The 55,252-nt window shown below is 38.5% G+C and carries 74 protein-coding genes, 1 tRNA gene and 1 pseudogene (3 of these 76 running past the window's edge); 50 read left to right on the plus strand and 26 right to left on the minus strand.

Annotation, left to right across the window (positions count from 1 at the left end; translation table 11 throughout):
• The 5 genes from ACWYN3_RS08540 to ACWYN3_RS08560 form a co-directional block, all read right to left on the minus strand.
• A protein-coding gene (locus ACWYN3_RS08540) for a DNA/RNA non-specific endonuclease (RefSeq protein ID WP_456220766.1) crosses the window boundary here: on the minus strand, positions 1-874 show its 5' portion. It extends 506 nt beyond the left edge of the window; the window shows 874 of its 1,380 coding nt (coding positions 1-874); its start codon is at positions 872-874; the stop codon falls past the left edge of the window.
• A gap of 80 nt (positions 875-954) precedes the next feature.
• Positions 955-1,404 carry an MFS transporter gene (locus tag ACWYN3_RS08545; protein ID WP_456220767.1) on the minus strand — a complete coding sequence of 150 codons (450 nt, stop codon included), beginning with the start codon at positions 1,402-1,404 and terminating at the stop codon, positions 955-957.
• Positions 1,365-2,222, minus strand: coding sequence for an MFS transporter (locus ACWYN3_RS08550; protein ID WP_456220768.1), 858 nt, complete (start codon positions 2,220-2,222; stop codon positions 1,365-1,367). The genes ACWYN3_RS08545 and ACWYN3_RS08550 overlap by 40 nt, the downstream gene beginning before the upstream one ends.
• A 6-nt stretch (positions 2,223-2,228) precedes the next feature.
• Positions 2,229-2,459 carry a winged helix-turn-helix transcriptional regulator gene (locus ACWYN3_RS08555; protein ID WP_456220769.1) on the minus strand — a complete coding sequence of 77 codons (231 nt, stop codon included), beginning with the start codon at positions 2,457-2,459 and terminating at the stop codon, positions 2,229-2,231.
• Positions 2,399-2,605: a winged helix-turn-helix transcriptional regulator gene (locus ACWYN3_RS08560; protein WP_456220770.1), complete on the minus strand. Its 207-nt coding sequence runs from the start codon at positions 2,603-2,605 to the stop codon at positions 2,399-2,401. The genes ACWYN3_RS08555 and ACWYN3_RS08560 overlap by 61 nt, the downstream gene beginning before the upstream one ends.
• Positions 2,606-2,771: 166 nt before the next feature.
• Here ACWYN3_RS08560 and ACWYN3_RS08565 point away from each other — a divergent pair, with 166 nt between their 5' ends.
• The 17 genes and pseudogenes from ACWYN3_RS08565 to ACWYN3_RS08645 all read left to right on the plus strand — a co-directional run bounded on the left by ACWYN3_RS08565 (position 2,772) and on the right by ACWYN3_RS08645 (position 17,547).
• Positions 2,772-2,954, plus strand: a complete 183-nt coding sequence (locus ACWYN3_RS08565; RefSeq protein ID WP_456220771.1) for a hypothetical protein — start codon at positions 2,772-2,774, stop codon at positions 2,952-2,954.
• Positions 2,951-4,186: an MFS transporter gene (locus ACWYN3_RS08570; protein WP_456220772.1), complete on the plus strand. Its 1,236-nt coding sequence runs from the start codon at positions 2,951-2,953 to the stop codon at positions 4,184-4,186. Before ACWYN3_RS08565 ends, ACWYN3_RS08570 begins: the two co-directional genes overlap by 4 nt.
• Before the next feature lie 153 nt (positions 4,187-4,339).
• Positions 4,340-4,861, plus strand: coding sequence for a hypothetical protein (locus tag ACWYN3_RS08575; protein ID WP_456220773.1), 522 nt, complete (start codon positions 4,340-4,342; stop codon positions 4,859-4,861).
• Between the two features lie 70 nt (positions 4,862-4,931).
• Positions 4,932-5,429, plus strand: a complete 498-nt coding sequence (locus tag ACWYN3_RS08580) for an RNA polymerase sigma factor (protein WP_456220774.1) — start codon at positions 4,932-4,934, stop codon at positions 5,427-5,429.
• Between the two features lie 160 nt (positions 5,430-5,589).
• Positions 5,590-6,111 carry a FecR domain-containing protein gene (locus tag ACWYN3_RS08585; protein WP_456220775.1) on the plus strand — a complete coding sequence of 174 codons (522 nt, stop codon included), beginning with the start codon at positions 5,590-5,592 and terminating at the stop codon, positions 6,109-6,111.
• An 89-nt stretch (positions 6,112-6,200) separates the two neighbouring features.
• Positions 6,201-6,644, plus strand: a complete 444-nt coding sequence (locus ACWYN3_RS08590; RefSeq protein WP_456220776.1) for a FecR family protein — start codon at positions 6,201-6,203, stop codon at positions 6,642-6,644.
• A gap of 317 nt (positions 6,645-6,961) precedes the next feature.
• Positions 6,962-10,255, plus strand: coding sequence for a TonB-dependent receptor (locus ACWYN3_RS08595; protein ID WP_456220777.1), 3,294 nt, complete (start codon positions 6,962-6,964; stop codon positions 10,253-10,255).
• A 258-nt stretch (positions 10,256-10,513) separates the two neighbouring features.
• Complete coding sequence (locus ACWYN3_RS08600) at positions 10,514-11,452, plus strand: RagB/SusD family nutrient uptake outer membrane protein (protein WP_456220778.1); 939 nt, start codon at positions 10,514-10,516, stop codon at positions 11,450-11,452.
• A gap of 23 nt (positions 11,453-11,475) precedes the next feature.
• Positions 11,476-12,276 (plus strand): RagB/SusD family nutrient uptake outer membrane protein, encoded by an 801-nt coding sequence (locus tag ACWYN3_RS08605; RefSeq protein ID WP_456220779.1) that lies wholly within the window; start codon positions 11,476-11,478, stop codon positions 12,274-12,276.
• A gap of 3 nt (positions 12,277-12,279) precedes the next feature.
• Positions 12,280-12,468 carry a hypothetical protein gene (locus ACWYN3_RS08610; RefSeq protein WP_456220780.1) on the plus strand — a complete coding sequence of 63 codons (189 nt, stop codon included), beginning with the start codon at positions 12,280-12,282 and terminating at the stop codon, positions 12,466-12,468.
• Positions 12,465-12,977 carry a formylglycine-generating enzyme family protein gene (locus tag ACWYN3_RS08615; protein ID WP_456220781.1) on the plus strand — a complete coding sequence of 171 codons (513 nt, stop codon included), beginning with the start codon at positions 12,465-12,467 and terminating at the stop codon, positions 12,975-12,977. Before ACWYN3_RS08610 ends, ACWYN3_RS08615 begins: the two co-directional genes overlap by 4 nt.
• Positions 12,917-13,240 carry a hypothetical protein gene (locus tag ACWYN3_RS08620; RefSeq protein WP_456220782.1) on the plus strand — a complete coding sequence of 108 codons (324 nt, stop codon included), beginning with the start codon at positions 12,917-12,919 and terminating at the stop codon, positions 13,238-13,240. Before ACWYN3_RS08615 ends, ACWYN3_RS08620 begins: the two co-directional genes overlap by 61 nt.
• 79 nt (positions 13,241-13,319) lie before the next feature.
• Positions 13,320-14,638, plus strand: a pseudogene (locus tag ACWYN3_RS08625) (Gfo/Idh/MocA family protein).
• 9 nt (positions 14,639-14,647) lie between these two features.
• Positions 14,648-14,929 carry a hypothetical protein gene (locus tag ACWYN3_RS08630; RefSeq protein WP_456220783.1) on the plus strand — a complete coding sequence of 94 codons (282 nt, stop codon included), beginning with the start codon at positions 14,648-14,650 and terminating at the stop codon, positions 14,927-14,929.
• Positions 14,926-15,657, plus strand: a complete 732-nt coding sequence (locus ACWYN3_RS08635) for an FAD:protein FMN transferase (protein WP_456220784.1) — start codon at positions 14,926-14,928, stop codon at positions 15,655-15,657. Before ACWYN3_RS08630 ends, ACWYN3_RS08635 begins: the two co-directional genes overlap by 4 nt.
• 50 nt (positions 15,658-15,707) lie before the next feature.
• On the plus strand, positions 15,708-16,637 hold the full coding sequence (locus tag ACWYN3_RS08640) for a hydroxypyruvate isomerase family protein (protein WP_456220785.1): 930 nt from the start codon (positions 15,708-15,710) through the stop codon (positions 16,635-16,637).
• An 88-nt stretch (positions 16,638-16,725) separates the two neighbouring features.
• Positions 16,726-17,547 (plus strand): TerC family protein, encoded by an 822-nt coding sequence (locus ACWYN3_RS08645; protein WP_456220786.1) that lies wholly within the window; start codon positions 16,726-16,728, stop codon positions 17,545-17,547.
• A 74-nt stretch (positions 17,548-17,621) separates the two neighbouring features.
• Here the strand turns inward: ACWYN3_RS08645 and ACWYN3_RS08650 are convergent, their stop codons facing one another.
• Positions 17,622-17,924 carry a hypothetical protein gene (locus tag ACWYN3_RS08650; RefSeq protein WP_456220787.1) on the minus strand — a complete coding sequence of 101 codons (303 nt, stop codon included), beginning with the start codon at positions 17,922-17,924 and terminating at the stop codon, positions 17,622-17,624.
• Positions 17,925-18,036: 112 nt separating this feature from the next.
• On the minus strand, positions 18,037-18,276 hold the full coding sequence (locus tag ACWYN3_RS08655) for a hypothetical protein (RefSeq protein ID WP_456220788.1): 240 nt from the start codon (positions 18,274-18,276) through the stop codon (positions 18,037-18,039).
• 193 nt (positions 18,277-18,469) lie between these two features.
• Here ACWYN3_RS08655 and ACWYN3_RS08660 point away from each other — a divergent pair, with 193 nt between their 5' ends.
• Positions 18,470-18,733 carry a hypothetical protein gene (locus ACWYN3_RS08660; RefSeq protein WP_456220789.1) on the plus strand — a complete coding sequence of 88 codons (264 nt, stop codon included), beginning with the start codon at positions 18,470-18,472 and terminating at the stop codon, positions 18,731-18,733.
• A gap of 47 nt (positions 18,734-18,780) precedes the next feature.
• On the opposite strand, the gene ACWYN3_RS08665 is transcribed toward ACWYN3_RS08660, so the two are convergent.
• From ACWYN3_RS08665 to ACWYN3_RS08690, 6 genes are all read right to left on the minus strand, one after another.
• On the minus strand, positions 18,781-19,026 hold the full coding sequence (locus tag ACWYN3_RS08665) for a S8 family serine peptidase (protein ID WP_456220790.1): 246 nt from the start codon (positions 19,024-19,026) through the stop codon (positions 18,781-18,783).
• Between the two features lie 11 nt (positions 19,027-19,037).
• Positions 19,038-19,949, minus strand: coding sequence for a S8 family serine peptidase (locus ACWYN3_RS08670; RefSeq protein WP_456220791.1), 912 nt, complete (start codon positions 19,947-19,949; stop codon positions 19,038-19,040).
• A complete protein-coding gene (locus tag ACWYN3_RS08675) occupies positions 19,939-20,289 on the minus strand; it encodes a hypothetical protein (protein WP_456220792.1) in 351 nt (116 codons plus the stop codon). Before ACWYN3_RS08675 ends, ACWYN3_RS08670 begins: the two co-directional genes overlap by 11 nt.
• 181 nt (positions 20,290-20,470) lie before the next feature.
• A complete protein-coding gene (locus ACWYN3_RS08680; protein ID WP_456220793.1) occupies positions 20,471-20,710 on the minus strand; it encodes a hypothetical protein in 240 nt (79 codons plus the stop codon).
• A 33-nt stretch (positions 20,711-20,743) separates the two neighbouring features.
• Positions 20,744-21,820, minus strand: coding sequence for a hypothetical protein (locus tag ACWYN3_RS08685; protein WP_456220794.1), 1,077 nt, complete (start codon positions 21,818-21,820; stop codon positions 20,744-20,746).
• A gap of 27 nt (positions 21,821-21,847) precedes the next feature.
• Positions 21,848-22,213 carry a hypothetical protein gene (locus ACWYN3_RS08690; RefSeq protein WP_456220795.1) on the minus strand — a complete coding sequence of 122 codons (366 nt, stop codon included), beginning with the start codon at positions 22,211-22,213 and terminating at the stop codon, positions 21,848-21,850.
• A 530-nt stretch (positions 22,214-22,743) separates the two neighbouring features.
• Between ACWYN3_RS08690 and ACWYN3_RS08695 the strand changes: the two genes are divergently transcribed.
• Positions 22,744-23,328, plus strand: coding sequence for a hypothetical protein (locus ACWYN3_RS08695; RefSeq protein WP_456220796.1), 585 nt, complete (start codon positions 22,744-22,746; stop codon positions 23,326-23,328).
• Positions 23,329-23,381: 53 nt separating this feature from the next.
• Here the strand turns inward: ACWYN3_RS08695 and ACWYN3_RS08700 are convergent, their stop codons facing one another.
• The 6 genes from ACWYN3_RS08700 to ACWYN3_RS08725 all read right to left on the minus strand — a co-directional run bounded on the left by ACWYN3_RS08700 (position 23,382) and on the right by ACWYN3_RS08725 (position 27,711).
• A complete protein-coding gene (locus ACWYN3_RS08700; RefSeq protein ID WP_456220797.1) occupies positions 23,382-23,993 on the minus strand; it encodes a class I SAM-dependent methyltransferase in 612 nt (203 codons plus the stop codon).
• A 51-nt stretch (positions 23,994-24,044) separates the two neighbouring features.
• On the minus strand, positions 24,045-24,401 hold the full coding sequence (locus tag ACWYN3_RS08705; RefSeq protein WP_456220798.1) for a hypothetical protein: 357 nt from the start codon (positions 24,399-24,401) through the stop codon (positions 24,045-24,047).
• Entirely contained in the window at positions 24,388-24,870 is a 483-nt protein-coding gene (locus ACWYN3_RS08710) for a hypothetical protein (protein WP_456220799.1), read from the minus strand. Before ACWYN3_RS08710 ends, ACWYN3_RS08705 begins: the two co-directional genes overlap by 14 nt.
• Positions 24,871-25,016: 146 nt before the next feature.
• Positions 25,017-25,832 (minus strand): glycoside hydrolase family 16 protein, encoded by an 816-nt coding sequence (locus ACWYN3_RS08715; RefSeq protein ID WP_456220800.1) that lies wholly within the window; start codon positions 25,830-25,832, stop codon positions 25,017-25,019.
• A gap of 29 nt (positions 25,833-25,861) precedes the next feature.
• Positions 25,862-26,449 (minus strand): glycoside hydrolase family 30 beta sandwich domain-containing protein, encoded by a 588-nt coding sequence (locus ACWYN3_RS08720; protein ID WP_456220801.1) that lies wholly within the window; start codon positions 26,447-26,449, stop codon positions 25,862-25,864.
• Positions 26,446-27,711: a glycoside hydrolase family 30 protein gene (locus tag ACWYN3_RS08725; protein ID WP_456220802.1), complete on the minus strand. Its 1,266-nt coding sequence runs from the start codon at positions 27,709-27,711 to the stop codon at positions 26,446-26,448. Before ACWYN3_RS08725 ends, ACWYN3_RS08720 begins: the two co-directional genes overlap by 4 nt.
• Positions 27,712-28,178: 467 nt before the next feature.
• Here ACWYN3_RS08725 and ACWYN3_RS08730 point away from each other — a divergent pair, with 467 nt between their 5' ends.
• From ACWYN3_RS08730 to ACWYN3_RS08795, 14 genes are all read left to right on the plus strand, one after another.
• Positions 28,179-28,988: a carboxypeptidase regulatory-like domain-containing protein gene (locus ACWYN3_RS08730; RefSeq protein ID WP_456220803.1), complete on the plus strand. Its 810-nt coding sequence runs from the start codon at positions 28,179-28,181 to the stop codon at positions 28,986-28,988.
• A gap of 50 nt (positions 28,989-29,038) precedes the next feature.
• The gene (locus ACWYN3_RS08735) at positions 29,039-29,968 is read left to right on the plus strand and encodes an outer membrane beta-barrel family protein (protein ID WP_456220804.1); all 930 of its coding nucleotides are present in this window, start codon (positions 29,039-29,041) and stop codon (positions 29,966-29,968) included.
• A gap of 26 nt (positions 29,969-29,994) precedes the next feature.
• Positions 29,995-30,516: an outer membrane beta-barrel protein gene (locus ACWYN3_RS08740; protein ID WP_456222933.1), complete on the plus strand. Its 522-nt coding sequence runs from the start codon at positions 29,995-29,997 to the stop codon at positions 30,514-30,516.
• A 166-nt stretch (positions 30,517-30,682) separates the two neighbouring features.
• A complete protein-coding gene (locus ACWYN3_RS08745; RefSeq protein WP_456220805.1) occupies positions 30,683-31,027 on the plus strand; it encodes a hypothetical protein in 345 nt (114 codons plus the stop codon).
• Positions 31,020-32,519 (plus strand): hypothetical protein, encoded by a 1,500-nt coding sequence (locus tag ACWYN3_RS08750; protein ID WP_456220806.1) that lies wholly within the window; start codon positions 31,020-31,022, stop codon positions 32,517-32,519. Before ACWYN3_RS08745 ends, ACWYN3_RS08750 begins: the two co-directional genes overlap by 8 nt.
• Entirely contained in the window at positions 32,504-33,196 is a 693-nt protein-coding gene (locus tag ACWYN3_RS08755; RefSeq protein ID WP_456220807.1) for an ethanolamine utilization protein, read from the plus strand. Before ACWYN3_RS08750 ends, ACWYN3_RS08755 begins: the two co-directional genes overlap by 16 nt.
• A 25-nt stretch (positions 33,197-33,221) precedes the next feature.
• A complete protein-coding gene (locus ACWYN3_RS08760; RefSeq protein ID WP_456220808.1) occupies positions 33,222-33,734 on the plus strand; it encodes a hypothetical protein in 513 nt (170 codons plus the stop codon).
• A 36-nt stretch (positions 33,735-33,770) separates the two neighbouring features.
• Complete coding sequence (locus ACWYN3_RS08765) at positions 33,771-33,983, plus strand: YdeI/OmpD-associated family protein (protein WP_456220809.1); 213 nt, start codon at positions 33,771-33,773, stop codon at positions 33,981-33,983.
• Complete coding sequence (locus ACWYN3_RS08770; protein ID WP_456220810.1) at positions 33,958-34,353, plus strand: YdeI/OmpD-associated family protein; 396 nt, start codon at positions 33,958-33,960, stop codon at positions 34,351-34,353. Before ACWYN3_RS08765 ends, ACWYN3_RS08770 begins: the two co-directional genes overlap by 26 nt.
• Before the next feature lie 267 nt (positions 34,354-34,620).
• A complete protein-coding gene (locus ACWYN3_RS08775) occupies positions 34,621-34,986 on the plus strand; it encodes a hypothetical protein (protein WP_456220811.1) in 366 nt (121 codons plus the stop codon).
• A complete protein-coding gene (locus tag ACWYN3_RS08780) occupies positions 34,967-35,476 on the plus strand; it encodes a hypothetical protein (RefSeq protein WP_456220812.1) in 510 nt (169 codons plus the stop codon). Before ACWYN3_RS08775 ends, ACWYN3_RS08780 begins: the two co-directional genes overlap by 20 nt.
• Before the next feature lie 55 nt (positions 35,477-35,531).
• Entirely contained in the window at positions 35,532-36,326 is a 795-nt protein-coding gene (locus ACWYN3_RS08785; protein WP_456220813.1) for a sensor histidine kinase, read from the plus strand.
• A gap of 81 nt (positions 36,327-36,407) precedes the next feature.
• Positions 36,408-36,764, plus strand: coding sequence for a YciI family protein (locus ACWYN3_RS08790; protein ID WP_456220814.1), 357 nt, complete (start codon positions 36,408-36,410; stop codon positions 36,762-36,764).
• Between the two features lie 21 nt (positions 36,765-36,785).
• Complete coding sequence (locus tag ACWYN3_RS08795) at positions 36,786-38,057, plus strand: RNA polymerase sigma factor (RefSeq protein WP_456220815.1); 1,272 nt, start codon at positions 36,786-36,788, stop codon at positions 38,055-38,057.
• Here ACWYN3_RS08795 and ACWYN3_RS08800 read toward each other — a convergent pair.
• Positions 38,019-38,489, minus strand: coding sequence for a YciI family protein (locus tag ACWYN3_RS08800; protein WP_456220816.1), 471 nt, complete (start codon positions 38,487-38,489; stop codon positions 38,019-38,021). The two genes, ACWYN3_RS08795 and ACWYN3_RS08800, sit on opposite strands and share 39 nt — an antisense overlap.
• A gap of 127 nt (positions 38,490-38,616) precedes the next feature.
• Here ACWYN3_RS08800 and ACWYN3_RS08805 point away from each other — a divergent pair, with 127 nt between their 5' ends.
• From ACWYN3_RS08805 to ACWYN3_RS08820, 4 genes are all read left to right on the plus strand, one after another.
• Positions 38,617-39,030 (plus strand): DUF389 domain-containing protein, encoded by a 414-nt coding sequence (locus ACWYN3_RS08805; RefSeq protein WP_456220817.1) that lies wholly within the window; start codon positions 38,617-38,619, stop codon positions 39,028-39,030.
• Entirely contained in the window at positions 38,994-39,530 is a 537-nt protein-coding gene (locus ACWYN3_RS08810; protein WP_456222934.1) for a DUF389 domain-containing protein, read from the plus strand. Before ACWYN3_RS08805 ends, ACWYN3_RS08810 begins: the two co-directional genes overlap by 37 nt.
• Positions 39,531-39,592: 62 nt before the next feature.
• The gene (locus tag ACWYN3_RS08815) at positions 39,593-39,961 is read left to right on the plus strand and encodes a hypothetical protein (protein WP_456220818.1); all 369 of its coding nucleotides are present in this window, start codon (positions 39,593-39,595) and stop codon (positions 39,959-39,961) included.
• An 18-nt stretch (positions 39,962-39,979) separates the two neighbouring features.
• Positions 39,980-40,543 carry a MepB family protein gene (locus tag ACWYN3_RS08820; protein ID WP_456220819.1) on the plus strand — a complete coding sequence of 188 codons (564 nt, stop codon included), beginning with the start codon at positions 39,980-39,982 and terminating at the stop codon, positions 40,541-40,543.
• 59 nt (positions 40,544-40,602) lie between these two features.
• On the opposite strand, the gene ACWYN3_RS08825 is transcribed toward ACWYN3_RS08820, so the two are convergent.
• Complete coding sequence (locus ACWYN3_RS08825; protein WP_456220820.1) at positions 40,603-41,193, minus strand: LURP-one-related/scramblase family protein; 591 nt, start codon at positions 41,191-41,193, stop codon at positions 40,603-40,605.
• A gap of 11 nt (positions 41,194-41,204) precedes the next feature.
• Complete coding sequence (locus ACWYN3_RS08830) at positions 41,205-42,479, minus strand: OmpA family protein (RefSeq protein WP_456220821.1); 1,275 nt, start codon at positions 42,477-42,479, stop codon at positions 41,205-41,207.
• A 161-nt stretch (positions 42,480-42,640) separates the two neighbouring features.
• Between ACWYN3_RS08830 and ACWYN3_RS08835 the strand changes: the two genes are divergently transcribed.
• The 3 genes from ACWYN3_RS08835 to ACWYN3_RS08845 all read left to right on the plus strand — a co-directional run bounded on the left by ACWYN3_RS08835 (position 42,641) and on the right by ACWYN3_RS08845 (position 43,527).
• Entirely contained in the window at positions 42,641-43,003 is a 363-nt protein-coding gene (locus ACWYN3_RS08835) for a YccF domain-containing protein (protein ID WP_456220822.1), read from the plus strand.
• A 147-nt stretch (positions 43,004-43,150) separates the two neighbouring features.
• A tRNA-Arg gene (locus tag ACWYN3_RS08840) sits at positions 43,151-43,224 on the plus strand.
• Positions 43,225-43,329: 105 nt separating this feature from the next.
• Positions 43,330-43,527: an EF-hand domain-containing protein gene (locus tag ACWYN3_RS08845; RefSeq protein WP_456222935.1), complete on the plus strand. Its 198-nt coding sequence runs from the start codon at positions 43,330-43,332 to the stop codon at positions 43,525-43,527.
• A gap of 107 nt (positions 43,528-43,634) precedes the next feature.
• Here the strand turns inward: ACWYN3_RS08845 and ACWYN3_RS08850 are convergent, their stop codons facing one another.
• Both ACWYN3_RS08850 and ACWYN3_RS08855 read right to left on the minus strand, forming a co-directional pair.
• The gene (locus ACWYN3_RS08850) at positions 43,635-44,099 is read right to left on the minus strand and encodes a ferritin-like domain-containing protein (protein ID WP_456220823.1); all 465 of its coding nucleotides are present in this window, start codon (positions 44,097-44,099) and stop codon (positions 43,635-43,637) included.
• A gap of 123 nt (positions 44,100-44,222) precedes the next feature.
• Positions 44,223-44,915, minus strand: coding sequence for an alpha/beta fold hydrolase (locus ACWYN3_RS08855; protein WP_456220824.1), 693 nt, complete (start codon positions 44,913-44,915; stop codon positions 44,223-44,225).
• A gap of 76 nt (positions 44,916-44,991) precedes the next feature.
• Between ACWYN3_RS08855 and ACWYN3_RS08860 the strand changes: the two genes are divergently transcribed.
• From ACWYN3_RS08860 to ACWYN3_RS08870, 3 genes are all read left to right on the plus strand, one after another.
• Positions 44,992-45,138, plus strand: coding sequence for a DUF6892 domain-containing protein (locus tag ACWYN3_RS08860; RefSeq protein ID WP_456222936.1), 147 nt, complete (start codon positions 44,992-44,994; stop codon positions 45,136-45,138).
• Between the two features lie 365 nt (positions 45,139-45,503).
• Positions 45,504-47,651, plus strand: coding sequence for a hypothetical protein (locus tag ACWYN3_RS08865; protein ID WP_456220825.1), 2,148 nt, complete (start codon positions 45,504-45,506; stop codon positions 47,649-47,651).
• 47 nt (positions 47,652-47,698) lie between these two features.
• Complete coding sequence (locus ACWYN3_RS08870) at positions 47,699-47,935, plus strand: hypothetical protein (RefSeq protein WP_456220826.1); 237 nt, start codon at positions 47,699-47,701, stop codon at positions 47,933-47,935.
• A gap of 258 nt (positions 47,936-48,193) precedes the next feature.
• Here ACWYN3_RS08870 and ACWYN3_RS08875 read toward each other — a convergent pair whose 3' ends face one another.
• Together ACWYN3_RS08875 and ACWYN3_RS08880 are read right to left on the minus strand one after the other, a co-directional pair.
• Positions 48,194-48,469 (minus strand): hypothetical protein, encoded by a 276-nt coding sequence (locus ACWYN3_RS08875; RefSeq protein WP_456220827.1) that lies wholly within the window; start codon positions 48,467-48,469, stop codon positions 48,194-48,196.
• A 17-nt stretch (positions 48,470-48,486) separates the two neighbouring features.
• The gene (locus ACWYN3_RS08880; protein ID WP_456220828.1) at positions 48,487-48,819 is read right to left on the minus strand and encodes a flavin reductase; all 333 of its coding nucleotides are present in this window, start codon (positions 48,817-48,819) and stop codon (positions 48,487-48,489) included.
• Between the two features lie 210 nt (positions 48,820-49,029).
• Here ACWYN3_RS08880 and ACWYN3_RS08885 point away from each other — a divergent pair, with 210 nt between their 5' ends.
• The gene (locus ACWYN3_RS08885; protein ID WP_456220829.1) at positions 49,030-49,581 is read left to right on the plus strand and encodes an NAD(P)/FAD-dependent oxidoreductase; all 552 of its coding nucleotides are present in this window, start codon (positions 49,030-49,032) and stop codon (positions 49,579-49,581) included.
• The gene (locus ACWYN3_RS08890; protein ID WP_456220830.1) at positions 49,481-50,035 is read left to right on the plus strand and encodes an NAD(P)/FAD-dependent oxidoreductase; all 555 of its coding nucleotides are present in this window, start codon (positions 49,481-49,483) and stop codon (positions 50,033-50,035) included. The genes ACWYN3_RS08885 and ACWYN3_RS08890 overlap by 101 nt, the downstream gene beginning before the upstream one ends.
• Before the next feature lie 296 nt (positions 50,036-50,331).
• Entirely contained in the window at positions 50,332-51,054 is a 723-nt protein-coding gene (locus ACWYN3_RS08895) for a polyprenyl synthetase family protein (RefSeq protein WP_456220831.1), read from the plus strand.
• A 50-nt stretch (positions 51,055-51,104) separates the two neighbouring features.
• Positions 51,105-51,302, plus strand: a complete 198-nt coding sequence (locus tag ACWYN3_RS08900; protein WP_456220832.1) for a hypothetical protein — start codon at positions 51,105-51,107, stop codon at positions 51,300-51,302.
• Positions 51,303-51,320: 18 nt separating this feature from the next.
• A complete protein-coding gene (gene ispG, locus ACWYN3_RS08905; RefSeq protein WP_456220833.1) occupies positions 51,321-53,267 on the plus strand; it encodes a (E)-4-hydroxy-3-methylbut-2-enyl-diphosphate synthase in 1,947 nt (648 codons plus the stop codon).
• A gap of 48 nt (positions 53,268-53,315) precedes the next feature.
• A protein-coding gene (gene dxs, locus ACWYN3_RS08910) for a 1-deoxy-D-xylulose-5-phosphate synthase (RefSeq protein WP_456220834.1) crosses the window boundary here: on the plus strand, positions 53,316-55,252 show its 5' portion. The gene runs 10 nt beyond the window's last position; only the first 1,937 of its 1,947 coding nucleotides appear in the window; the start codon lies at positions 53,316-53,318; the stop codon falls past the right edge of the window.
• Positions 55,249-55,252, plus strand: partial view of a hypothetical protein gene (locus ACWYN3_RS08915; protein ID WP_456220835.1) — the beginning only. Its footprint extends 296 nt past the window's final position; the window shows 4 of its 300 coding nt (coding positions 1-4); it begins with the start codon at positions 55,249-55,251; the stop codon falls past the right edge of the window. The genes dxs and ACWYN3_RS08915 overlap by 14 nt, the downstream gene beginning before the upstream one ends.

The raw sequence follows: 55,252 nt of genomic DNA on the forward strand, positions 1-55,252 counted from the left end.
AACCTGAGTAGCTTGAATTTCCTACAGCGTACCAGCCAGAAGGTAAATTAACATCTGCTCTGAAATTATCAGAACGTGAAGCGCTGCCCAGATCAGTACTGCTGATATGCCATGACACCCAGTTAGGCGTACCTTTATCTCTGTTATAAGATTCAGTAAAATAAGTTTGATCCATCAGGTAATTAGCTGTTGAATTGATACTAGGCTGTGCATTAGTTGGGTTTCCCAATAATAAATTGTTGTTATCAGCCGTATTGCCGGGGGTACCGGTTCCAGGGTCTGTGCCCGGATCAGTAGGTGTAGTGCCACCTGTGATAAAACTGATATCGTCAATATTAATACGGGCAGTACCGCCTGATATCTTACGTATTTCAAAAGTTAAGTTACCTGTTTTGCTTACTGGAAATGTTGCAGTAGCTAGCTGGCCTGACGAAGTAGTCACTGTAGAACCTACTTGTGTAAAGGTGCTCCCGTTATCATTTGATACCCATAATTGCCAGGTTGATGAATTATCAGTTCCATATACCGCATGTTTAACTGATACTGATGATGGACTGCTCACATTGAAATTCATACTCAGGATACCCGTATTACGGATACGTACTGATTTTGTTCCCGATTTCACATCTGATGTTGTTGACCCGATAAGGGCATCGTCCAGATTCCATGAACCCGTAGTTAAAGTTACATCTCCGGCTGCATAAGCACTTTTAGATCCTGTTTCGAAGTCTTCAGTGATTGTGGTGGTAGCCTGGCTAACTTTTTGATTTACTGCCTGAGGATTTACAGGGCTGATTTCTTGCATCGTGTCTTTTGAGCAGGATGCGAATGCCAGTGACAAGCAGCCGGCGAATAGTAGATTTCTAAATTTCATAGGTTGATTTAATAATTAGGTAAATAGACCTCATTTATATTAAAGCTATATTATTTGAGTGTTATTTAATTAAAAAAATATCAATTGATATGAAGTTTATTTCTCCCCGTTTCTTTCAGCAGCAGGCTAATCACAATCGCGATCACTATCCCGCCAATCCAGAATAAACCTGCAGATTGAAAATGACTGGTCTTATCTATCGCTCCGGTTAATGTCTTGCCAAAGAAGCGGCTAAACAGCGGGCTTAGCAACGTGGTTACACTAAAGGTGATGAAGTTTATCGCTCCGGTTGCACTTCCCTTTACATGGTCAGGATTAGATTCTTTGATAATCGAGTAGGGGATCATGGCTGCCCCTGATGCCACACCTAAAATAAACATACTTGAATAGGCAGGGATCAGGTCTGGTAAAAACAGTAATTGCGTAAGGCCCAGGATCATCAGTACTGCACCACCAATCAGTACAGGCTTACGCTGACCTATTTTATCGGTCAGATAACCAAGGAGCGGACAGCCAAATACCCAGCCCATAGGAACCATCGCACAGGCAACGCAGCGGCAGCATCATGAAAATTAAAAGCTCTGTCCTGCTGAAAAAAAGCGACACCCCATGTCATCGCAAAAATAGTAGTAGGCGCGAATAAAAGTCCCGAAATAATACCGCAAAGCCAGGATTGTGAATTGGAGAATACGATTTTATATGGACTAAGGAAGCCCTCTGAAGGGGCTTTTTTTGTTGATTGCTCTTCTTTTATTGGTTGATCTTCAGAATTGGGTGTAATCAGCAGTAAACCTACAGCAACAATGATTGTTAAAATTCCTGTTCCTATCCAGAACAGTTTTTGATCAACTCCGCTTTCTATCCATGGACCGACCACAAATTGCCCGGCAGACCCACCAAGCATTCCTATACATTGCGTAAAACCAATAGCTGTAGCTAATGATTTCGACGAAAACCCTTTTGTAGCCAGATAAACGCAGCCCGGAAAGGCAAATGCACAACCCGCTCCCTGGAGTAAGCGGCCTGTATTGCCTGCAAACTCACTCGAAATGATAAAAAGCAAACATCCAAGCCCCAGAAGCAACGCACCCGCAAATAAGGAGTATTTTGCTCCAAACTTATCAAACGCTATTCCGGCAATCAAACTACAGGTAGAATAAGTATAATAATAAGTACCTATAATAGAGACCACACCAATGGTGGAGACATTAAAAACAGCCGATAATTCGGGAATCATCACTGCCGGGGCAGCTCTGGCTACATAATCAAGAAAATAAAAAAGAAGTCCGAAAACCCAGGCAATAACGTAATATTTTGTAGCAGATGATTGATCAGATGAACTATCCATGTGGGGCTAAATTTTTGTTACTTTGCAATAGTTATCACCCCAGTCTGATAAGACCTTCATAACCGGAACCAATGTTTTTCCAAGTTCAGTGAGTTGATATTCTACTTTAGGTGGTGATTCTGCATATGCTTTTCTGGATAAAATACCATCGCGTTCCAATTCGCGCAATTGTGTGGTCAGTGTAGTTTGCGTAATATCCTGCTTTTTTTTCTCAGCTCCCCGAATCTGGCAGGGCATTCCTGGCTAACTGCATTCAAAATCAGCAACTTCCATTTCCCGCCAATAATCTTCAATGCATTTGTCATTGAACAGTTATCTTCCGGCTGCTCGTAATTTTCTTGTTTTATAACCGGCTGAGGGTCATCATTAGTATTGTTTTCCATACTTAGTATTGTCAGGCAGACTACTTGTTTAGATGAGGTGAAGCTTTCATATTTGACATGTAAAAATACATATAATCGCTTTAACAGGCCAGTCAGAGAACAGACATCTTTGGGTTGTGAAATTCAAACTGTTCTGTAACAGGACTGTGTAAACAAATAAAAAATTATGAGCAGGCAAACTTCTAAATGGATATTATTAATTATCCTTTCTTCATCGATATTTTTATCTGTCATTGATATTTTCATAGTCAATGTGGCAATCCCATCTATCAAAAAGGGAATTCATGGTACAGATGGAGATATACAACTTGTGATTGCTTATACCTTCTTGGTTATGCTGCGTTTTTGATTACCGGTGGCAGGGCAGGAGATTACTATGGTAAAAAGAAAGTATTTATCATTGCGATGTTGTTATTTACACTAGCCTCACTATTGTGTGGTATTTCTCAAACAGCATTTCAACTCAATACCGCCCGTTTTCTCCAGGGAATCAGCGCAGCATTTATGGTCCCACAGGGTATTTCTTACATCCAGGTACTTTTCCCTTCTCATCAGGAACGGATTAAAGCATTGGGAATTTACGGTAGTATTGCGGGTGCAGCATCTGTAATTGGTCAGTTTTTGGGAGGTATATTACCTGATACACATTTTTTTATTGAAGGATGGCGTCTGCTTTTTTTGATTAATCTTCCATTGGGCATCGTATTTGCTTTTCTGGCAGCAAGGTTTTTAAAAGATACAGTCATTGAAAAAACTGGCAGATTTGATTATTCTGGTGTTATCCTGTTAACCCTTGGATTGGTTGGCTTGATCTACCCTTTAATCCGCGGAGCCGAATCAGGCTGGCCTTTATGGAGTTTGATCTTAATGGGGTTATCAATTATCCTCTTATTTATCTTTTTATATGATCAAAAGATAAAGCTTTTTAAAGGAAAGGAACCGCTAATCAATATGAATCTGTTTAACTATAAAGACTTCAACATAGGACTATGTGCCGTATTGTTCTATTTCATGGCACAGGACTCTTATTTCCTGATCAACGCAATCTTGTTTCAGACTGGATTTGGAATCAGCTCATCAGAAACTGGTATCTTCTTTGTTTTTCAGGGGTTGGGCTATGTGTTAGCCTCGGTTATATCTATCAAACTAATCCCGATTTATGGAAAAAAGGTTTTACAGGCCGGTGTACTGATTATGATTGTCTCTCTCGTTTTACATGTTGTTTTCTTTAAATCAGGTGGGGTAAGCCGTGGTATTCTGCTGCCTGTATTATTTATCTATGGTACAGGCTGTGGTTCTGTCTTGCCTTCTTTACTAACGATGGCATTAAAAAGTATACCGCCAAAATTTGCCGGAGTAGCCTCAGGAACTTTCTCAACCTTTCAGCAAACTGCAATTGCATTTGGAATAGGCATTGTAGGAGGAATCTTTTTTTATATACTGGGAAAGGCCGAAAACCTTCAGGCTTATTTATCTGCTTATCAAGCTGCCACTATAGTTAACGTGATCATGTTATTATTTGTGAGTTTGTTTCTCGTTCTTTTACCAGATAAAAATACGAGAACTAAAGAAACGGGCTGATCATTTAAAATCACAAGAACAAACAAGCCACACATTTGTTAATCACACATGTGTGGCTTTTTTTGCTAAAATGATAAATTTAGAGTAGTTTGCCATTAATAAATATAGTTAACGGTGGGAGGAGGAACTAAAAATCCCTTTGGGAATTATAAGATGGAGATAATTAAGAACATTTATAAGTTAGTAGGAATTGTCAGGCATATAGACCTGCTGAGGCTGGAAGAGGGAGCCAAACAATATTTATCCCAGCTTAATATTAGTTTTGAAATCATTACTGCCAGATCAGCAGCATTAAAAGTTAAAACCCGTCAGTGGAAATGCACTCCAGGTAATTGCGCCGACATCCCAAAACTTATTGCACTCACCAAAGATCTTTTCGAAAGATTTACCATAGACATCCCAGTAACTGTTCATCCTATTGTCTACACACCTGCTGTGGTAGATGACGTTAAACCAGAATGGATAAGCGATAAAATGCTAAATATGGGCATTACACTGAAAGATATTCACAAAGCCACGGGCATTGATAAGCTGAATTTATCATCATGGATTAATGGTACGCAGCCACTGGAACAGGATACCAAGGCCATGTTCTTCTACTATTTTGAATGCATTAATCAACGAAAAACTCAGGACTCAACACCCAAGGAGTTCACTCAGCCTTGTTATAATTGATTTAGCTTTTAGGATTGAGATTTGGATGGTATGGTTAAATTGTTAAATTTGAATTAACCCATATATCCCGATGCCTAAACCCTCTGCAGACTTGACCAGCCTGATCTGTGATATAGCTTTATACGATAGTGAAAATGCATATGAAAAGCTTTTCAAGAGCTTATTTCCTGCTTTATATCGTTTTTGCCATTATCTGCTAAAGTCAAGGGAACTAGCAGAAGAGGTTGCAAATGATGTAATGATCACACTCTGGAAAAACAGGAAAAAGTTACCAGAAGTACAGAATATTAAAGTTTATGCATTAGTAATTGCACGTAATCTTTGTTTAAATTCTTTAAATAAACACTCCAGAAGAGAACTGATTTTCCTGGAAGACATTGAAGTTCAGATTGTACTGGACACCCTCAATCCAGAACAGATATTAATCAATGACGAGCTGAAAAAGAAACTGGAACAGGCCACAGATGCATTGCCAAATCGCTGTAAACTAGTGTTTAAACTCATCAAAGAAGACGGACTGAGTTATAAAGAAACGGCCGATATCCTAAATATTTCCACAGACGGTTGATGCCCACCTGGTCACTGCTGTGAAAAAGCTGACAGCTGTTCTTAAGGTTGAATTTAACCTGATGTAAAAATTCTTTTTTTATTTCATAACCGACTAGGGAGTTTCCAGATATATATTGTCCTATATACACTAACCAATATAAAATCTTGCCGCGGTCTTTATGAAAAGAAGCAGAATTATAGAACTATTAGCTCGTAAAATGGCTGGTGAGGCTACCCAACATGAATTGGAAGAGCTGAGTGAGCTAATTAATAGCTTCCCTGATTCTGTTTACTATGACGAGGTACTCAAACAAATCTGGCTGAATAGTGATGAAGAAATAGACAGCTGCCCGGATATAGACCGGATTTATCAATGTCACAAGCTTAAGTTTTATGACGAATTGGTAACTCCAGAACTAGAAAATCCGGTTCCATCTGTCAGAAAGTATAAAAATCTATCAAGTGCTATACTGGCTTTATGTGCCGTGTTTTTAGCCGGACTGTTTTATTTCGGCAATAAGAGTGCTGATGTATTTAATACGCAAATCATTGCAGGTAAAGGGGTCCGTAAAAATGTAAAACTGCCGGATGGTACTGTAGTATGGCTTAACGCAGATAGTAAATTATCATATAATGATGATATCAATCAAAAAGACGTACGTATTGTACACTTAACTGGTGCTTTTTTTTTTTTGATGTAGCACACCATCAGTCACATCCTTTTATTGTACGCACAGACAAAATTTCTATCAAAGTCCTGGGGACTGCATTTAATGTTAAGGCTTATCCCGTGGACAAAAAATCTGTGGCCACTTTATTACGCGGCTCTATTGAGCTTTCTGTAAATAAGCGGTCTGCGCAAAAAATCATCTTAAATCCGCTGGAGAAATTTGTTTTAGATGATGATAAAGAAGGGGTAATGAAAATGGATAACCAGGATATCACCTTAATGATTGAGCATATTGTCCCTGTCCGGATTGGTAATGATGAATATATCGAAGAAGTGTCCTGGAAAAATAACACACTGGTGTTCCACAATGAATCGTTCGAGGATCTAAAACCAAGACTTGAACGCTGGTTTAATATCAGAGTTCATCTTAATTCACAAAAATCAAAATCTTATCGTTTTACCGGAGTCTTTAAAAATGAGAATATTAAAGAAGCCTTAACGGCAATGCAGTTAATCAAACCCTTCACCTTTAATCTTAAAGCGCATGACGTGACCATCTACTAAAAAAAGGGAGTAAATGCGCCAACATTCCCTCCCTTTTCAACCTTCCAATCCGTAGTGTAATACTACAGTTTATCAGATTTTTAACTTTGAAATTCACAAATCTATGAAAAAAAAAGGACTGTGCAATAAAGTTCTATGCGTCCAATTTCCCAAAAAAATAATTGTAATGTTAAACTGGATCTTCGTTTTGTCTTTTCTCTTTTGTTTTCAGGTGTCTGCCAGCAGCTACTCTCAAAACAAAAAGATTGATTTAAATATCCGGAAGATAAAACTGAAATGCTTTAGTTATTCTGGAGAGCAAGGGTAATTTTCGTCTGTTGTACAGCGAAGAAGATCTTCCGCTTGATAAAGAAATTACCATACAGCAAAAAGACATACTGGTCTTTGATGCATTAAGTGTCCTTTTAAAAGGTACTGGTCTGAAATTCCAGGCAATGAACGATGACTTAGTGGTAATCAGACCTAAAAATGCACCTGTAGCAGATATATTGGTTAGAGGTACAGTTACAGACGAAAAAGGCGGTGGTATACCGGGTGTGAGTATTAAACTCAAAGAAACCGCTACGGCAACTACTACAGATGTTTCCGGAAAATATGCGATCAGAGTTCCTGAAAATGGAGTACTAATATTTTCTTATCTGGGCTATAATAGTCAGGAAGTTACAGTCAGTAACCGGCCTGTAATTAATGTGAAATTGCAGGAAAACAGCCAGGCGCTAACTGAAATTGTTGTAGTAGGTTATGGTACACAAAAGAAAGCTGTCGTTTCAGGGGCGGTAACATCAGTTAAAGGTTCTGAGCTGGCAAAAACGCCAACAGCTAATCTTTCCAACGCTCTGGCAGGACGTTTGCCCGGGGTAACAGCATTACAATCAAGTGGTGAACCAGGTGCAGATGGCTCTACAATTCGTATTCGCGGGGTAAATTCACTGGGTAATAATGATGCATTGATTGTGGTTGACGGGGTTCCTAACAGGGCCGGTGGCCTGGAACGGATCAATCCAAATGATGTAGAAAGCATTTCTGTGCTAAAAGATGCTTCTGCGGCAATATATGGGTCACGCGCAGCGAATGGTGTCATTTTAATTACAACCAAACAAGGAAAATCTGGTAAGCCTCAGCTTTCCTACGATTTCAGTTACGGTCTGCAGCAACCTACGCGGACACCTAAAATGTCCAGCTCCACACAATATGCTGAGATTTTAAATGAGCTGAATATATTTAGTTCTGATCTGCCTGTAGATCAGTGGGGTGCAGCCTCACAAGCATTTAAGGAGACGGGTGTTTATAAGAGACCCGATAATGGAAATACAGTAACTGCATTTTATCGCCCTGACGAAATGCAGAAATTCAGAGATGGTTCTGATCAGTTACGCTATCCAAATACCGATTGGTTTAAAACAACTTTAAAAAACTGGTCGCCCCAGCAAAGACATAATTTACAACTCACAGGAGGGGCAGAGAACATCAAATATCTCATCTCTCTGGGTTATCTGGATCAGGACGGTTATTATAAAAAATCGGCCACTGGGTATAAACAATATGATTTAAGGATTAACCTGGAAGCAGCAGTGAGTAAATATGTGACGCTAACCTTAGGGATTACAGGCCGCGAAGAAGCACGTAATTATCCAACAGTTGGAGCTGGTGATATTTTCAGAATGCTGATGCGTGGTAAACCTACTGAACAGGAGGTTTGGCCAAACGGATTGCCGGGACCCGATATTGAATTCGGTTATAATCCTTATGTGATTACTACAGATCAGACGGGTTATAACAGAGATCAACGCGATTATTTTCAGTCAACGGGTAAAATTGACATCAAGGTTCCGGGAGTTGAGGGATTAAAAATTACTGGTACAGCTTCAATTGATAAGTTCTCTGGAAGACAAAAAAGGTGGCAGACACCATGGACACTGTATTATTGGGATAAAAAAACCTTTGAGGCTGACGGGACCACCCCCTTATTAACAGGTTCTGTACGCTCCGAACGCACTGATGCCAGTTTATCTGAAACTGCCGGAGGCCAGCTAGCGATCAATTTAATGGGGATGGCTAATTATGATAAAAAAATAGGAGATCACAGTTTTAACCTAATGGCTGGGGTTACCAGAGAAAAAGTTAACAATGATGGCTTCAATGCTACCCGCCGATATTTTCTTTCAACAGCTTTACAGCAATTAGTTGCAGGAAGTGACAGAGAACAAACGGTTGGAAATCCTACAGATGGTCCTAATAATTTATTTAACAGAGCACGCTTAAGTTATTTTTGGAAGGCTGGTTACAATTACAAAGAAAAATATCTTGCAGAGTTTTTGTGGAGAGTAGATGGTTCTTACATCTTCCCTCAGGATAGACGTTTTGGCTTTTTTCCTGGTGTTTCAGCAGGCTGGCGTGTATCGGAAGAACCATTTTTCAAAGACCATGTTAAGTTTATCAATAACTTAAAAATCAGAGGTTCATGGGGCCAAATGGGGGCTGAAGCTTATTTCGGTGATGCATTGGCAGAATACCAGTACTTAAGTACAATGGGATTTGGAAACTATATCATTAACAATCAGTATAGCCAGACTTTAGTAGAGAATCGTGTTCCTAATTTAGATTTTGGATGGGAAGTAGCCAATAATGCCAACATTGGTTTAGATGCATCCTTTTTAAATAACAAACTGAGTTTTGAATTCGATTATTTCTATAATAAAAGAACTAAGATCCTGATTAGCAGAGGAAGTTCTATTCCCGGAAGTTCTGGTATTACCGATAAACTGCCACCAGTTAACCTGGGAAAGGTGAATAACAAAGGATTTGAGTTTAAACTGAGTTATAATGACCGTGCAGGTGAAATAGGTTATGGGATCAGTGTAAATGGTGGATATTCTAAAAATAAAATCATTTTCTGGGATGAAACACCGGGTGCACCTTCATGGCAGCAATCTACAGGTATGCCAACAGGTACAGACCTAATTTACGAGTATACAGGGGTATTTAAGGATCAGGCGGAAATAAATGCTAATACGATTAATTACAGCGCATTAACTAACAACCTGCTGCCTGGTGATATGAAATTCAGAGATGTTAACGGCGATGGTAAAATTAATGGCGATGACAGGATCAGATCTGATAAAACCAGCACACCTACTTTTACCGGGGGTATTAACCTGAGTTTACAATACAAGAATTTCGACTTTTCTGCTTTGATACAGGGAGCTTCAGGAGGCGTCCAAATTGTAGGATTAACAGAATCGGGTGATATAGGGAATTTTTTGGAATGGTCTTATAATAACCGCTGGACTATTGATAACCCGAGCAGTGAATTCCCACGTCTTTCAAATCGTGGTAAAACCTATTATACAGATTTTAACAATGCAGGTAGAAATACTTACTGGTTACGTAGTAATAATTACGTAAGGCTGAAAAATGTAGAAATAGGCTATACACTACCTGGTGAATTGTGCAAAAAAATTGGGATTGGTGCTTTAAGAGTTTATACCAATGGTTTAAACCTGATTACATTGGATAAAATTGGTATCTGGGATCCGGAATCAACTAATTCAAGTGCTCAATATTACCCACAGGCAAGGGTTATTAATATGGGTGTTAAAGTCACTTTTTAAGCGCATTATCTATAGACATTATAAATATTTTATATGAACCCGACATGATTAAAATAATTATTAAACCCGCAGGGCAATAATTATTTTAATCATCAAAGGCTCCATCTAACAAAAATTTAAAATAAATAAACGGATGAAACCTATATTCAAAAAAATACATATATATTACTTATCGTTGCAGTTACCGCCTCTTTCTCTGGCGGGTGCAAAAAAGATTTCCTGAGCGTTACACCACCAAATCAGATCCCTTCAGAACTAGTGTGGAAAGACCCTGCTTTAGCGCAGGCTTTTGTAACTGAAATCTACAATGGCTTAGGAACTGGAGGGTTTTCAGAGCAAATGTTATCCTCAGTTTCAGATGAATCCTTATTTACGCATCCAAACAGGGGTATCGACCTAATTAACTCTGGTATTATTAACCCAACTACCCTGGGCTGGGTAGATGATACCTGGGCGTATAGCAAAATGTATAACCGTATACGGTCTTGTAATATTACTATAGAGCGGTTAACAGGAACTGATAATTCAATTACAGATCAGAATGTTAAAGATCAGTTATTAGGTGAAGCACATTTTCTAAGAGCTTATTTTTATCATCAGCTGGTTCGTTTTTATGGTAGTGTACCCCTGATTACTAAAGTTTATGCACTAGATGAAGATTATGCTGCAAAACGTGCAACATATGAAGAATGTGTAAATTTCATTATCAAAGATTGCGATAATTCAATTAAGGAACTAACTGGAAAAGCACAGCAAAAAGGAAGGACATCGGCATTAGCTGCTCTCGCATTAAAATCCAGGGTATTATTATATGCTGCAAGTGATTTACATGATGTGCCTACGGCAAAATCTAAATCTAAAGGGGTTATTTCTGGATATTCAAATCCAGAGTATCTTGGTTATGTATCTGGTGACCGTAATCAACGCTGGAAATTAGCACAGGATGCAGCTAAAGCTGTAATGGATGCAGGAACAGGTTACAAACTGAGCTTCAGCGCTCCTGTATCTGTTAATGATGGCCGGAACAACTATAAAAGTATAGCCATGGGTGGAGAAAGTAAAGCTCCTGGAATAGATGCTTCAGCAGGTTCAGAATTGATTTTCGCGCGATATTTTATTGATCGCAGTGATAATCGTTACGGAAGAGCTAACGGGCCTAATGGCTATCACACAACTGGGCAGGTAATACACCTATAGGTTTATTAGTTGATGATTATGAAATGGTTGATGGCACTAAATTCAGCTGGACAAATTCTTCGCAGAAAACTGCCCCATATCAGAATCGTGATCCGCGTTTTTATGCTACCGTATTATATGACGGCGCCGGCTGGAAACCCCGTGATAAAGTTTCAGGAGGTGTAGACCCTGCTAACCAGATACAAACTGGTGAATATGATCTGAGCGAAAACAATAAAGTAATCAGCTTTAAAGGCTTAGATACCCGTGGAAGTTCTATCGAAAACTGGAACGGAAGCTGGACTGGTTATTATACGCAGAAATTCATTGATCCGGACCCTACGATTGTTGATGCTTCAATGCCACAGTTCGTACCATGGCCTTTTTTCAGATATACCGAAGCAGTGATGAATTATATTGAGGCGAGTATTGAATTGGGGCAGGTCGATCAGGCTGTATTATGGTTGAACAGAATCCGTTTCAGATCAGGTATGCCTGCTGTTGTAGCGGCTTCACAAGCTGAAATGCGGAATATTTACCGTCACGAACGCAGAATTGAGATGGTTTATGAAGAACAGCGTTACCATGATGCACGTCGCTGGATGATTGCGGAAGAAACCCTAGGCAGACAAACTACTTACATTAAAGTAACGGGCAAATTTAAACCGGGTCAATCTATGTCGCAGCCTTATCATTACGACCCTTCGGTTTATGATTATACCTATACACCGACAACCGAAACGGCACAAGAAAACCGTCAATGGGCAGAAAAAGTTTATTTCAGACCTTTTGAGCGAGATGAAGTTTTCAAGAACAAAGATCTGATACAAAATCCAGGATATTAAACCATGAACATTAAAACATTACTGACCATTCCACTTTTGACTGTTACGTTCTTTTCGTTTGCTCAGGAGAAATCCTATACCCAGCAAATTGAAGGTACTCAGCTGGCATTTACGATGCAGGCTATTCCGGCAGGAGAATTCCTGATGGGAGCAAGAAAGGAAAACCTGATGAACTTCCTTTACATCAGGTGAAACTGGATGCTTTCTGGATGGGGACTTTTGAGCTTACCTGGGATCTGTATGAACCATTTTTGTATAAAGATTATGAAACTTCACACAGCACAGGTCCTGTACCCGCAAATGTGGATGCAGTGACCAGACCCACTAAGCCTTATCTGGATATGACATTTGGAATGGGAAAGGAAAATCATCCCGCTCTGGCTATGACACATTACAATGCAATCCAGTATTGCAAATGGTTATATGCCAGAACAGGAGTGTTTTATCGTTTACCAACTGAAGCAGAATGGGAGTATGCCTGCCGGGCTGGAAGTACCAGTGAATATGCTTTTGGCGATGATCATGCTGCTCTTGCTGATTATGGCTGGTTCAAAAAGAATAGCGGAGGCAAGACGCATCTTGTAGGCCAGAAAAAGCCAAATAAATGGGGTTTGTTTGATTTATATGGAAATGTTGGAGAGTGGACATACGATCATCATATATACCAGATTTCTACGCCAGCAAACAGAGCCAGACCGTAATCAATCCTGTTTCGGCTCCTGCTAAATTATATGCACATGTAATCCGCGGTGGCTCTTATGAGGATGAACCGCAGGATTTACGTTCAGCAGCAAGACTGGCTTCAGATCCGGTATGGAAACAGCTCGATCCACAAATCCCGAAAAGCAACTGGTGGTTCCCTGAAGCCCCATTTATTGGAATGCGCTTAGTCAGACCCGTAAAAGCGCCATCTCAGGCTGAGATAATCGCTTATTATGATCAACCAGTTATCGCTGATTATTAAACCAATCAAATCCACGATTACAGATCGTTAAACAAGAAACACAATTAACAACCAAATAGAAACCTAAACCTGAATTATTATGAACAATGAAGAATTGCGTGACAAGCGCCGTGAATTTTTGAAATCCTCTGCACTGATTGCTGGAGGGGTATTGTTAAATCAATTCGCTTTTGCAGGCAGACACTCTTCTACCGATGACACGATTAAAATCGCCTTAATCGGTTGCGGAGATCGTGGAACCGGCGCCGCTTTTCAGGCACTGAGCACTACGGCTAATGTCAAACTAGTGGCAATGGCCGATGCCTTTCAGGATAGAATGGACAATAGTTATAAAGTCCTCTCCGATAAATTTAAAGACAAAGTTGATGTACCTGAAGAACGTCGTTTTATAGGCTTTGATGCTTATCAAAAAGCAATTGCACTAGCCGATGTTGTCTTATTGGTGACTCCTCCAGGATTCAGGCCAACCCACTTCGAAGAGGCGGTTAAACAAGGAAAGCATGTGTTTATGGAGAAACCTGTAGCTGTTGACGCTCCGGGGATCCGTAGAGTACTGGCGGCTGCAGAAATTGCAAAACAGAAAAAACTCAATGTAGTTGTTGGTTTACAGCGCAGGTATCAAACCAATTACAGGGAAACCATGAAACGTATACAGGATGGCGCAATAGGAGAAATCTTCAGCGGCAGGTCTATTGGAATAGCGGAGGTGTATGGGTTAAAAAACGTCAGCCTGCGCAAACTGAAATGGAGTACCAAATGCGTAACTGGTACTATTTCAACTGGTTATGCGGAGATCATATTGTAGAACAACATGTTCACAATATTGATATTGCCAATTGGGTTAAAGGTGCTTATCCGGTTTCTGTACAAGGAACAGGCAGCCGTGCATGGAGAACAGGAAAAGATTATGGAGAAATCTATGATAATCATGCTGTAGAATTGACCTATGCAGATGGAGCGGTGATTTATAGTCAGTGCCGTCACTTTGAAGGAACAGAAAACCGGGTAGACGAATCCTTCCAGGGAACTAGAGGACGTACTTATTTATCTGCTGGTAACCACGGTGTCCTTTGGGATCATAAAGGCAAAGAGCTATTTAGTCATCCAACTAAGGGAAATAAAAACCCATACCAAACAGAGCATGACGAGTTATTTGCAGCAATTTCTAAAGGAGAATTTAAATTCAGTGATGCAGAACGCGGTGCGAAAAGCTGTTTTACAGCAATTATAGGCAGATACGCTACTTATTCAGGTCAAACTATTAAATGGGATGATGCTTTAAAAGCAGATAACAGTCTGTTTCCTGATCAATTGAGCTGGACAGCCAATCCCAAACTAATGCCCGATGCGAACGGATTATATCCAATTCCTACACCCGGAAAAACTAAAGTAATTTAATTCCTCGCCGTGGTTTTCATTCATAAAGCTATCGTTTTATCTATATTACTGCTGATCTCTTTTCTTTTTAAAGGAAAGGATCAGCAGCAGTATACGCTGCATGGTTACGCACAGGGGACTGATTATTCCATCAAATATTTTGCGGAATCACCTTTGGTTAGCGGACACGAAGTAGATAGCATTTTAATAAAAATAGATTCATCTATGTCTTTGTATAAGTCTTATTCATTGATCAATAAGTTTAATACCTCTAGTAAAGGTTTAATTATAGATACTGATTTCAACATGTGATAAATAAGTCATTTGAGATCTACAAAGACACTCAGGGTAAATTTGATATCACTGTAGCTCCGCTGGTTCAGGCTTGGGGTTTCGGCCCAAAACCAATCACTTTGTTTCCGGACAGTGCAAAGATTAAAGAGCTGCTGGAAAATGTAGGAATGAATTTCCTGGAAATCAAAGGGACTGAACTGATCAAAAAAAGACCGGGTATACATATTGACTTAAATGGAATTGCCCAGGGCTACAGCGTAGATGTCGTTGCTGATTACCTTTTACGTAAAGGGATTACTTCTTTTGTCGTGGAAATAGGCGGGGAGATCAGAATGAAAGGGCCAAAACCTGATGGTTCCGCGATGCGGATTGGCATTGAAGGTCCTGCATCAGATGAAACCTCAGAACCCCGGATCAGGCATGTCATTAGTTTTAATGAAGGTGCAGTAACAACTTCTGGAAACTATCGGAAATACTTGCAGGCAGGTGGCAAAAAGATATCTCACTTGATTAACGCTAAAACCGGTTATCCACTCGACAATCAATTGATCAGTGTAACTATTTATGCAAACAATGCTATAACTGCCGATGGCTACGACAACGCAGTCATGGCTATGGACATAGAAGAGGCTTTGGCTTTTGTCTCCGCAAGAAAGAACATGGAAGCCTATATTATCTATCATCGCAAAGACGGGTCTGTTACAGACACGCTTACTGCTGGATTTAGAAAAATGATCGTAAATTAACAAAGAAACCATTAATCATCATAAAACATTCCTAACCATCGATTTTTTATATGAATAGAATAGAGTTTTTAAGAAATAGTGCAATTGCAACCAGTGCAGTGTTAACCGGTTCTGTAATGAATGCAACTGCTAATCCTTCCCAGAATCATCCTGAAATAGTAGCGGGACAAACATTTAACATGGATTATGCACCCCATGAGGGTATGTTTGCTGGTCAGGCTGGCAAAAACTTCCTGGATCAGATCCAGTTTATGTATGATCAGGGATTCAGATCCATAGAAGATAACGGATTTTTGGGCCGTCCTGTAGCCGAACAGACTAAGATCGGAGATTTACTGGCCAAACTTGGTATGAGAATGGGTGTATTTGTAGTGGACGGTGGCGAAAATTGGAAAACCTCCCTGACAACAGGTAAAAAAGAATTCAAGGCCAAGTTTGTAGAAACTTGTCATCGCTCTGTAGAAGCAGCAAAACGCTGCAATGCAAAATGGCTGACAGTGGTCCCCGGGTTTTATGAACGTAAATTACCTTATGGAATTCAAATGGCCAATGTAGTAGATGCAATGCGTGCAGGAGCAGAGATTTTTGAACCACATGGTCTGATCATGGTATTGGAAACTTTAAGTGACACACCCGAACTATTTCTACAACAGACACATGAAACTTATAGTGTTTGTAAAGCAGTAAACAGTCCATCCTGTAAAATCCTTTTTGACATCTATCATATGCAACGGACAGAAGGTAACTTAATGGTCAATATGGATCGTTGCTGGGAAGAGATTGCTTATTTCCAGATTGGTGATAATCCAGGAAGAAATGAACCGGGTACTGGTGAAATTAATTACAAAAACCTATTTAAACATCTCCATCAAAAGGGCTACAAAGGAGTAATGGGGATGGAACATGGTAATTCTATCAAAGGGAAAGAGGGAGAGTTAAGGATGATTCAGGCTTATAGAGAAGCAGATAGTTTTCTTTAAACCATTAAATGAATATTGATTAACCAATAATGGATTTAGATAACTATTTTTGAGATTCAATCATACATCTAAAAGAAAAACAACATAAATGGATTTTTTACACACGATTCTTGGCGACGATATCAAGGCTGGATTACTGATTATTTTAAACTTAATTGTAATAGAAAGTCTGCTCTCTGTAGATAATGCTGCCGTGTTAGCTACGATGGTAATGGATTTACCAAAAGATCAGCGCAAAAGAGCATTAAAATATGGTATTATCGGAGCTTACGTATTTCGTGGTATTTCGTGGAATCTGTTATTTCTTGCAGCCTGGTTAGTGACAATATGGTGGCTTAAACCTCTTGGTGGATTGTATTTATTATACCTTGCCTTTGATTATTTCAGAAAGAAACGTGCAAAAAACAATCCGCATAAGGAAGAAGAAGTTGATAAGACCAAAAGCCGGTTCTATAGATCTACCGTTGGTTTAATTGGTCCATTCTGGGCGACTGTAGCATTGGTAGAAATTATGGACTTGGCCTTTTCAATAGACAATGTCTTCGCTGCAGTAGCTTTTACTGATCATATCTATCTGATTTATATTGGCGTTTTTATTGGTATACTCGCTATGCGTTTTGTAGCTCAGGCATTTGTCAGGCTTATGGAAAAATTCACCTTCCTGGAAACCGCTGCATTTACAGTAATTGGGGTTTTAGGACTTAAACTTACCTCATCTTTAGTTACTCATTTCTATCCTGAATCACCAATATCTCATGCGATAGAAGGAGAGAAGACTGATCTTTTCGTCTTTCGTCTCTATCTTACGGTAGCGATTTTTATCGTTCCAATTGCCTCTTCGTTGCTGTTTAATTTTCCAAAGCAACATAAGATACACGAACATATTGAAGAAAAAGAGCAGGAACAATAACCTCTCTTAATTAAAAGCTGAATTTATTTAACAATAAGACTAAAAATGCTGTGATCGATCCGTTCATTGCATTTTTAGCTTTTCATCAAAACTAACAATGCAACAAACAGGCTTAAATCAAAGCTAAAAGTGCATATCCATAAGAAGTTTTTTGACAACCCTAAATTCTGAAAGTGGTAAAATTCTTTCTTTTTATAATTACTGATATAATAACCGACTATGCCTAAGGTGATAACTTTAAACCAGATAATTACCGGCAGGAATTCTACGCCCATTAACTGATAGGCTACCATTCCGATTAAAAATAGTAAAACTGTGGTGATCAGAACGCTGAGATGGAAAGTAAGTAAGAGCTTTAGAATTTTAATAGTTTTCATTTTCAAAAGATAGATGCTTAAATATATGCAATTAACTAACTATCTTAAAAAATATTTTTGTAACAATTGCACCTTAATTTCCAATTATACCTAATCTTTAAACAGAATTTTATTAGCGGGATTTTTTTATTGTTTTTCGGGGGGAGGGCACCTTATATTCTTGTTCCGGATAAATGTGCCATTCGTCCAGGGCATCTTGCAAATTACCTAACACTGATACTTCCAGATTTACCAGTGCAGTTTCAGGCCACAGACTATTATCCAGTATCTGAACATGATAAGTGTCCAGAATTGCGCATACCTTTTCAAGGTCTGGCTCGTCAGTCCCTTGATACTTTAGAATGAAGTTCATCTTTGAGGTATAACATGTCTTTTTTTCTACTACAGAGTTTCTGAGCTCCTATAAAGCTTTTGTTAAATTTAATCAAAATATTGGTTAAATTTAAAACCAATATTTTATGGTGTAATTGCCTGGCACGTATTTTCACCGTAATGATGAATAAATACGCAAAGAAAACCGTTATTTATTTATACCTATTGATGTAGTGAATACTAACAAATACTTTAGTATCATGCAAAAATATACCTATATAGCTAATGTTAATGAAACGAAAGTGACGTTGACGATTAACTGCGCAACGGCAGTTGTTCCACTTTACCAGGTTTTTACGAACGGAAAATTAGTTGGGTGCCTTCTTAAGGAAACTAAACAAAAAAAATTACTTTGGAGCGGTACGACAATGCTTACCCAGGGACTGGCCCTTGAACTTGGTAATTTTATCAGAAGAACTGACGAATTTTGTCAATAGAGTAAATAAAAGAGGATCATATCAGCAATTATATGATCCTCTTTTATTTATTTTGAAACTGGTGGCTGTAACATGCCCTTGCCCTCATATAGATTTCCGAAACCCATAGACTTTATATTTACAGAAAGATATTTAACCATCTCATCAGCTCTTGTCTGATTTCTTGGTAAATTAAGAATGTCAGGATTCCCGGCCAATATTCTTGCAGCCATACCTGCCGCTGCCGGACAAGCCATACTGGTTCCATCCATCACTGCATAAAGATCGTTGGGATAGGTTGATATAATGCCCACGCCGGGAGCAGTTAAATCTGTTTCGGGGCCAATATTAAAAAATCAGCTATAAAATCTTCCTTGTCAGTACCATAAGGTTCCTGAACAGAACCACTCTCCACGCTGTCTGGCGGGAAAGTATTTAGTCTGCCCATTGCCGAAACAGCTATAGCCAGACTATCATTCGCAGGAAAGCTAACAGGACTCCTGTTATCATTGCCATTCGCTGCAAAACAAACAATCCCCGCATTATAAGCCTCTTTAATATAACTGGTAATCCCTTCGTCGACCTGCGATTCTCCAAGACTCATATTGATCAGATCACATTTATCCACTATGGCTTCATTGATAGCTTTCATAATATCAAAATTTGAAGCCCCACTATCTTTTGGAAAAACACGGTAACTCATAATCTCTACACCAGCCGCCACGCCATTCAACTCACCGTAAGCACCTATAATGCCACCAACATGAGTTCCATGACCTTCACCATTGTCCTGGTAATCGGTTTCATTTTCACCTCTAACCAGGTTTTTACCACCGGCAACCTTGAGATCATGGTGTGGCCCAACACCTGTGTCAATAATCCCAACACGTACTTTCTGTGTTATTTTAGGAAATTTGGCAGTATCATAAAAATATCTCAGGCTATCTTTAAAATTAAGCGCTATTGGCTCCAGTTGTATATCCAAAGTAGCGGTCAACTGAACATCCTTCTTAAAATAACCCCAGTAACTATGGCTGGCATAAATGTAAATGCGCTCGGCAGTAGTAAGATCCAGATTTAAAGCAATTACCCCTTTACTGTCCGTAACTCCGGATGCACCTTTACTAGCGGCAAAATTGGTAAAAATAACCACTGTAATATCCGCCAGTGCTTTTCCCTTAGGGTCTGTTATGTTTACGGTAACCGCAGTCTTTATTTCAGCCTGCTCAACCTGCAATTTTTATCCTTTGTGGCGAACATACAGCAGGTCTGTAAAATTTCTCCTTGATGATCCTTAAACCTGGATAGGAGAAGCGGAAATTAGCCAGTTCATCAGCATCAATCCGGATGAGTTTCGCACCTTGTGTTTCAATAGAATCCAGTACGACAACTGGAATATCATCACTTGCCTTTTGATGCATATCCCTGCTGGCAAGACTTACAGTAGAAGCATGCTCAACTGAATTACTCAGCATAGTGAGGAACCTGGCTACATTAGGACTGTCCTGTTTACTCATATTTGTGCGGAATACGGGGAGCAAAATGTAGTTTTTCGAAGTAGTTTTGTTCTTTTTCATCTGTATATTATTGTTTTTTTTCGTAGTGTTTAAGTTTTCAATGGTTCTCAAGAGCACTACGTGGTTTAATGGTGATGAAGCTATCATGTGCTATTAGGTTCTTGTTCATTTCAGTTTATGTTCTGTTGCACATGATGGTTTCATGAGGAGGAGATTTAAAAGATGGGTTAGGAGAATAATATTACCACCAGGTGGTATTGAAACGTCTATTCTGTTTAATAGCTTGCCGGAAACTTGCCGTATGTGTATTATTATCAGGTTTTGGACCAAATACCTGGTTTGTACCGGTTGCAGTCGCATAAATAAGAAAACCATTTAACAGAGCGATAAAATATCTCGAAATATCATTTTCATTAGTTTGCGTCAATAAGGCCGCTGTGAAAAAATCTCCTGGAATACCTGATGAATGAAGGTCTTGCATAATATCTGTTGATTAAATCAATACTGAACAATTTTATTTAGCGAAATCTCTGGACATAATAGAGCTGAACGTATACTTGGCCGCAATGCCAAAAGCAAGCCGCTCATGGAAACGATCAGTACTATGAAGGCTATTAAAAACATCATTAGACTGTAAGTAAAGTCCTCCTGCAAATTTGCCCTCACTTTTGTAAAAGTTGATTGCTGTTCCTGCCTGAAAGACCTTGTTAATCTGTTTTTCTTGTAAGGGTAGAATTATCCGGGTGTATAATGTATTCCAGACCAGACGGTAATCTTCACTGACCCGGCCAAAGTATAAAGCATCAGTTTTGATATTTAACCTGTTGTAAGCCATATATGAACCCTGATAAGCACCGATTTTAGATTCCGTTGCCAGTTGCGAATTATTGACCGTAGTCGTATTGGTCAAAGTGTAATTGGTAAAGCCTAAAGAATCCAGGTTATTATAACGTTCATAACCTAATGAAACACCAAATATCCAACGTGGTGCATATTCATAATTCAACCCCAGATCTACAAAACCACCACGAAAATTAACTTTTTCAAACCGTTTGGATAGGGAAGAGGCATTATCATCTTTATAGAGCTTAAAATTATCCGCATTCAGACCAGCATTGATATAAGTGGTTAAAGATTGTGTGTGTCTTGTATTCCGGTTATTTTCAATCTGCCTGTTTAATTCTTTTATTGCATTAATGGCAGTTTCATTTTTATCCGGGTTTGCCTGCTCGATTTCTTTAATTCGCTTTAGTAATTCAAGAACAGTTGTCTGATAGCTTTTTCTAAATCCAATAAAAAGCCCGACTTTGGACTGTGGCGTCAGTTTGCCGCCATTAAATAGATCAGACAGGCCCGCTCTGTTGTTTCCGCTTGCAGACACGCCCCAAACCACCTGCAATGGTTTTTCAATAGCCAGCTTTTTGAAATTATTCCATGAAGCTGATAATGCAGCTTCACTTAGATTAAATGAAAGATTTGAATTTTTAGTTATAATGGAAGATTCTCCTTTTGCATCTTCAGCAACGATTTGTGCATGAGTCCCGGTTAACAGGAAAGCACTGAACAGGAATATGAGGCAGGTCTTTTTCATATAATTCTGGAGTGTTTTATGATAATCCTATTTAGTTAGTTTATTATAATCAAGGTTACCTTTAGTATCTGTATATACCTTGATCGTATTAGCAGCTAACGGAACGCCATCTACCTGAATATCTAAAGTCCAGAAATCGCCGGACATTCCACCCGCATATAAAGTGATCTGCAAACCGCCATCTTCCTGAAGGCACAGATATTTTTGCAAGCCTTTGGTAGAGAAATTATCAGGGTTAGCATCCTGGTCCTGCTTAAGATCAATATTGGTGTAACCTATATTGAACCCATTGTCAAGGAAGCTAACGTTTACAGACTTTTTCAGACTGTAAGTTACAGCAACAATCTTCCCTGTTTTGCCTTTGGCGGTGTTAGAAAGCTTGAAAAACTTCATAGGATAAGTAGTTAGTAATCAGTATCAAGTTAGGGAAAAATAAATATAAATTAAACTATTTAGAAATAGATTTCTCCACTTATTTCCAAGGTTATGAACAAGTTTAGCTCATTAAAAATGAGATATGATGACAAATCATATTAGCAAAGGCTAAAACATTTCTTATGATAAACTACCTATGAGAATTTCAGGCTAATAATTGGACAAAAGAAGAAAATAGATCATTCAAATTTGCAATCTATAATAATTTTAGTATAAATATTGTAATTCAATACATTACTCACAAAACCTAATGGCTTAATTACTGCATACAAAAGCTATTTTTGGTTAATTTACAGTAAAAAATAAGATTTTAATTAAACCCATAGTTATTTCGAGATAAAATTCACATCAGACTGAGTTGCAGATTTATAAACAATTGTTTAAAAAAAAAAATCAAAAAAATTAAAACATTTAGTCAATCATTGGGTTTTTAGGGTATTCAGGCAAGAATAGCCTGAGATTTTTTAACATTTAAAAACAAATATCTTATGAAAAAATTTACTCTATGCCTGCTAACTGCGATTATGGGAGTTGGCTTATCTGCAAGTGCACAAATTCAAAAAGGCAATGTATTAGTTGGTGGTAATTTTGCTGATTTAAATCTGGGTCTGAGCGGTTCAAAAGTTTTTAGTCTTGATATCACTCCGAAAGCAGCCTGGTTTATCGAGGATAACATTGCTTTAGGGGGTTTTGCCAACAACATAGGACTTAAAACTGCTAAAGATCAGGCAACTACAACAAATTATGGCTTGGGTGCATTAGGTCGTTATTACACGGGTAAAGATACTGAGCTCCTTAAACATGGTCGTTTATTTGGTGAAGCTACACTAGGTTTTGGTGGTACAAATACAAGTAAAGGTGGCGGTAACACGAATGGTTTAGCATTCAGTTTCGGTCCTGGTTTTGCTTATTTTATTACACCTAACATTGGTTTAGAAACGTTGTTAAAATACAATGGAGTAGCCGGTTTTGGAAATACAGGATACCAGAACAATCTGAGCCTGTCATTTGGTTTCCAGATCTATTTACCTGGTCAACGTACAATCAACAAAGTTAAAGGTGATGTAAAATAGATTAAATCCTATGCTAAAAAACCCTGTTGCATATTGCAGCAGGGTTTTTTGTTTTACAACTTTTGCAGACACCAGGTGGTCATGCAACGCAGGTTCTGAACATTTGTGGTTTTGATTGGTTCATATAAATACCCATTGAGCTCTTCAGTATAATCCAGTAGAACCTGTTCATTAACCAGAAAGCGCTCTGTACCATCTGGCAATAGATATCGGCCGTTGTCTAAATGCTCAATAAATCTTTCTATGCCAATATCAGAAGCTAACCTGGCGAAAAAATAACCACCTGGCTTAATCACTTTCCACATGGCTATCAGCATTTCTCTGAAATGTATCTCATTCCGGGCAAAATGAAGAACAGCACTACAAATAACGAGATCAAAATATTCTTCACCAAAAGGCATATCTTCTGCACTTGAAATCCTGAAATTCATTAAAGGATTATCAGGAGCAAGGCTTTCGGACAAAGCTTTAACTGTATTTATTGCCGCTGTACTTGGATCGATCCCATAAACCTCAAAACCATTATTCAGGAAATAGACAAGGTTACGGCCTCCGCCACAGCCAACATCTATTACTTTTCGGCAATCTTCATAACGGCCTTTCAATAACTGGTCAAAAAGATAGATATCAATATTACCATAGAGGTGTCGCAAAGAAGAGGGCATAATAATAGTTTTAAAGATTTATATCTCTAAATTAAATATATTTTGTTGTTTTTAAAGACTTAAACTTATACCTATACCTAATTGACCTCCACGTCTGACAGCTTCATTAAATTGTGATTGTAATTGCCTGCCGTCCGCAAGAAAAAGGTCATCCGTTCCTTTTCCGGTATTAGCGTAGTAATAGTTTGCCCTGATAAAAGCAGATACAACAGGAGTGAAGCGGTAATTCACTTTGATTAAACCTTCAGTCCCATAGCCATTAGCCGTATGTTTGAAGCTAACCGGATGCGCAAATGCATCAATCAGGTTCCAATCGGCAACTGCCTTATATTTCATTTGCTGATAATCGATTATACCCTTAATTGAAAGTTGATTTGTCAATATAATATTGGCTTCAACGCCAATCATCGGGCCAGTCCAGTTCGCCTGGTAGACACTGTTTAATTTTTTTATAGCAGAAATCAGTGTCTTCATTAAAGTCTTTCAGATGCATTTGTTGTGAATTTTTGACATAACCAGCATAAGGGCCGATTAAAAAAGTCTGACTAATTTTAAATTCATAACCTGCGGCTAACCTATAAGTATACATAAAACCTTCATTAGCATTTAAATCAGCAAGGTAATTTGGCTCGGTACGATTGTCCTTTGAATAATCAGTATCATTTACAGTACCGTTTTTGATAAAAGTACGGTGATAACTTCCTTTGAAAAAGATAGGAGACCAGATATTCAAACGAATATCCAGTCCCATACCTGCGCCTTTTATATTTTCCCACTTTACCTCAGACAATACATTCGGATTCTGCCCCATGCTGTTGCCCGCAATAGACCAGTGAAAATCTTCAGAACGATAATCGGCATAAGCTTCTATCTCCACATTATTATTTTTGTATTCATTTGATGTATTTGAATACACAGCGTTTGACTGCGATCTTACAGAAAACGCGACAAAAAACAGGATAAAGAAACAGACAGATTTTTAAATTCATTCTAAGATTTATATATAAAGCTATTCATTAATATTTATGAGCCTGTAATTTTGTAAGCTCTTACATAATCAACATACATTTTTGCTGGTAATCTACCCTCATCGATGGTCTGTCCGGGAAGATTTCCACCAACCGCAAGGTTCAGCAATAAGAAGAATGGACGATGAAACTCATCAGTACCATTGATACTGTTCGTAATGTTACCTACATGATACTGTACATTATCTACGTACCAGGTAATTGCAGTCGGCGTCCAGTCTACACGGTAAACGTGATAATTTGTAGGGCTGGTGGTTGTATGACCTCCATAATAGGCATAAGCCTGATCAAACCAGTGCATAGTTCCCAAAACATCATTAGAAGTATTCACATTCTCCATAATGTCAATCTCTCCGCATTTAGGCCATCCGGCAGTACCGATATTTGCACCAAGCATCCAAAAGGCAGGCCACTGTCCTTGTCCCTGAGCAAATTTAATCCTTGCTTCGAACCTGCCATAAGTAAATTCTCTTTTGCCTCTGGTGATCATTCTTGCAGAAGTATAAGGCAGACCTCCAACACTCTGTTTCTTTGCCGTGATGACCAGATTTCCACCACTTACACTAGCATTCTCGGCCTGATAGAATTGCTTCTCGTTGTTTCCCCAGCCACCGCCTCCGGTTTCAAAACCCCAGTTTGACGTATTTACAGCATTTCCATCGAACTCATCAGACCAGACAAGCTCATAATTTACTGCGCGAGGGGCAGTATTCGCAGAATCGTTTGCAGCCGAATTGTTAACATCCTTTTTGCAGGAAATTAAAAGCTGTGTGCCCGCTAGCAGGCAGATCATTAGATTAATTGTTTTCATAGGTGATTGGGTTAGGTATTAAGATTTGGTTAATTTAAACTGAAAGCTTCCCATCCGGAGATGGCTGCTCTGGTACAAGTCATTTCATTTGTACCATTTTCTGAAGAGATATAAAGACCGTTATTGCCACGAAAAGAAATCTTTCCATCCGCATTGACAACCCAGTCAAATTTCTCCCAGTCACTGATCGTGGTTCTGCTGCAAGTAATTGCACTGGCACCGTTTTCTGAAGAGACATATTTATTCATAGCCATCAGGGCGATTTTACCACCACCAGCATCTACGATCGTGAATTTTTCCCAGTCACCCGGGGTTGCTCTGTTGCACCACATCGCTTTTATTCCATTTTCGCTGCTTACATACTGATTATTGATCCCTTTTAAACTCACTACTTGTCCGATCGGAGCAGTATTTGGATTTCCAGTTGTAGAACCCGACCATTTAAATGTAGCTACGGCACCAGCAGGAAGTGTATAAGCGAACGATTGATTGCCCCATTTCACTTTAAAAGTACTACTGGAAGAACCACCATTTGAAGCAACCAGAACTTTAGTGCCATCCGAATTTTTGAAAGCAACGTTTTGAATACTGCCTGAAATATTGGAAGCTATTCTCACGGCACTGGTGGTCTTACAAATTTTGACGCATGTGCAATGATATAATAAGATACATTTCTGGAAACATTACCTCCATTAACCGTTAAAGCACCTTCACAAGTACTACATCCTCCTTGAGTATGTGGTCCATAATTTTGATCAGCAGCAAGGTTCCATTCCAATACATTACGGCTCCAGTTTCTGGTAGCTCCTATAATCAGTGTATTCACATGCCATTGAAGATCCCCGGCAAAATTACTCGGGCCGCCAACCCATTGCTCTGTGAAATAAATGTTTTTATTCGGATAAGCATTATGAACATCAGTCAATGCACTTATATTACCACTGTATAAGTGAAACGCAGATCCATCTACATAAGCATTTGCTGAAGCATCATTTAACACAGCCAGCGGGTAATCTGTCCGGTCTGTATTGTGATCGTAAGCAATGATCTTTGTCTTGATCTGGTTTGAACTAAATTGCGGGCCAAGATTGTTCTTTATAAAATTGGCCTGCTCTGAAGCCTGCATGACCATACTTGGATTATTATACGGGTTTAAAGGCTCGTTCTGTGGCGTTATCGCATCAATAGTGATTCCCTGAGCGCGCATAGCCAGAATATATTTAACTAAATACCTGGCATAAGCATCATAATATTCCGTTTTCAAACTTCCATTCACATAAGCTCCGTTTGTTTTCATCCATCGCGGTGCTGTCCATGGTGAGCCCAGAATCTTAATATTTGGATTAATTGCCAGAATACTTTTTAATACAGGGACCAGATCTGTCATTTCCTGGCTGATGCTAAAATTATTCAGATTATTATCCGTTTGACCAGCAGCTAACTCATTATAGGTAAATGGTGCAGCACTTAAATCAGACGCGCCGATAGAGATTCTTAAATAACTAATACCAATGTTTGATCCGGTAGTCGCAAACAATTCCTGAAGTAATGCACTTTTTTGCCCTGCACCAAGACCATTAATTAAGGATGCGCTTGCACCTGTTAAAGTGAAGCCAAAGCCATCAATACCCTGATAGGAGGTTCCTTCATCAACATTTATTGTTGTTGAATTTGTACCTGCATCAGGTGCGAAAGTAACATTTGATTGGGATTGTAATAACTTACTCTTATCAGAGGTTGTTACCCAGACACTGACAGATTCGTTGGCACGAACAATTGTGGGTTCTGCCGCTGCGCTAGCGGAACTGAGATCCTTTTTACAGGAAAACAAGACCGCACAGCATAATGCACAGCCCAGTAAAGACATGTTTTTGTTCATAGGGTAGGTTGATAATATTTGGTTTTTGTAGAAGAGGAAACGCCCGTAATTGTATTCGTCAGAAAAAATGGGTGCCGTGCAGGTAAAATGTAGATACAATATAATGCATTATTTTACAATATTTTGCTAATAAATTTAATAATATCCCAAAAACAGGTTAAAACAGCATATAAATGATGTTTTAAGGTAAATAAAATTTCTTTTTTTCTATGCAAAACAGCTTTAAAAGCACCTGTATAATTGCGTTTAATTTACACTATGAAAATTAATTAAACAATTAAGTAAATAAATAATATCTAATTTGTTATTATTTATTTATCATTAAAGACTTATTTTATTATAGAATTTAATTGAAAATTCTCTGTTAGTTTATTTTATTTATCAGGAAACAAGTTTATTACAAAAGCCTTGCAACATTTAAAATATACCTGCGTCTTATCAACAAATTACCAACCCATACCAGCCAAATGATCAAGAACTACGTAACCCTGATTTCCTTATTCTGTCTCTCCATTTTTTCCAATTTATCTGCTGTTGCACAATCTGCAACAGGCACTATTAAAGGTTCGGTAATTGATTCCGCTACGAACAGGCCTATAGATTTTATGACTGTCGCCCTTAAAAGGGATAATGCAGTAATTAAAACAGTAGTTGTAAATGATGCCGGGAACTTTATTTTCGAGAAGATGGCCCCAGGTCAATATACCGTCACTGCGATAGCGATCGGTTATAATGCTAAAAACATTCCCGTAGTCCTCAATCCCGCGGATGGGCCTGCTGACTTAGGCAATATATTGATGATTTCTCAATCCAATAATTTAAAGGAAGTGTCAGTTACAGCTGACCGCCCCTTAATTAAACAGGAAATTGACCGGATCAGCTACGATATACAAGCAGATCCGGAAAGCAAAGGTCTGACTGTGCTGGATATGATGCGTAAAGTACCTTTATTATCACTGGACGCTGACGATAATATTAAACTGAAAGGGAGTGGCAATTATAAAATATTGATCAATGGCAAACCTTCAACTATGGTAGCGAGAAGCCCTAAAGATGTATTACGCAGTATGCCAGCCTCTTCAATTCTCAAAATAGAAGTCATTACCACTCCACCAGCAAAATATGATAGTGAAGGCTTATCAGGTATTATCAATATCATCACTTCAAAAAAGATTGATAATGGCTATAATGGAAGCTTGAACCTGCGTTATCAAGGGCCTGTTGGCGGGCCGGGTTTCGGCGGTTCGTCACGGTCAAACAAGGTAAGTTTGGTGTAACTGGTTACGGCGGAACAGGTTTCTACAGCTCACCAGAAACAGAATCATCAATGACAAGAACAACAACTGGTGATTTGCCAACCAGCTTATTAAGTACTGGCTATCGTAGATTTGATAACAACTACCGTTATGGTGGTGCAGAGTTAAGTTATGAAATTGACACACTTAATTTAATCACAGTTGAATTAAATCCTTATGGAGGATATAACAAATCATACACGAGACAATTATTTAATCTATCTGGCGGGGCTAAAGAAACAGGTTATAACCAATTGGGTAAAAACAGGTTTGGATGGAATGGATTTGATGCTACACTCAACTACCAGTTAGGCTTTAAAGGTCATAAAGATCGCCTGCTTACCTTTTCTTATAAAAATGGGAACTCAGGCAACCCTATAGAAAATCAGTTAAGCTTTATCAACAGGAATAATTTTACTGACCCGGATTATAATCAGAAAAACAATAGTAGCCGTACCAAAGAGCAGACTTTACAGCTTGACTACATTCATCCATTGGCAAAAATCACCATTGAAGGTGGTTTAAAGGGGATATTAAGAAATAATAAAAGTGTTTTCGAATATGAAAGTCTGGATCCGGTAAGTGGAGAGTTTCAAATTGACCCAACCCGTACCAATAATTTCAATAACGATCAGAATATTATTGGAGCTTATAATTCTTATGCCTACAACTTAAAAGACTGGGGCTTTAAAGCAGGTATCCGTGCTGAAGGAACATTTGTGAAAGCAGATTTTATCAGTACTGGTTCAAATGTGAACACAGATTATTTCAATTTAATCCCGACTTTATCCGTCAACCGTAAATTTAAAGACATGAGCAGCCTGAATTTTGGTTATACCCAGAGAATCGAAAGACCAGGAATTGACAACCTGAATCCTTTTGTTGATCGCTCTAACCCGAATTTCCTGACCACTGGTAACCCTGATCTTAAAGCAGTTTTAAGCAATAACTTTTTGAACTGACTTATAGTAAATTTAAGAAAGGTTCAATAAACGTTGGTTTAAGCTATAATTTCGCTAATAATACTATTCAACAAGTTGCAGTTTACAACGAAACAGATCAGATTACACGCTCTACTTTCTTCAACATAGGAAAAGATAAAACGCTGACAGCAAACCTGAATATTAATTACCCCATAAGTCCGAAATGGAATGTTTCTCTGAGTGGAAATGTAGGTTACAAGTGGATCCAGGGATCTATAGATGGCCAGATAACCAAAAATGGCGGATTAACTGGTTATTCTTACCTGAATACAGGGTATAAATTTGAACATGGATGGAAGGCAAATGCGAGTGTTAACTATAGCGCGCCACAGATTCAGCTGCAAGGACAGAATAGTGCCTATGTTTTTTCATCCTTTAGTGGGAGTAAAGAAGTCATCAAGGATAAACTCACACTTTCTGCAGGGGTGAATAATCCATTTTCTAAATTCAGATACTATACGAACTTCACCAGAAGGCACCAACTTTACACAGAATTTCCGTTCACAAAATTACAACCGTTCTTTTAATGTAAGTTTGAACTGGCGCTTTGGAAAATTGAAGGATTCCATTAAAAAGAATCAGCGTGGCATTGATAACAGCGATGTAAAAAAAAGCAGCACGTCCGGAAGTTAATTAAATCAATTCCCTTCCTCAGCTGTTATTCTTTAAAAGTAATTTGTACTGAATTATCGAATGACAAATAAGAAAGAACAAACATTTACAGGCTTCGTTCAAATACGCGGAGCACGCGAACATAATCTCAAAAATATAGACCTGAAAATCCCCCGTGATGCATTAGTTGTGTTCACGGGGGTTTCTGGTTCAGGTAAATCCTCGCTTGCATTTGGCACGCTCTACGCAGAAGCGCAACGACGCTATCTTGAATCAGTATCTCCTTATGCCCGAAGGCTGTTTAACCAGATGGCCATCCCCGAAGTCGATGAAATTGAAGGTTTGCCACCCGCTATTGCCCTTACAGCAGCAACGCGGATCAGGGACAACCCGTTCATCAGTAGGCAGTGTAACTACTTTGTCTAACTTAATCAGGATGCTGTATTCCAGAGCGGGCGATTATCCTGCTGGTCAATCCATTATCTATGCAGAAGCATTCTCTTCCAATACACCTGAAGGTGCCTGCCCGGAATGCCACGGATTAGGCAGGGTATATGAGGTAACCGAAAAATCAATGGTTCCGGACGATTCCCTGACGATCAGAGAACGTGCAATTGCTGCCTGGCCAACAGCCTGGTTAGGTCAGAATTTCAGAGATATACTCACTACACTAGGTTATAACGTAGATATTCCCTGGCGTGATCTTCCTCAAAAACAGCGCGACTGGATACTCTTTACGGAAGAAAAACCCATTGCCCCTGTATATGCCGGTTTTAGTCCTGAACAAGTTAAAGAAGCGCTCAGGAATAAGTCAGAACCTAGCTATATGGGAACTTTTACAGGTGCAAGAAAATATGTTCTCTATACTTTTGCCAATACACAAAGCCAGCTGATGAAAAAGCGGGTATCAAAATATATGCTCAGCGGGGAATGTCCTTTATGTCATGGTAAACGTTTACGCAAAGAATCTCTTTCCGTAAAATTTGCAGGTTTGGATATCGCTGAGTTGTCCAGGGTAACATTATCCAGGCTGAATAATATTTTCAGCCCTTATGCTGAAGAAAAAAACATCCCATTAACCAAAGCAGAAAAAGAACATCCGGAAAAATCTATGGTTAGCCAGCGGATTGCTCAGGATCTGATTGCCCGGATCAATGTCATGCTCGATCTGGGACTGGGCTACCTGAATTTAGAAAGGAGTACACCCACACTTTCACCAGGAGAGCTGCAGCGACTAAGGTTAGCCACACAAGTTCGTTCAAATCTTTTCGGTGTAGTTTATGTGCTGGATGAACCTTCCGCAGGATTACACCCCGCAGATACAGAAGCCTTGCTCAGGGCACTGGACAAATTAAAAGCTTCCGGAAATTCACTTTTTGTTGTTGAACATGAAGTTGATGTGATCCGTCATGCAGACTGGATTGTAGATGTAGGTCCTTTTGCGGGCGAAAAAGGAGGTCATGTATTGTATAGCGGACCACTTGAAGGACTCAGCGAAATTGAAAATTCCCAGACCAGGAATTACATTTTCGGAGACCAGAAAATAAAACCCGCAAAAACGAGAACTCCTAAAGCATGGCTTCGCTTAGAGAACGTTACCCGAAACAACCTGAATGACTTAGCGGTTTCATTTCCATTAGGGGTGTTTACCAGTGTAACCGGTATTTCAGGTTCAGGAAAGAGCAGTTTAGTTAGTCAGGCACTGGTTGAACTGGTCGCTGCTCACCTCGGCCAGGAAGCAGATCTTTCTTCAGATGATGAAGGTGAGACCTTAGAAACTGCAAAAGTAATCACCAAAGATGGAAAGATTACCGAAGGTATGGATGCCATTAAGCGGCTGGTGCGCGTAGATCAAAACCAATTGGCAGAACACCACGTTCTAACCTGGCAACTTATACAGGTTTGTTTGATCATGTAAGAAAGTTGTTTGCAACAACTGAAATGGCTAAAAGCCGTCGGTATGATGCCGGACGTTTTTCTTTTAATGTCGTTAAAGGCCGTTGCCCGCATTGTGAGGGAGAAGGTTTTGTGATGGTAGAGCTCTTGTTTTTACCCAGTGTATATGCACCTTGTCCAACTTGTCAGGGCACACGCTATAACAGCAAAACACTGGAAATTAAATATAAAGACAAAAATATTGCTGAGGTATTAGGCATGACCGTAGACGCAGCCTGTGATTTTTTTAGTGCTGAGCCACAAGTATTCAGAGCACTGGATGTAGTCAGACAGGTGGGGCTGGGATACTTAAGATTAGGGCAGCCAGCTACAGAACTCTCAGGTGGGGAAGCACAGCGAATCAAGCTCGCTACAGAACTACAGCGTGTTCAGCATGGCAACACCTTGTATATCCTGGATGAACCTACTACAGGTCTGCATCCATCAGATGTAGAAAAATTAATGGCTCAGCTGGATAAACTTGTTGAACAGGGAAACACAGTAATTGTAGTTGAGCATGACATGCATGTCATTGCAAAAAGTGACTGGGTGATTGATATTGGTCCCGGAGCTGGTGAAGATGGTGGGATGGCAGTCGCATCAGGCCCGCCAGCAAAAATCGCCAAAGCAAAAAAAATAGTCGTACAGCACCATATTTAAACAAATTCTTCAATCCTGACAACTCATGGAAACACCAGATGCAACTATAAGAATGAGACTTCCAATGCCAATGGGCAAAGCACTCATTGCCGGTGTCATCTTATTTATCGGATTTGTAGCCAGCCTGATCTTAAGTTTTGAATATCAGGATCAGATTGAAGGGTTAATAGGGATTAATCTTGCACAAATCTCTATTATCACCCTAATGATCGTCCTGATTATTCCATGGATAATTATTGCCTGGGTACTTATCCGAAGATTTGCTCATTATGGTCTTTTGAGCCTGTTCAGTGACCGTTTGATGATTACAAGTATAGAAGGTAAAAAAATTATCAAAAACTATCCTGCCAGTGATATTGCTTTCGTGAAAATACAGCACCTGACATTCCGTTTTACTTTCAAAGAAGATCATCATCTCAATAGCATTAATATGTCTGTGGATAAAAATTGCGAGAATCAATTGCTCATTTTTAACCCTGTTTTTCACGCTTTTATTCAACGGAATAAAATACCTATTCAGGAAGGAGTCGTGCTGTAATATTTTTTATCTTTCAACTACTTAAGCAACAAAAAAATGGAAACAAATAATTGTATACCAGCATTTTACGCCAGTACCAGGAAAGACTGGCGTAACTGGCTGGAGAAAAACAGCCAGCACAAAGAATCAGTATGTTTAATCATTTATCATAAAAAAAAAAACACAACCCCAAGTGTTTATTATAGTGAAGCAATTGAAGAAGCGCTTTGTTTTGGCTGGATTGATGGCAAAGCGAAACAAACGGGATGAACAAAGCAGCTATTTGTTTTTTAAACAGCGGAATCCAAAGAGTAACTGGAGTAAAATCAACCGGGATAGGGTAGCCGTTTTGATTCAGCAAGGGTTAATGACTGAAGCAGGCCAGGTATTTATAGATTTAGCAAAAAGCAGCGGAACATGGGAACTTTTAGCTGATGTCCAGAATAACATTATACCCGATGACATGCAAAAGCTTTTTGATCAAAACGAAATAGCGTTTAATAACTTTCAGTCTTTTTCACCTTCTTCGAAACGGATAATTCTTGAATGGATAGTCAAAGCAAAAAAAGCAGAGACGAGAGAGAAAAGAATGGTACAAACCGTTGAACTTGCCGCAAGAAATATTAAAGCAAACCATTAATATCCATCTCTCTGTATACTTATACTAAACATGGCCGGATATTTGATTTGTCCGTGGACATTGGGGTTTTAATACAGCAACCCTCTGTCTGCCTTATGTCTAAACGTTTTATTTTCTTTTGCCTCCTTACCTACCTTATTTTCACTGAATTACATTAACGGGTTTTCTCAAACCCACGAAATTAACAGGCTTGAATCAAGTCTGCCGTCAATTAAAGACAGCTCAGATTATATCGACGCACTCAATCGGATAGCCATGTTATCACACATGAATTATCGTGATTCATGTTTATATTATGCCACAAAAGCAAAAAAAATAGCGATCAGACTTAATTACAATAAGGGCATCGCTGATGCCTCAAATTGTGAAGGTATAGCTCATGTTTCAGTTAATAACTATCTGTCAGCAAAATATTTCAATGATGCGCTCCGGATCTATAAATCGATAGGTGATCAGGAGAATGTTTGCCAGGTGCTGATGAATATCGGTCTGTTGATGGCTGTCGATAAAGAGGAAAAGGAAGCGCTCAAGTATATCTATATGGCATACGAAAAGAGTAAATCTCTGGAGCATGACTCCATTCGCTCGCTCATTATCAGCAACCTGTTGTATATTGACCAAACGCATCAGTAAGACCAGATCTAAAGATTTATTTGTTCAGGGCAAAGCAATCGCAGAAAAATACAAAGATGAAAGGTTGCTTTTATTCTATGAAAACATGCGCGGGCTGGAGCTTTACAATGCTGGAGAAAAACAGCGGGGGATAGCTATACAAATAAAGACATTGCTTAAAGCAGATAGCTTAGGCCTGCAAAACTCAAAAGTGGAATTCTATGAAGGGCTCGGAGAAACATTTCTTGATTTCGGAGATATTGAAAGAGGTATTAACTACTATAAAAAAGGATTGGATACCTCCCGGAAATATGGTTATCCTGAACTTTACCTGGTTTTTGCAGAGAAGTTATATGATTTTTACAAGGCAAATGGCCAGATGGACAATGCCTATTACTATCTGTCTCTTTTCCTCGCTAAACGTGATACGATCAGTAAAGCGACAAATAAGTCTGGCTATAACTATATGAACTTTACACTGAATGAAAATGAAAACGAAGAGCTAAATTAAAGAGCATTCAAATCTAAAAACAATTGTTTTACTAGGCGGTTTATTTGCATTGAGCATGGCACTTTTGTTTTTTATTTATCGTTCATTAAGAATTAAAAAGCAGTATGGAGAAGCACAGCATGAATTACACGAAATTGCATTAAAACAAAACACTGAATTACAGCAAACTAACCATTTCAACACCATACTAATTTCTGTGATTGCGCACGATATCAGGCAGCCATTCAATAACATCGTTATGCTTTCAAGTATCTTCAATACAGATATTGATCTGCTAACTGAACGCGAAAAAATGGAGGTTATGGAAGAACTTAGTGAAACTTCCCAAAAAAGTCTTTCATTTATGGATGGCCTGCTCGAATGGATCAAATCACAGAAAAACGGTTTTAAGTATGAACCTTCAAAACTTATCCTTAGAGACTTAATTCCCGAAGCAAATGCATTTTTTAGAATAGCCCAGGCAAAAAAAGACATAGAACTGGTTATTGATATAGCAGAAGATATTGAAATATTAGCGCACCGGCAGATGCTGCTTTTCATCATCCGGAATATACTGAACAACGCAACTAAATATTCTCCTGCAAAAGGCAGTATCCACATTTCTACCTACCCAAATTTAGCAGCTCAGGGCGTTGTAATTGCCATTAAAGATCAGGGCCCGGGTATGAGTCAGGAAAAGGCAGACCAGCTTTTTCAAGCTAAGTCCAGCGACTGGGAAAACACAAAAGATAAAGGAGCAGGCCTGGCATTGAGTATATCTTATGAAATGGCATTGATGATGGGGGTAAAAATCTGGGCAACCAGTAAAATAGGAGAAGGGACTACTTTTTATATTTCACGGATAGTATAATAATTGACTTTCGATGTCCAATTTCGAAAACCTCGTTTGTCATGGAGATATAAATCAAATATTCATTAAAAATTAATCAAGATGAAAGAATTCATTTTAATTTTCAGACATGAAGACGGCAGCAAAATCGCGTCACCTGAGCAAATGCAAATCTGGATGAAACAAACCATGGACTGGCTGGGTGGAATAGCAGCCCAAAATAAGTTAGTTAATCAGGGCAATGGTTTATCATTTGATGAAAGCAGGGTGGTTAATCATAAGGGTATGGTAACCAACGGTCCTTTTGGTGATCTCAAAGAAACACTGGGTGGGTATGTAATTGTAAAGGCAGAGTCTGTGGAAGAAGCCGTTGAATTTGCAAAGGGCTGCCCGATATTACAGGGAGAAGACAATACCGTAGAGGTACGAAAAATCGCCAAAGCTGATGGGTTTCATTAAGCCATAAAAATTGGATTAATCATGAAAGAGCAAGAACTGATTCCTCACTTATTCAGAACCGAGTTCCGGAAAATCACTGCTGTGCTCAGTAAGCTGTTTGGAATTGCTCATATTGAAATTGCAGAAGATATTGCAAGTGAAACCTTTTTACTGGCCATGGAAACATGGCCTTTTAAAGGAATTCCGGAAAACCCGGCAGCATGGCTTTATAGGGTGGCCAAAAACAAAGCTAAAAATTACCTGACCCGCGATCAGCTCTTTAACCATAAAATTGCCAGTCAAATAAAGGATTCTTCGGCCTCTGAAGAACAGGAAATAGAAATTGACTGGTCAGCACAAAATATAAATGACAGCCAGCTGCAAATGTTATTTGCCATTTGTGATCCTTCAATTTCAACTGAAGCACAGGTTGGTCTGGCACTTCGCATCCTCTGCGGATTTGGAATTGATGAAATAGCCAATGCATTTTTAACAAATAAAGAAACTATCAATAAACGTCTTTTCCGGGCAAAAGAAAAATTGCGTACAGAAAAAGTGAAGATCGAATTTCCCGTTCAGGCAGAAATAAACAAACGCTTAACAGCAGTTTTAACGACTCTGTATTTACTCTTTAACGAAGGCTATTATTCCGAAACTCAGGATTCTATTTTGCGTGAAGATTTCTGTTTGGAGGCTATGCGTTTAACTTATATGCTCATCGAAAATGCACAAACCAATCAACCCGTTGTCAATGCTTTACTCGCATTGATGTGTTTCCATTCTTCCAGGTTTGAAGCCCGGAGAGATGAAAAAGGAGCAATCATTTTATATCAGGATCAAAATGAGGAACTATGGGATTATGAATTGATTACCAAAGGAATATACTTTTTAAATCAGGCATCTCAAGGAGAGGAGATTTCAAAATATCATTTAGAAGCCAGCATAGCCTATTGGCAAACCATAAAAGCTGAAACGAAAGAGAGGTGGGAGAATGTGCTGTATTTATATAATCAATTAATCATCACAGAATACTCGCCGGTTGCCGCATTGAATAGAGCATATGTGATTTCAAAACTCAAAGGAAATGAAGCAGGAATTGCGGAGACCGAAAAGTTAAACCTGACAGAAAATCATTTTTATTTCACACTGCTGGGAGAGTTATATAAAGATATCGATATACAAAGAGCAAGAGACAATTTCAGTAAGGCATTTTCACTGGCTAAAACACAAACAGACAGACAAGATGATTATTCAAAAAAAAAAGATAGATGTTCTTTAATGACTGCGTTTTTCTATTTTACTATGAATCTTTAAAGTTTCTTTCAGCGCGGCAGAACCATACCAGACAAACAAATCCACATCCATAAGCTTACTCTGAATCACAGGATCTGTATCCACCAGTTTCCTTGCTTCCTCAATGGTAGGGACATCAAAAATAAAAATGCCTCTGTAACTTTTATCATTTTTACCAAAAGGGCCAGCCACAATCAGTTTTCCGTCTGATACTAATTTAGTGATATTTGCCATATGACCTTTAAAAATGCTGTCCTGTTTTGCTTTTGGATAATGATTCTCCGGACCTGTCTTTAAAATTGCAAGCACATATGTCTTCATACCATATTCATCCGCATTAAGCTCTTTTGCCAGTTTCGCATCATAATTTTTGTTGGTCACTTTAGTAACTTCCTGTGCGCTGATAACAGTTACACTGGCCATCAATAAGAGGAGCAGGGCGTATTTTTTCATTGAATATAGATTAATTGATTATTGTAAAATAGGCAATCATTTTTTACAAACCAACAATGCAAAACCATCTGTGAACCAAAATTTGCTCCTAATTACTTATATTGGGGGTCTAAATAACACATTTACCTTGGCAGAACCTATCCAAAAACAGCAGAATAAATTATTCCGGATTATTAAACTTTCCATCCACAAGAGGTTTAATCTTCATCTGGACAAAGCTGATGAAGACGATGTTGTGCTCTCTATTAAAAAGAATTCGGACTTTGTAGGTGCAAACCTCTGGACACTGATTTTTGCCATTTTTATCGCTTCAATCGGTCTGAATGTAAACTCGACTGCGGTAATTATCGGTGCCATGCTAATCTCTCCGTTAATGGGGCCTATTATGGGTATAGGCCTTGGTATTGGAACCAACGATTTTGAACTGGTCAAAAAAGGGCTGAGAAATCTTTTAATAGCTACTTTGATAAGTATTGTAGCCTCTACTATCTATTTATTATATATATCACTCCGCTACATGAGGCGCAAAGTGAATTATTAGCCCGGACAACACCATCAATATGGGATGTGTTTATTGCATTCTTTGGCGGACTGGCTGGTATTGTTGCCGGAACCCGAAAAGAAAAAAGTAATGTTATCCCTGGTGTAGCCATTGCTACCGCATTGATGCCGCCATTATGTACAGCGGGTTTTGGTCTTGCTACAGGTAATTTCTACTTTTTCATAGGGGCAATCTATTTGTACTTTATCAATAGTGTCTTTATTTGTATCAGTACTTTTCTTATTGTACGCTTCTTAAGATTCAAGAAGAAACATTTTGAAGATAAAAACTACGAAAAAAAGGTATCCCGCTATATTTTAATTACGGTAGTTATAGCCGTAGTCCCAAGCATTTACCTTGCTTATGGAATCGTTGACAAGAGTATTTTTGAAAACAATGCTCAGAAATTTGTGAACGAACAATTCCAGTTTAAGAATACGCAGGTTGTCATAAGAATTTTAAATACAGTACCAAAGGAAATGAAATCGACCTTTTACTGATCGGCTATGAGCTGCCTCAGACAGCTATAGATTCTATTACCGGTCAGCTGCTGAAATACAAGTTGAAAAACACGAAACTTCAGATCCGTCAGGGGCTTAATGCCAAACAGGAAATAGATTTCTCTCAAATCAAAGCGAGTATTCTGGAAGACGTCTTTAAAAAGGATTCAGTGACCCAGAACAGAAGTATTTCTTTACTGGACAGACCAATCCCCGATATTGGCCAGGAACTAAAAGCGCTGTATCCCGATATGAAAACTTATGCCATATCAAATGTTGTACTCCATAAACTGGACGCGACTACCAATGATACCCTGACCCTGATGGTCGCAGGTTTTAGTAAAAAAACGGCTCCCTTAGAACAGGTCAGATTAAGAAAATGGCTAAAAAGCAGATTGCAGGTAGACTCTGTACAGGTTATCATTAAATAAATTTATATATTATTATTCATGTCATTAGCAAATAGCCGCGAAACCCTGAAAGAGCTTCCGGAAGACCTTATTACTACTCAGTCAATCTTGCTATCTTATGGATTTACTTGTACACAGGCTATAGCAGAAGCTGAAAGTGCTGATTACGCAGCTTATACATTTGAAATTAACGGACTATCTGTTAAATACCGGATAGCTAAGATTACCCCAACCAAAATCGGACAATTCGTAACCTTGTGGAAGAGAATAGGGAATGGGCCTATTCAGCCATTTGACAGCACAGATCAGATCGATTTATTTGTGATCAGCACCCGTGATGGAAATCGCTTCGGGCAGTTTATTTTTTCCAAAATTATATTGCAGGAAAAAGGGATCATATCAACCAGTCACAAGGAAGGTAAGCGTGCGATCAGGGTTTATCCACCCTGGGATATTACCATAAGTAAACAGGCACAAAAAACACAGCGGTGGCAACTCGAATATTTTGTGGAAATTACCGATGGAGAGCCGATTGACTCAAAAAAGCACACAGCAAGCACTGTACAGTGGTCAAACCAAGTAAGGGTGGTCTTAAAAGAATAATTCATAAAGAAGCCCCGTCTAAAAAATAGACAGGGCTTCTTTATGAATTCAACAGGAGCTTATTTCTGGTTCTTCAATACCATATCAATAGTAATTGCAGCCGACAAAATAGCCACCTTATGCTTGTTTTGCGTATAGTTAGGATCAATATGTACATTGTACTTATCAGCATTAGTAAAGATCTCTCTCATTGCACCTCCCCATTTTTTACTGATCGTACCGATTTCAACCTCATTGTTATCTTTTATATTAAAAGACCATGCTTTCCAGTCACCTTTGATTTCTGCGATCAAATCACCTGAAGTATCCAGAATTCTGAAAGTAGGTTTAAACAATTTAAACTTCTGTTTAATGGATGCAAGCTCATTTCCATCAGCATCGCTTACAACAATTTTAGACATAAAAAACGTCCAGCCTCTTGAAATTACAGCCTGTACTTCCTCGTCATTGTTTACAATCTCCAGCTTAAAAGGTAAAGCAGGCTTACCAATTAAAAGTGTAAGGACTTTCTGTCCAAAAGACAAGCTTTGTTTAACAGCTCCAATCTTCTCACCGGTTTCATTAAAAATATTATAAACGTTCGCGAATTTGAAAAAATGTATTTTCTCATCAATAAAGTAATCGTGACCGTTAAAGAAATTTGAAATCATATATTAAAAATTTATAATTTGATAAACTCTACACGTCTGTTATTTGCTTTGCCTTCTGATGTAGTGTTATTATCAATAGGTAGTGTTTTTCCTTTTCCATCAGTTACCAACCTGCTAGCATCAAGACCAAAATCAGATGATAAAATAGCTTTTACAGCTTCAGCTCTTTTTTTAGAAAGATCGAGGTTAACCTGAGCATCACCGTCACTATCAGTATGCCCAACAATCTTTACACGGATTTTTGCATCCTCTTTTAATACATTGGCAATATCCTGTAAAGCTCCATTAGACTGAGGTTTTATCTGAGCAGAGTTGAAATCAAACAGAATACCATGTGTAACGAATTTCCCTTGCGTAATCAGTTTATTACGTGTATCTGGCGCACCAACTGCCAGTCTGATATTACTTATATAAAATGCACCACCCTTTTTATCAAAATCGGGTGAATAAGCTCCAAAAACTAATGAATTGATAATCGCATCAGCTTCTATTGCACGTGGCAAATCCAACAGCTTAGTACTATTGATATAAACTCTTACCCTTTGTTTCTGTCTCCAGATAGAAACTGTAGCAAAGGATTTATCAGGCGCGTGGAATATATCTTTAAGATCGCTAATCGAAGCTGAACCAATTGCTTTTGACGAATAGTCCATATTACCTAAATATTCTCCCGATTGTGGTCTGAGATCCAGTTTTATTCCGGGTGCGGAGATATTGCTGTTTCCATAACCACTCTCAAATTTATCATAGTCAGTTTTTGCAGCGATCATTGCGATCGTTAAAGTACCGATAACACTAATATCTTTATTTACCAATACATCTACCTGCATCGTGAAATTATCCGGCAGGTTATGAATATACTCAGGATAAAAAACACCATCTTGCTTCATAGCCAGCCATTTCCCCGGTCTATTACTCAATGTAACTACTTCTGCATTTGTTTTAGTATTCCATTTAGCGGGAAATTCGCCAATAGCATCACCAGCAAAGCTCTCTTCAACAAGGATTTTCTCCCCAGGCACAAAGTCGAATTTCGAATAGGCTTTGATGTCTTCCTGTGGTGTATTTTGTACAGATCCATTTTCAGCAGAAGCGGGGGCATTCACAGAAGGATCTCCACCACCTGAAGTACCTTTTTTCTTCTTGCCATTGGCCGCGTTATCGATAGTTTTATCAACTGCGTCATTGACTTTTTGCTGCACCTTATTCTTTAAACGATCAAAAAATTGAGCTTTAACCTGAGTACTTAAAAAACAGGCCACAAAAACGATAACTATTCTTTTCATTGAGAGTATTAATCTAAGATAAATCCGAGGCTAATTTCTATGAAAAAAATGGAAATTTATAGCTCCGGTGAATATTTATTTAAGATGAGATAATAGTTATGTGATAGAATATGTAACTAATCAGGAAATTAGTTATCTTAATTACAAAACACATATACAAAATGAATTTACTCGGCAATATTTTATGGATTATCTTCGGCGGAATATTCATCTTTTTTGAATACATCATTGGTGGTTTAATCCTATGCCTCACTATTATAGGTATTCCATTCGGACTGCAATGTTTTAAATTTGCAATTGTAGGTCTGGCACCATTCGGTGTGAAGATCACAGATACTTCGTCTAATACAGGTTGTTTATCAACCATTATGAACATCATCTGGTTTTTATGTGGTGGTGTATGGATTGCTCTTACACATTTGTTTTTCGGGATATTATTATGTCTTACTATTGTGGGGATTCCATTCGGAAGACAGCACTTTAAATTAATGAACCTTGCGTTCCACCTTTCGGGAAATCGATAAGCTAGTCAAATTATAAGAGTAGGGGATATTTAGTCAAAAATTATCCTGCCTGATTGCAAAGTAGTTAGGTTTTTTCTTTCAGAAAATTACAAATCAGATTTGCGATTTATGATTTTTTCTCCTATCCTTGCGGCCCTTAACAGGAATGCATCCATAGCTCAGCTGGATAGAGCAACGGTTTTCTAAACCGTAGGTCATAGGTTCGAATCCTATTGGGTGTACTGAAAGCCAGAGCTCTAACTCTGGCTTTTTTTGTACTTTAACATAGATCTATCAACTCTGATAATCTTTCTTAACTAAATTCAATAAATTCCAATAATGAATAAATCTTTGCAGTATTCGACCAAGATAGTGATGCAAAAATTGATGCCCACGAATTATGGATCGTTTTGCGAACACTAGGAAAAAATAAAACAATAGCCGAAATAGGACAAATGATTCCGAAACATGATACAGACGGCAATGGCACTTTTGATTTTCCTGAATTTTTGGAGATCATGTGGCGGGGGGAGCTCCTTGATTAAGAGATCCACATAACAATAGAAAATAAATCCTAATATGGTATAGAAATGGTTTATAACAACCAATAATTTAGTAAAAAGAGCGGGATTCTCAGATCCCGCTCTTTTTATTAGTTTACAGCTCTTGCAGCATCACGCAACACCTTAATCGCATCATGTGCAGTCTTGATTTCCTGAGCTTGTTTACTTACTGTTTCCAGAGCTTCAGTACTCAAATCACCATTTTCCAATGCCATTTTGTAAGCTGCTTTGATCGCATCTTCACCACGCTCAGCTTCTGAAAGAATGCCTGCGCGGTCACTGCCACCAAACAAAGATTTCACATCAATCCATGCGCGGTGCAGGGTTCCGGCCACACTGTTACCTGTTTCCACTTCTTCTCCGTAACCAGCAACAATCGCTGTTAGTTCCTGACTAAACTTACGACTTTGTGTACTATATCCCTGGAAGATTGCTTTCAGGTCAATATTTTCGTCGTTAATATCGGCAATTGCTTTTTCAAATCCCGCTACTCGATCGTTATTAACTTCGATCAGATCGTTTAAAATTGATATTGATTTTTCTGTTACACTCATAATAGTTGTTTTTGAACAGGGAGAACAACGGAATACAGAAGTAGTTTTGAAAAAAAATAATTAATTAAAAAAAACCGTCTTAGATTACTACCTAAGACGGTTTTTTTTCAGCCATGTTATATTTTAAACTGCTTGTGCAGCTTCTAAAATTAACGCAATTACTTCTTCCTGATGAGAAGCCAGCGACGTATGCCACGCATCCAAATGAACGATTTTCTTTGCATTAATATGTTCAGCCATTTCCTTTTCTGTTTCTGGTGGAATCATGTTATCACGATCAGATACCTGGTATCTGATCGGCTTGGTTTTCCATGCCGGTGTACCTGTTTGATCAGAAAATCCGTTACTATGTATTGGTTTTTGAGATAAAGCCATTACCAACGCTTCTTCTGCATCCAGATCCTCACAGAAAGACTTGTGGAACTCATCATACCTAATCCATAAAAATTCTTTGGCATTCGGGTGGATACCTGCACCACCTTTAGGTGCTTCTCTTCTTGCAAATATGCCACCCAGGCTATCACCTTCATCAGGGGCAAAAGCGGCAATAAATACTAAACCAACCACTTTTTCATGGTTACCAGTTCCTATGATTACCGCTCCGCTATAAGAATGGCCAACCAGCAGTACTTTTCCTTCCTGTGCATCAATTAAATCTTTGGTTTTGGTAATATCATCCGCCAAAGAAGTCAATGGGTTTTGAACTGCTCTTACTTTGTATCCTTCTTTGGTTAAAGCAGGAATTATGTGTTTCCAATGTGATCCATCACCCCATGCTCCATGAACAAGGATAATAGTTAAATCTTTGTTTACCATTTTGTTCGTTTTTATTGTTGTTTTATAGGTTACATTCCATGTAAGAGCATGTTTTTATAACAGGTACCTCAATAAAATTGGTGAATATGACACTTTCAATATCAAATCATTCAAAGATGCAGAACAATTCAAAAATCTGAAATCAATGATATTATTCTACGATACAGATCCAAAAGAGAGGGCTTACCTAAAACAACTTGGAATCGAAGTAAAAGACCTCTAAGTATGTCTTTTTAGAATATTCATATGAGCTTTTAGGGTAACGCTCCATTTCAAAACCTATTTTCTTTACACTAAGAAAATAAAGGTTGTTTGCTATGGCCGTGATACGTAAAAAGGGCATCGCTTTTTTTTTTTTTTAAATATATTAAGCCAAACAACGCTCTTTGTTTCGTGTAATATTATATTTGCCGCTCAATTGAGCCTTTATATTAGCATAGTAACATATTTCAGCTCACAGGATAAACAGAATATGACAACAATACAAGACTTACAATCCCTTTATGATCAGGGTGATTTCTCAAAATGCCTTGAATCTTTGAGCACTTTTCTTTTGGTTAATCATGATAGCATTGCATTGAAGCCTTATTGCTCAAAGCTAAATGTGAATACCAGATCGCAAATCAAAACCCTAACCAGGACCGAAACAACAATTCGTCATTCACAACTGCTTATAATAGTTTTGAACATGCCTTAAAATTGCAGCCTACAAACGAAGAAGCGATGCTGTATGCAGCGTATATCAACATCTTTATTACACAAATTAATTTACAGGAGGCCAAGGTTTACTGCGATATCCTTATCCTGTCAGAAAATGAAGATACCAGGTTAAAAACGATCGGTTATCGCCGCCACGTTAATTTTACTCTGGGAAATATGGATCTTGTTCTGGAAGATATAGAACTGATGATTGCACATTATAAGGCATTGTATCCTGATAACAGAAGCTTCCTTGACAAGGAATTAAGTATGCTTTATCTGGAAAAAACTAACATCTATCTATGGCATAAAGAAGATGCTGCGCAGGTCTTTCACACCTTCAATGAAAGTAAGGCATATCCGCATAATAATTATCTAACCAATAACGCAGTTGCACTTCTTGCCTTAGATCATCAGCAATTTGAGCTGGCTGGGGAAGCTGCTTTGATGGCTTTTGATCACAGTGAAGAGCCAAATCAGGAATTGATTGATTTATATCACAGAATCCATGATCTAAGTAGAAAAGGTAAATTGAGTAAGGTTTTAGCACATACCTTATTATTAGCGCTAAGAAGGTTTTCTGAGCCTTTGGGAGCCGATGTTATGGAAATTTTAAGTCTTTCACTTGATTATATTAAAGTCTATCCGGATTGGGATGTCCCTTACTACTTTGCAGGTTCGTTTTTGTTTGATGAGGAGAAATACGAAGAGGCTTTACCTTATTTGAAAAAGAGTCTGGACCGGGGAGGAATGGCGCGTGGACTGCGACGCTATATTGATGCAAGCTACCGCATAACCGGACAGTTACCAAATATTGAATCTTTGCCTATTGATTCACCTGGAGCTTATTATGCTGCAGGCTGTGATTTTTATTATGAATCTATTGCAAAGATCTGGACTGAAGAGCTGGCTGAGGAGTTACAGGAAATTAAAATCAAGTTTTATGAGGTTTCTTATCAGGGTTTTCATGAATATTTCTACAATAATGTTGGTGAAAGTCTGGCCAATGACACCCACACTTTTGCGATGTGCTGTAATAATTATGGTATAGCACTTACTGAGATTGGGGATTTTGAAAAAGCAGCTGTGGTACATGCGATTGGGTATTCTCTTTCTCCTTTTTGGGAACAGCTGAATAGTTGGGGTGCTGCACTTAAAGGGTTGGAGAAATATGAAGAGGCTATAGAAATATTTCAGGTAGCTGCAAACTATAGCGTTCAATATCTGTCCTTTTCTAACTATTTAAGGATCAAATCTGAGATATTAGATATGACCTATAAATTAGATCGAACCGATGACGCTTATGAACTTTTAGAAGCTGTAACTGACGAATATGATTCTTTTCTGGATACGAATAAAGATGAGCTGACAGAAAATGAGCTGTTTGAATTGAGTGAGCAATATATCATCATACAGAATGTCAGACATGATATATTAAGTAAAGGAAGCCCGGAAGACGCTATCAAAGCGTGGCAGAATGAGCTGGTTAAGAACCCGGATGATAATTCTGCATGGTTTATGCTGATGCAGGAATATTACCAGATCAAAGATTACAGCCAGTGTATTGCTTGTGCGGATAATTATCAGGCAGTCAAAAAAGAGGCTATACAAGCTACTTCACGTTGCAAAATCCATTATATGCGTGGATTATCTTATATGAACCTGAGGAATTATGAGAAAGCAATAGAAGATTTGAAAGCTTTAATCGAACCACTCAAAGTAGTTTATCCTAATGATGAGTACGAATTGAGCAGAGCTTATCTTCATCTCTCTGATTGTTATTTTACACTAAAAAAATGGGACAATTGTAATGAAGTGGCTTACCAGGCTATATTGTGCTATATCAGGAATGACTGGAGCTGGGATGATGAGCTGTTGAAAGTGAAACTACAATATGCGGATGCCTTACATATAACCGGCTCTAAAGATGAGGCACTGGAAAATGTAAACAATATTCTGGAAGCCTATCCAGCTAATGAAGAAGCTCTTAAAAGGAAAAAGGAGTGGAAAAAAGGATTATTTTCATTTTTCAAGTAAAAAAATTGTATTTATAATCTATCAGGAATTGGAGATTAGAAATTTTGATGAAGAAACTGCAATCTGTAATATTCAGAATAATTATTTTGAAGGAGGGGGCTGGCGCAGCAGTCGGTGTTGGCGAAACTCATGTTAATTATTCAGATTGTGCTATTAATCCAATTGAAAAATGGGTTGAAACTCTTGACCAGTTAAAAGCGGTTCAGGCAGAAAATACAAAACTTTACGAGCGGTTATTACAAAGTGAAAAAGAAAAGAATGAGCTGTTAAAGACAGGTCGATAATCTGGCGTGAAAGGATCAGAATAAATTAACATTTTGATCTGGTAAAGCTCTCACTGAAAAAGAAGAAGGTTATTACGATTTTTCTTAAACAACAAGATCTAATAGAGTGCTAGTCTGTAACAAAAAATGCTATCAATATGGGTAGCATTTTTTGTTCAGCCAAGTAAAAGGAAATCATTAATATTCTAACTCACCAATTTTTCGGGATTTAATAAGTTGATGACTGTTAAATAGTATTTTAGCCCATATTTCTAGTTATTATACTTCTGCTCTAAAATTTTTACCCATTTCTTCACCAAGTGCATAATAATGCCTGAAATTATATATAAGTGGCGACCATGCTGATGGATTAATATAATTTTGATTGATTACTAAATTTTCATATACCCTGACATTGATCACTTTGACCTGCACAGCAGCGATTAAGGGAGTTCCATCAACACCAGACTCTATGATATAATGATTTTGTAAAACACATTCTAATTGCATAGGGCAATTAGCTAAAGCTGGCGGGGTAACCATTTCAGCATCCATTGGCGAAAAATCTCCCGCTAAAACTTATCTGCCTCATATCTATATTGTCCTCTTTTACTTTCCGGTACGGGATTTAATCCTGTTAAATTGGAAATCTTTTCAATGTTTTGATATAGATCAGCAGACGGTAAATTGACTACACATTCTTTATTTTCAATGATATTTTGATAGGTTTTACTATCACAGCCAAGCCCCAGTAGTAAATTGTAACCTAGAGCCCAAACGGAAGATATGGGGCCTATATTGGGCTTTCCATCTTTATCAATGGTCGTAATTAGTGCTACTGGAGTACCAAAATAAAGTATTTTGGGTTGTATAGTCGAAAAAGCAGGTGTATCTGTCTTGTACATAATAAAATAAGTTTACTTACCACAAAAATCTGACATTCCAGCTATATATAGTTCAATCTAAACTGAACTATACGCTAACGCTATTGTGTTCATCTTTTGTTCAGAATTTAAATCATCAAGTCAGAACATAACACATTGACAATGAATACACTGAATGATATAAAGAAATTACACATTCTTTATCTTCAATAAATTTAACTCAAATATTATATGATTTCTACAGATTTAGCCATAATCGGGGCAGGCCCCGTAGGCTTGTTCGCGATTTTTGAAGCAGGTTTACTCAAAATGCGTTGTCACTTAATTGATTATTTACCTCAGGTTGGAGGTCAGCTTTCTGAAATATATCCTAAAAAACCAATTTATGATATACCAGGGTATTCAAGCATATTAGCACAACAGCTAGTTGAAAACTTAGTAGAGCAGGCAAAGCCATTCCATCCAGGTTATACATTGGGAGAGCGTATTGAAAGTCTTGAAAAACGGGGAGAAGGTGATTTTGTGCTGACTACTAATATGGGTACTGTTATTAAAGCAAAAGCCGTGGTAATTGCAGGGGGGCTGGGTTGTTTTGAACCCAGGAAACCAGTTGTATCGGGTTTGGAGCAGTTTGAGAATGGGGGCGGGATAAACTACATGATTCTTGATCCTGAACAATATAATGGAAAAAGAATGGGTAATTGCTGGTGGCGGGGATTCTGCATTAGACTGGACAATTTTCCTGTCAGATATAGTAGAAGAACTTACCCTTGTTCATCGTAGTGAAAATTTCAGGGGGACTCCCGATTCAGTCAATAAAGTAATGGAGCTTGCCGAAAGTGGAAAAATAAATCTGGCTCTGAATAGTAACCTGCATGCTGTATCAGGTTATCCAAGACTGGAAAATGTAGAACTTATTCATAACAACAGCAAGAAAATTACCAGTATTGCAACTGACCACCTCATCCCGCTTTTTGGTTTAAGCCCAAAATTGGGTCCTCTTGAAACCTGGAACCTGAATATTAATAAAAGCGCAATTGAAGTAAATACAGATGATTATTCTACGAATATTCCAGGAATTTATGCGATAGGTGACATCAATACCTATCCAAACAAATTGAAGCTGATTCTCTGTGGTTTCCACGAAGCCGCATTGATGAGCCACAGTGCTTACCAGTATATAAACCCCGGCGTTAAAATACACAATGAAGTACACAACTGTCAATGGTATAGTTGAATTCTAATGACCGTGAATAAATTGAATAACGCCGTTCATAGCAATAAATTTAACAATAAAGACTTAATTTAACCAGTGGTAACATTGTGTTCCTGTATTAATTAAGGCCTATTTAAAAAAAAAAAAAAATAAATAAGGAATATAATGAATAGATAGATCTGATATACAGTGCTTTATATTTGATATAATTTATAGTTATTAATTCATTACCACTATAATTAAGAAACATTCTTATTAAAAATGGCAATTGTGATTAGAACATAAAGAGAATCTCATCTATACCTAATGTTAAGCATATGTTCTCATTCACAGAAATCTATGAACGCTATCAAGAGGAAGCCAATCTGATAGAATTCCCTGCACATCCGCAAAAACTTTACGGATCAATCACTTATTTCATGAACAATCCAGGCAAGAAAATAAGACCTGTTCTGTGCCTGATGAGCAACGAGCTATTTAGCGAAATCCATAGTGATTCCTACATAGTTGCCAATGCGGTCGAGTTATTTCACAACTTCTCACTGATCCACGATGATATCATGGATCATTCCACACTGCGCAGGGGAAGACCAACTTTACACATTAAATATGGCGAGAATACAGCAATATTAGCCGGAGATATGTTACTCATTCACGCCTATATGCAGCTTAATAAAGTAGCTATTGATTATCGCGGACAGGTGATGAATTTGTTCTCTGACATGGCCAGCAAAGTATGTGAAGGACAACAAATGGATATCGATTTTGAAGACCGGGAAATTGAGACTTTGAGCTATACTGAATATATTAAAATGATTACTTTCAAGACCTCTGTATTATTGGGTACTTCTGCGCGGATTGGAGCTCTTATCGGTGGGGCAGATATACAGCAGCAAAATGATATCTATGATTTTGGAGAGAATATAGGAATTGCCTTCCAGATACATGATGATTTTCTGGATGCTTTTGGTCAGGTTTCCAAACCGGAAAACAGGTTGGGCTCGATATACTTGAAAACAAAAAGACGGCACTTCTTTTAAAAGCTTTTGAACTTGCAGATCCGCTTCAGAAAACGTATTTAAAAGAAGCAATGGCCAGAACTGGTGAAGATAGAATTGAGGCAGTTATAGGTCTTTACAAGGATCTGAATATTGATCAATGGGCCAGCAGCGCTATATTCGACTACACTGAGATTGCTTTTAAAAGTCTTGATAGAATAGATATCCCGGTCTACAAAAAGGAAAAGCTAAGTGAATTAGCCAATTCTCTCCTCGTTCGTCAATCCTAAAATTAGCTGCATAATCCTATGAGCCTTAATATTCAAGATTTGGTTGTCGGTATCCCCGACAGATTATCAACCGTGGCTGTTAAAGCCGGTAGTTTAATGATTGGGAGTTCTTTTCCTATCAGATTACAAACCATGACCACTACTGATACCATGGATACCATTGCAACTGTCAATCAGGTTATTCAATGTGCTGATGCAGGGGCAGATTTAGTACGGATCACAGCTCCCGGTCTCCATGATGCAGAGAACCTGTTAAATATTCAACGGAATTTACACAAAAGCAGATGTTTTGTGCCTTTGGTGGCAGATATTCATTTTACACCAAATGCAGCTGAAGCCGCAGCCCGAATTGTAGAAAAGGTAAGGATCAATCCCGGAAATTACGCTGATAAGAAGAAATTTGAAACAATTGTCTATAACGATGATACCTATCAAAGTGAATTGGAACGAATCCGTAACAGATTTGTGCCTCTGGTAAAAATCTGTAAAGAATATGGCACAGCCCTTCGGATAGGTACAAATCATGGATCTTTAAGCGATAGAATCATGAGCCGGTATGGCGATTCGCCTATTGGTATGGTAGAGAGCGCAATGGAATTTTTGCGGATAGCTGAGGATCTCAATTTTTACAATATTGTACTAAGCATGAAGTCCAGTAATCCACTTGTTATGGTTGATGCTTACTATTTGCTTGTTCAAAACATGCAGAAGGAACTTAAGAACTGTTATCCACTGCATCTGGGTGTTACCGAGGCCGGAGATAGTGAACAGGGACGCATTAAATCGGCAATTGGAATAGGCACTTTACTGGAAAATGGTATAGGAGATACGATAAGGGTATCTCTTACAGAGCCTCCTGAATTGGAACTCCCTGTTTGCCGCAGTATTGTGAACAGATATACTTCCAAAAAAGGGTTAAAAACTGCTGAGAGTGGAAATTATTCAAATCATGGTTTCAGGAGTGACAGAGTTCAGTCAACTAAGATTTTTAATATCGGGGGCGATGCGCTGCCAGTAGTAGTTGCCGATTTTTCAGGGATTGATAACATCAGTCCAAATAACCTGATAGCAGCAGGATATTTATATGATGTGCCTACCGACAAATGGACTATCGGCAATGCTGCTGCAGATTATATTTTTGTAAATGACCCGTTAATTTTTTCTCCTCCCGGAATGATAGGCATGATCATCTCTGCCAGTAAATGGGAAAAACTTCCTGAGCAAACACAGTATTTCCCGCTTTTCACTTTAGAGGATTATAAATCCAGCAGGAAGATTTCGGATAGAATGAACATGGTTCTGGTAAGCAATCAGGAAGTTAATTCATTTGTAAACGATCTCAACGAACTGCAGAAAAGGAATGTTGTATTGGTTATCCGCCCTGATGAAACTACTAGTACCAGAACCAGTCTGACACAGCTAAATTACCTGGAAACCAATAGACAAAGGATTCCATGTATTTTTCAGTGTTACCCGGATGATCGCAGTACTGATGATTTGATAGTTGCTTATGCCGCCTATGCAGGCAGTATAATCTTAAATGGATGGAAAGATGGAATCTGGTTGATTCCTCCTGCTGAAACTGATCAATTTGATAATTTACCTGCAATACTAAATCATATAGCTTTTGGTATTTTACAGGTTACCCGAATCAGGATTTCGGGGACAGAGTATATTTCCTGCCCATCTTGCGGCCGTACATTATTTGACCTGCAAACCACTACAGAAAAGGTTCGGATGGCAACCAATCATCTCAAAGGACTGAAAATTGCCATTATGGGATGCATTGTAAATGGCCCCGGTGAAATGGCAGATGCTGATTTTGGATATGTTGGCAGTGGTCCCGGAAAAATATCATTGTATAAAGGAAAAGAAGTCATCAGAAGAAATGTGAATAGTGAAGTTGCTGTTGATACACTTGTTGACCTTATTAAAGAATTTGGGCTATGGGCAGATCCTCCATGAGCTGTATTTAGCAATACTTCTACATTCCCCTAACTAACCTCTTTTACCATGAAAAATATTGAATTCCCACTGTTAGACCAGATCAATTTTCCTGCCGATTTACGGAAAATCAATTTAGCACAGCTTCCGCAGTTATGTGAAGAGCTGAGAGCATTTATTGTTGACACAGTAAGCCTGAATGGGGGCCATTTTGGCGCCAGTTTAGGGGTAGTTGAGTTAACAGCAGCATTGCATTATGTAATGAATACTCCATATGATCAATTGGTATGGGATGTTGGCCATCAGGCCTACGGACATAAAATACTCACTGGCAGGAAGTCCAGTTTTCATACGAACAGAAAACATAAGGGAATCAGCGGGTTTCCGCGTCGTAATGAAAGTGAATATGATACTTTCGGAACTGGGCATTCTTCTACGTCTATTTCGGCCGCATTAGGAATGGCACTGGCAGCAAAACATAAAGGACAGTACGACAAACAACATATTGCGGTCATAGGCGATGGTGCTATAACTGCCGGAATGGCCTTTGAAGCGCTGAATCATGCAGGGATTTCAAATACTAATTTAATAGTGATCCTGAATGATAATTGTATGTCTATTGATCCTAATGTAGGCGCATTAAAGGAATACCTGACGCATCTGACCCTTTCAAAAACGTATAATAAAATAAGACGAAAGGTTGGACATACACTGGATAAAATACCAGTAGTTGGTGAGATTTCTAAAGATATTTTAAATCATGCAAAAGCAGGTTTGAAAAGCGCACTGGCAGAACATGCTAATTTCTTTGAAGCATTAAACATGAGATATTTTGGGCCGGTTGATGGTCATGATGTCTTAAAACTGGCAGATATGCTGGAGGATCTGAAGCATATTCCAGGGCCAAAATTACTGCATGTTGTGACCACAAAAGGGAAGGGATTTCTACCAGCTGAAGAAGAAAAAACCTTATGGCATTTCCCCGGGCTCTTTGATAAAGTAACAGGTGAAATCCATAAAAAACCATCTACGGAACCGCAGCCACCTAAGTATCAGGATGTTTTTGGACATACGATTATTGAACTGGCAGAATTAAATGATAAAATAGTAGGCATAACCCCGGCAATGCTATCAGGGTCATCACTAAAGTTTATGATGGAAAAGATGCCTGAGCGCACCTTTGATGTAGGTATTTGTGAACAGCATGCCGTGACCTTATCTGCCGGACTGGCAACACAGGGGTTAAAAGTTTTTTGCAATATCTATTCTTCTTTTATGCAAAGAGGTTATGATCAGCTAATACATGATGTAGTCCTGCAAAAATTACCGGTTATCTTTTGCTTAGACAGGGGAGGTCTGGTTGGAGAAGATGGAGCTACGCACCATGGTATTTATGATATTGCTTATTCACGTTGTCTGCCAGATGTAATCATCAGCTCTCCAATGAACGAATCTGAATTGAGAAATTTAATGTACACCGCCCAGCTGGACCAGATCGATCAGCCTTTTATTATCCGGTATCCCAGAGGACAAGGTGTGATGCCAAATTGGAGAACACCAGTTGAGGAAATTGAGATTGGGACTGGCAGGACGATCAGGGAAGGAACAGATATTGCCATTCTTACTTTCGGACATCCGGGGAATTTTGCTAATGAGGCTTGCGATCAGCTGGAAAAAGAAGGTCTTAATCCCGGGCATTTTGACATGAGATTCGTGAAACCTCTGGATAAAAATCTACTTCACCATATTTTCAATAATTATACGCATGTCATTACGGTAGAAGATGGCTGCAGGATCGGAGGTCTGGGCAGTGCTGTTGCAGAATTTATGGCTGAACATAAATACCAGGCCTCTGTACATATACTTGGCGTACCTGATCGCATTGTTGAACATGGCAAAGCAGATGAATTGTATATGGAATGCGCTTATGATAAACAGGGAATAATAACTGCTGTCAGAGAAATTATTGGAGAAAAGGTTTTAACCACAAAACTCTGGAATCATGA

This window comes from Pedobacter sp. NJ-S-72, assembly GCF_053890575.1.

Excerpts from the sequence above, each read along its gene's own strand:
- ACWYN3_RS08545 (WP_456220767.1), bottom strand. The coding sequence starts at position 1,404 with ATGGGCTGGGTATTTGGCTGTCCGCTCCTTGGTTATCTGACCGATAAA.
- ACWYN3_RS08550 (WP_456220768.1), bottom strand. The coding sequence starts at position 2,222 with ATGGATAGTTCATCTGATCAATCATCTGCTACAAAATATTACGTTATT.
- ACWYN3_RS08555 (WP_456220769.1), bottom strand. The coding sequence starts at position 2,459 with ATGCCCTGCCAGATTCGGGGAGCTGAGAAAAAAAAGCAGGATATTACG.
- ACWYN3_RS08560 (WP_456220770.1), bottom strand. The coding sequence starts at position 2,605 with ATGGAAAACAATACTAATGATGACCCTCAGCCGGTTATAAAACAAGAA.
- ACWYN3_RS08565 (WP_456220771.1), top strand. The coding sequence starts at position 2,772 with ATGAGCAGGCAAACTTCTAAATGGATATTATTAATTATCCTTTCTTCA.
- ACWYN3_RS08575 (WP_456220773.1), top strand. The coding sequence starts at position 4,340 with ATGGAGATAATTAAGAACATTTATAAGTTAGTAGGAATTGTCAGGCAT.
- ACWYN3_RS08580 (WP_456220774.1), top strand. The coding sequence starts at position 4,932 with ATGCCTAAACCCTCTGCAGACTTGACCAGCCTGATCTGTGATATAGCT.
- ACWYN3_RS08585 (WP_456220775.1), top strand. The coding sequence starts at position 5,590 with ATGAAAAGAAGCAGAATTATAGAACTATTAGCTCGTAAAATGGCTGGT.
- ACWYN3_RS08605 (WP_456220779.1), top strand. The coding sequence starts at position 11,476 with ATGGTTGATGGCACTAAATTCAGCTGGACAAATTCTTCGCAGAAAACT.
- ACWYN3_RS08610 (WP_456220780.1), top strand. The coding sequence starts at position 12,280 with ATGAACATTAAAACATTACTGACCATTCCACTTTTGACTGTTACGTTC.
- ACWYN3_RS08640 (WP_456220785.1), top strand. The coding sequence starts at position 15,708 with ATGAATAGAATAGAGTTTTTAAGAAATAGTGCAATTGCAACCAGTGCA.
- ACWYN3_RS08645 (WP_456220786.1), top strand. The coding sequence starts at position 16,726 with ATGGATTTTTTACACACGATTCTTGGCGACGATATCAAGGCTGGATTA.
- ACWYN3_RS08650 (WP_456220787.1), bottom strand. The coding sequence starts at position 17,924 with ATGAAAACTATTAAAATTCTAAAGCTCTTACTTACTTTCCATCTCAGC.
- ACWYN3_RS08655 (WP_456220788.1), bottom strand. The coding sequence starts at position 18,276 with ATGAACTTCATTCTAAAGTATCAAGGGACTGACGAGCCAGACCTTGAA.
- ACWYN3_RS08675 (WP_456220792.1), bottom strand. The coding sequence starts at position 20,289 with ATGAAAAAGAACAAAACTACTTCGAAAAACTACATTTTGCTCCCCGTA.
- ACWYN3_RS08680 (WP_456220793.1), bottom strand. The coding sequence starts at position 20,710 with ATGCAAGACCTTCATTCATCAGGTATTCCAGGAGATTTTTTCACAGCG.
- ACWYN3_RS08685 (WP_456220794.1), bottom strand. The coding sequence starts at position 21,820 with ATGAAAAAGACCTGCCTCATATTCCTGTTCAGTGCTTTCCTGTTAACC.
- ACWYN3_RS08690 (WP_456220795.1), bottom strand. The coding sequence starts at position 22,213 with ATGAAGTTTTTCAAGCTTTCTAACACCGCCAAAGGCAAAACAGGGAAG.
- ACWYN3_RS08695 (WP_456220796.1), top strand. The coding sequence starts at position 22,744 with ATGAAAAAATTTACTCTATGCCTGCTAACTGCGATTATGGGAGTTGGC.
- ACWYN3_RS08700 (WP_456220797.1), bottom strand. The coding sequence starts at position 23,993 with ATGCCCTCTTCTTTGCGACACCTCTATGGTAATATTGATATCTATCTT.
- ACWYN3_RS08705 (WP_456220798.1), bottom strand. The coding sequence starts at position 24,401 with ATGATTGGCGTTGAAGCCAATATTATATTGACAAATCAACTTTCAATT.
- ACWYN3_RS08715 (WP_456220800.1), bottom strand. The coding sequence starts at position 25,832 with ATGAAAACAATTAATCTAATGATCTGCCTGCTAGCGGGCACACAGCTT.
- ACWYN3_RS08725 (WP_456220802.1), bottom strand. The coding sequence starts at position 27,711 with ATGAACAAAAACATGTCTTTACTGGGCTGTGCATTATGCTGTGCGGTC.
- ACWYN3_RS08730 (WP_456220803.1), top strand. The coding sequence starts at position 28,179 with ATGATCAAGAACTACGTAACCCTGATTTCCTTATTCTGTCTCTCCATT.
- ACWYN3_RS08735 (WP_456220804.1), top strand. The coding sequence starts at position 29,039 with ATGACAAGAACAACAACTGGTGATTTGCCAACCAGCTTATTAAGTACT.
- ACWYN3_RS08745 (WP_456220805.1), top strand. The coding sequence starts at position 30,683 with ATGACAAATAAGAAAGAACAAACATTTACAGGCTTCGTTCAAATACGC.
- ACWYN3_RS08760 (WP_456220808.1), top strand. The coding sequence starts at position 33,222 with ATGGAAACACCAGATGCAACTATAAGAATGAGACTTCCAATGCCAATG.
- ACWYN3_RS08765 (WP_456220809.1), top strand. The coding sequence starts at position 33,771 with ATGGAAACAAATAATTGTATACCAGCATTTTACGCCAGTACCAGGAAA.
- ACWYN3_RS08770 (WP_456220810.1), top strand. The coding sequence starts at position 33,958 with ATGGCAAAGCGAAACAAACGGGATGAACAAAGCAGCTATTTGTTTTTT.
- ACWYN3_RS08775 (WP_456220811.1), top strand. The coding sequence starts at position 34,621 with ATGAATTATCGTGATTCATGTTTATATTATGCCACAAAAGCAAAAAAA.
- ACWYN3_RS08785 (WP_456220813.1), top strand. The coding sequence starts at position 35,532 with ATGGCACTTTTGTTTTTTATTTATCGTTCATTAAGAATTAAAAAGCAG.
- ACWYN3_RS08790 (WP_456220814.1), top strand. The coding sequence starts at position 36,408 with ATGAAAGAATTCATTTTAATTTTCAGACATGAAGACGGCAGCAAAATC.
- ACWYN3_RS08795 (WP_456220815.1), top strand. The coding sequence starts at position 36,786 with ATGAAAGAGCAAGAACTGATTCCTCACTTATTCAGAACCGAGTTCCGG.
- ACWYN3_RS08800 (WP_456220816.1), bottom strand. The coding sequence starts at position 38,489 with ATGAAAAAATACGCCCTGCTCCTCTTATTGATGGCCAGTGTAACTGTT.
- ACWYN3_RS08820 (WP_456220819.1), top strand. The coding sequence starts at position 39,980 with ATGTCATTAGCAAATAGCCGCGAAACCCTGAAAGAGCTTCCGGAAGAC.
- ACWYN3_RS08825 (WP_456220820.1), bottom strand. The coding sequence starts at position 41,193 with ATGATTTCAAATTTCTTTAACGGTCACGATTACTTTATTGATGAGAAA.
- ACWYN3_RS08830 (WP_456220821.1), bottom strand. The coding sequence starts at position 42,479 with ATGAAAAGAATAGTTATCGTTTTTGTGGCCTGTTTTTTAAGTACTCAG.
- ACWYN3_RS08835 (WP_456220822.1), top strand. The coding sequence starts at position 42,641 with ATGAATTTACTCGGCAATATTTTATGGATTATCTTCGGCGGAATATTC.
- ACWYN3_RS08850 (WP_456220823.1), bottom strand. The coding sequence starts at position 44,099 with ATGAGTGTAACAGAAAAATCAATATCAATTTTAAACGATCTGATCGAA.
- ACWYN3_RS08855 (WP_456220824.1), bottom strand. The coding sequence starts at position 44,915 with ATGGTAAACAAAGATTTAACTATTATCCTTGTTCATGGAGCATGGGGT.
- ACWYN3_RS08870 (WP_456220826.1), top strand. The coding sequence starts at position 47,699 with ATGAAGAAACTGCAATCTGTAATATTCAGAATAATTATTTTGAAGGAG.
- ACWYN3_RS08875 (WP_456220827.1), bottom strand. The coding sequence starts at position 48,469 with ATGGATGCTGAAATGGTTACCCCGCCAGCTTTAGCTAATTGCCCTATG.
- ACWYN3_RS08880 (WP_456220828.1), bottom strand. The coding sequence starts at position 48,819 with ATGTACAAGACAGATACACCTGCTTTTTCGACTATACAACCCAAAATA.
- ACWYN3_RS08885 (WP_456220829.1), top strand. The coding sequence starts at position 49,030 with ATGATTTCTACAGATTTAGCCATAATCGGGGCAGGCCCCGTAGGCTTG.
- ACWYN3_RS08890 (WP_456220830.1), top strand. The coding sequence starts at position 49,481 with ATGGAAAAAGAATGGGTAATTGCTGGTGGCGGGGATTCTGCATTAGAC.
- ACWYN3_RS08895 (WP_456220831.1), top strand. The coding sequence starts at position 50,332 with ATGTTCTCATTCACAGAAATCTATGAACGCTATCAAGAGGAAGCCAAT.
- ACWYN3_RS08900 (WP_456220832.1), top strand. The coding sequence starts at position 51,105 with ATGGCCAGAACTGGTGAAGATAGAATTGAGGCAGTTATAGGTCTTTAC.
- ispG (WP_456220833.1), top strand. The coding sequence starts at position 51,321 with ATGAGCCTTAATATTCAAGATTTGGTTGTCGGTATCCCCGACAGATTA.